Raw genomic sequence first — 54,120 nt, 5'->3', positions numbered from 1 at the left:
ACAGCCAGCCCCAGTTCTGGCTGCTGCGCAACCTCTCGGCGCATGACATCTCGCCGGACGGCCAGGGCATGACCCTGCCGGAACTGCGGGAGGCGATGACGTCCTACATCCGGCCGGAAGACGATCTGGCCGCCGAGGCCGAGGTGCTCCTGGCGCGCGGCTGGCTGTCGCGGGACGCCGACGACCGGCTGTGGCTCACCGAGGAGGGGGAGCGGGCCCGCGTCGACCTCGCGCGCAACGCCCCCGCGATCCGCGCCGCCCTCCACGAGGGCATCGATGACGCGGACTACGTCACCACCGTGAAGGTGCTCCAGCGCCTGGTCCGCAACGCGGGTGGGACGCTCGCCTGACGGCCCGTGCGCTCCGGCCCGGACGCGGTCAAGATCCTCCGGGTCACGGGTCTGTCCCAGCGCGGGGTGGCCGGACAGTGGTGGGTGGCGGTGGCGGGATCCGTCGTTCCGGCTGGCCGGGGGCCGGGACCTGTGCGGGGTGCCGCGCTGTGCGTGTCACAGGAACGTAAGGGCGGGGGGTGGGGCGGAACGGTTCGGCAGGCCGGCGGGTCCTCTTGAGCAGAAAGCCCGGCCCCGCCACCCGATCGATCCTGAGGAAGAAACGATGCGCGTTCACAAGCTGACCCTCGCCGCCCTGGCCGTCGCCGCGAGCCTCTCGCTCACGGCCTGCCAGAACGGCGACGACGGCAGCACGGGACGGAACGACCCGGCATCGCCTCCCTCCGCGCCCAGCTCCCAGCCCTCGGCAACCGGTTCGGCCGCGAGCGGCGGCACGGCCCCGGGCGCGCCGGCCACCGGCGGCAAGGGCGCGGCCGCCGGGACCGGCTCCACCGACAACAGCGGCGGCAACAGCAGCGGCAAGACCGACAAGTGCCGGACCGACGACCTGACGGTCACCGCCATGGACAGCACCATCGGCGGCGACACCGACGGCACGGTCGCCGTGACGCTGAAGAACCACGGCAGCCACGACTGCACGCTCTCCGGATTCGCGGGCGTCGACCTGAAGACCAACGCGGGCTCGCTGTCCGCCCAGCGCACCGGCCAGGGGGCCGACACCTCCACCCTCAAGAAGGGGGCGTCGGTGTCCTTCGGCGTCACCTACCCGCTCAACACGTCGGGCGGCTCCGGCGTCCGCGTCACGGGTCTGGTGGTGACCCCGCCCGGCGAGACCAAGCCGGTCTCCCTCGCCTGGCCCGGCGCCGCCACCCTGCCCGTCACGGAGGGCGGCTCCGGCTCCGCGGTGAAGGTCGGCCCGATCGGCAGCGCCGGTCAGGGCGGCGCCTCCTGAGCGCAGCCGCACCCCTGAACAGGCCCCGCCGCAACGCACCGCGGCCCCCGCCCGGACGGGGGCGGGGGCCGCGGTGGGTGCGGGCGCGTCAGGCGGCGACGGGAACCTTCGCCGGCTCGGCGCCGGCCGGCTCGGTGTCGGCCGGCCCGTCGAGCGGGGAGGACGAGGCGGCGGCGTACGCCTCCTTGTCGAGGATCCCCTCACGGGCGGCGACGAGGACCGGGACGACGGCCTGGCCGGCCACGTTGGTGGCGGTCCGCATCATGTCCAGGATCGGGTCGATCGCCATCAGCAGGCCGACACCGGCCAGCGGCAGGCCCAGCGTGGAGAGGGTCAGGGTCAGCATCACGGTCGCGCCGGTGAGGCCGGCCGTGGCGGCGGAGCCGACGACCGAGACGAACGCGATGAGCAGGTACTCCTTGATGCCCAGCTGCACGTCGAAGATGTTGGCGATGAAGATCGCGGCGAGCGCCGGGTAGATCGCGGCGCAGCCGTCCATCTTGGTGGTGGCGCCGAACGGGACGGCGAAGGAGGCGTACTCCTTCGGGACGCCGAGGCGCTCGGTGACCTTCTGGGTGACCGGCATGGTGCCGACCGAGGAGCGGGAGACGAAGGCCAGCTGGATCGCGGGCCAGGCGCCCTTGAAGAACTGGACCGGGTTGACCTTGGCGACCGTGGCGAGCAGCAGCGGGTACACGCCGAACATCACGAGCGCGCAGCCGATGTAGATGTCGGCGGTGAAGGTGGCGTACTTGCCGATCAGGTCCCAGCCGTAGCTGGCGATGGCGGTGCCGATGAGGCCGACGGTGCCGATCGGGGCGAGGCGGATGACCCACCACAGGGCCTTCTGGAGGAGTTCCAGGACCGACTCGGCGATGTTCAGGACGGGCTGGGCCTTGCTGCCGAGCTGGAGGGCGGCGATGCCCGCGACGGCGGCGAGGAAGACGATCTGCAGGACGTTCAGCTCGGTGAACGGCGTGATGATGTCCTTCGGCACGATGCCGGTCAGGAAGTCGATCCAGGAGCCGTGCCGCTTGGGCTCCTTGCCGTCGGCCGGGGTGAGGCCGGTGCCGGCGCCCGGGTTGGTCAGCAGGCCGAGGGCGAGGCCGATGGCCACCGCGATCAGCGAGGTGATCATGAACCAGAGCAGCGTGCGCGTGGCGAGGCGCGCCGCGTTGTTCACCTTGCGCAGGTTGGTGATGGACACCAGGATCGCGAAGAAGACGAGGGGCGCGACGGCCAGCTTCAGCAGCTGGATGAAGATGTCGCCGACCTGCTCCAGCGTGGTCTTGAGCCAGCTGATGTCCTGGCTGCGGGCGAGCCAGCCGAACAGGACGCCGAGCGCGAGGCCGGCGACTATCTGGGCCCAGAACGGGAACTTGAACGAGGCCTTGGCGGGAGCCTGGGCCTGGGGGGACGCGGACACGGACACTCTCCGGGGGGACGCACGACGTACGGCGGAAGGTTTCTGCGGGGCGGCGGGGTGCGGTGCGGCGACAGCCGGAAAAGGGGCCGGGCCGGCCGGGGGCCGCTGCTGGGGCGGTTCAGCTCAACAGCAACAGGCCGCGGACACGCGGCGGCAGAGGTCGACGTGCAGGCGCGCCACGAGCGGGACGCTCGTGGTCATCTGAGGCGCGGCTGGGGTCGACATGTTGAACACGCTAACACTTGTCCTTTGAGAAGCCCAAAGGCGTTCTTTGATGTGCACCGTGCGACAGCGCCATGAGACGCCCCCGGGAACGCCGAAGCCCCGGCGTGGCGGGTGGTGTTCCCGGCGCCGGGGCGGTGCGTCGTGCGGGGTGCGTCGTGCGGAGCGTACGTGTGAGGAAGGTAACCGGAAGAATTAACTCCGGTCAGCTCACGCGCGCGGCGTCGTCCGCCGCGTCCTCCTGGCTGCGGTTCGCGGCGAGCTTCTCCTTCGCACCCGCGACGCGGCCGGAGATCTGCGCGGACATCTCGTCACGCTGCTTGCGCAGCAGGACGAAGGAGAGCGGGGCGGAGAGCACCAGGGCCAGCAGCACGATCCAGGCGGGATTGGCGTCGCCCAGCCCGGCGGGTACGGCACCCAGCTTGACCAGCAGGGCCACCAGCACCAGGCATCCGACGAAGATGCCCAGGCGCATCGCGGTGTAGCGGATCGTCGCGCTCGGCTTGAGGGACACGGTGACCCCTTCTCTCTCGTCGTTACGTCGGCACGTGCCCGTCCAGTGAAGCACGCCGGACCCCGGCCGCGGCCCGCCGGGGTCAGTGCAGCGGCAGCAGCATCGTGATGTCGTCGCGGTCGTCGCCGGGGGCCACGCGGATGGCGTCGGGCACCCGGCCGACCTCCTTGTAGCCGCACGCCGCGTAGAAGTGCTCCAGCCCGAGGCCGCCCCGGCAGGACAGCCGGACGGCCTCGACGCCCTCCAGCGAGCGCGCCGCGTCGGCGAGGGCGGCCATCAGTTCCCGGCCGGCGCCCCTGCCCTGGAGGGCGGGGGCGACCATGACGGTGTACGCCCAGACCCAGTGCGTCTGCAACCGGTGCGTGTTGAGGGCGAGGAAGGCGGCGGCGGCGACCCGGCCCCGCCCGTCGTGCCCGACCAGCAGCCGGTGCCGGCCTTCGGCCAGCGCGACGAGGTGCTTGACCAGCTCGGGCCGGATGTCGTCGCGGGTGACGGGCGGGACGAACCCGACCGCCCCGCCCGCGTTGGAGACCTCGGTCCACAGGTCCGCGAGGCCGTCGCGCAGGGCGGGGTCGACCACCGGGTCGAAGGTGAAGGCCAGGGGCATCGTCACGGCCTCAGACGCGCATCGCCTGCGGCGTCTCGCGCAGGTCCGCCTCGGGGCCGGGGTACTCGCGGATGATCTCGTACCGCGTGTTGCGCTCGACCGGGCGGAAGCCGGCCTCGCGGATCAGCTCCAGCAGGTCCTCGCGGCCCAGCTTGTTCGGGGTGCCGTAGTTGTCCGCGTCGTGCGTGATCTTGTACTCGACGACCGAGCCGTCCATGTCGTCCGCGCCGTGCTGGAGCGCGAGCTGGGCGGTCTGCACGCCGTGCATCACCCAGAAGACCTTGACGTGCGGCACGTTGTCGAAGAGGAGGCGCGAGACCGCGAAGGTCTTCAGGGCCTCCGCGCCCGTCGCCATGGTGGTGCGCGCCTGGAGCTTGTTGCGGACCTTGCCGTCCTGCATGTCCACGAAGTCGTGCTGGTAGCGCAGCGGGATGAAGACCTGGAAGCCGCCGGTCTCGTCCTGGAGCTCGCGCAGCCGCAGTACGTGGTCCACGCGGTGGCGCGGCTCCTCGATGTGCCCGTACAGCATCGTGGAAGGGGTCTTGAGGCCCTTCTCGTGCGCGAGGCGGTGGATGCGCGACCAGTCTTCCCAGTGCGTGCGGTGGTCCACGATGTGCTGGCGGACCTCCCAGTCGAAGATCTCCGCGCCGCCGCCGGTGAGCGACTCCAGGCCGGCCTCGATCAGCTCGTCGAGGATCTCGGAGGCCGAGAGGCCGGAGATGGTCTCGAAGTGGTGGATCTCGGTGGCCGTGAACGCCTTCAGCGAGACGTTCGGCAGCGCCTCCTTGAGGGCGGACAGGGAGCGCGGGTAGTACCGCCACGGCAGGGTGGGGTGCAGGCCGTTGACGATGTGCAGCTCGGTGAGGTTCTCGTTCTCCATGGCCTTGGCCAGGCGGACGGCTTCCTCGATGCGCATCGTGTACGCGTCCTTCTCGCCCGGCTTGCGCTGGAACGAGCAGTACGCGCAGGAGGCGGTGCACACGTTCGTCATGTTGAGGTGGCGGTTGACGTTGAAGTGGACGACGTCGCCGTTCTTGCGCGTGCGCACCTCGTGGGCGAGGCCGCCCAGCCAGGCCAGGTCGTCCGACTCGTAGAGGGCGATGCCGTCCTCCCGCGTCAGCCGCTCGCCGGAGCGGACCTTCTCCTCCAGCTCGCGCTTGAGCCCAGCGTCCATGCCGGTGTCTCCTCTATGTGTCCGTCCTGCGTGCAACCGCCACCCACCGTACTCTCAGCCCTCTTCGGGCAGCTCCCCGACCCGGTTCTCCCACTTCGTGGAGAGCACGATCGTGGTACGGGTGCGCGAGACGCCCTTGGTGCCGGAGAGGCGGCGGATGATCTTCTCCAGGCCGTCGACGTCGCTGGCGCGGACCTTCAGCATGAAGGAGTCGTCGCCGGCGATGAACCAGCAGTCCTCGATCTCGGCGAGGTCGCGCAGCCGGCGGGCCACGTCCTCGTGGTCGGCCGCGTCGGAGAGGGAGATGCCGATCAGCGCGGTGACGCCGAGGCCGAGCGAGGCGGAGTCCACCGTCGCGCGGTAGCCCGTGATCACGCCCGCCGTCTCCAGGCGGTTGATGCGGTCGGTGACGCTGGGGCCGGAGAGGCCCACGAGACGGCCCAGCTCCGCGTACGAGGCACGACCGTTCTCACGAAGTGCCTGGATGAGCTGCCTGTCCACCGTGTCCATTACGTGGAGCCTTCCATTATTCGGCGATCCTGCAAGTTTAGGTATAGAATCTAAGGCACACAGGGTCAACACCCTGTGAATCTTTCAACAGATCAATGACGATCTTCAGGAGTGGTTCACCGTGTACACGATCGAGATGGCCTACGCGCACATGCGACAGCTCCAGGAGCTGGCCAACCGATCCCGCACCGACCAGCCGTCCGCCGCGCACCGCGTCGACAAGACCCGCAAGCCGCGCGGCGCCAAGAAGCGCTAGTCACCGGACCGGCCAGGGGGGCGGGCGCTGCCAAGCTCCCCCTCCCACCGGCGGTACAGCCGATGCGGCACCCCTGCCGCGTCCAGCACCCGGCCCGCGACGAAGTCCACCAGATCCTGGATGTGCGTCGCGCCCGCGTAGAACGCCGGAGAGGCGGGCAGCACGATCGCGCCCGCCTCGTCCAGCGCCACCAGCTGTTTCAGCGTCTGACCGTTCAGCGGGGTCTCCCGCACCGCGACCACCAGCCGGCGCCGCTCCTTGAGCGTCACGCTCGCGACGCGCTGGAGCAGGTCCTTCGAAAGCCCCAGCGCCACACCGGCCACGCACGCCGTAGAGGCCGGGACGATCAGCATCCCCTTGACGGGGTACGAGCCCGAGCTCGGCCCGGCCGCCAGGTCCCCCGCGGGCCAGTACCGTACGTCGTCCAGCGCGGGCACCGCGAAGGCCCCCGGCTTCCCGTCGGCCCCCCGGCCCAGCCACTCGGCGAGGTCCTCCCGCCAGTGCGCGTCCCGGAAGGCGATCCCCGTCTCGTCCAGCAGGGTCAGCCGCGAGGCGCGGCTGACGACCAGGTCCACGCCCTCGCCCGCCGCCAGCAGCCCGCGGACCACCGCCGCCGCGTACGGCGTCCCGGACGCTCCGGAAACCCCGACCACCCACGGGGTGCGCTTGCGCTCAGTCATACCTCCGAGACTATCCGGCCACACGGCACGGGCCGCCGGTAAGGTCCCCCGACGTGGACCGGAGCCGCGCCGTCAGCCCGCGACGGAGGGGTCCACCGGCAGGGCCGAGGTGTCCACCACCAGCTTGCCGAGGCCCGTCTCCACCGTGAGGGTCTCCCCGTACGGGATCGTGTCCCGGCCGCGGTAGCCGTCCGGTCCGGGGTTCCAGAGGGTCACGCAGTGGGCCTTGTAGGGGTCGAAGATCAGGTAGTGCGGAATTCCCCGCCGGGCGTAGGCCCGGTCCTTGACCTCGTAGTCGTTGCGGACACTGCTGGGGGACACGACCTCGACGGCCAGCTCGATGAGGTCGGGGGCGTAGGCGCTGAGGTTCTTGGCGACCTCGGCCGCCGGGATCACCGCCAGGTCGGGACAGAACTCGTTGTCCCCGTCGAAGGGGACGGCGACGTCACTGAGAAAGCCCCATTGGTCGGGCAGCTGGGACCTCAGCGCAGTCCACAACGCGTAGACGGTGGCGTTGTGGTGCGGCTTCAGCGGACTCATCATGATGGCGCCCTCGACGATCTCCATCCGGTAGCCGGGGAACATGTCCTCGAACCGGCTGAGCTGCGAGTGCAGGCGGTCGCTCTCCGAGACGGTCACGTCGGCCTCCCTGTCCATGCACTCGATGGTAGGCCGCACGCTACTCAGACCGTCAGACCCCGCGCCACGAGGTCGGCGAGAGCGCACACGAACAGGGCGATCCCGATGAAGCCGTTGACCGTGAAGAAGGCCCGGTTCAGGCGGGACAGGTCGTGCGGCTTCACGATGGTGTGCTCGTAGCAGAAGGCGGCGGCCACGATCACCAGGCCGCACCAGAACAGCGGGCCCGCGTCCGTGGCGACGGCGTACCAGGCCAGCAGGCCGGTGGTGACGACGTGCGCGCCGCGCGCCCCCCACAGGGCGGCCGGCACGCCGAAGCGGGCCGGGACGGACCTGACGCCGTCCGCCCGGTCGGCGGCCACGTCCTGGCAGGCGAAGATCAGGTCGAAGCCGCCGATCCACACGCCGACGGCGAGGCCGAGCACGACGGGCTGCCAGGACCACGCGCCGGTCACGGCGAGCCAGGCGCCGACCGGCCCCATCGCCTGGGCCAGGCCCAGGATGGCGTGCGGGAAGTTCGTGAAGCGCTTGCCGTACGGGTACACCACCATCGGGATGACGGCGACGGGCGCGAGCGCCAGGCAGAGCGGGTTCAGCAGCGCGGCCGACCCGAGGAAGACGGCCAGCGCGACCCCGGCCCCGGTCCACGCGGAGCGTACGGACACGGCGCCGGTGACCAGTTCGCGCCCCGCGGTGCGCGGGTTGCGGGCGTCTATCTCGCGGTCGATGATCCGGTTGGCGGCCATCGCGAAGGTCCGCAGGCCCACCATGCACACGGTGACCAGCAGCAGCTCGCGCCAGTGCACGCGCCCGTCCAGCCGGTACATGGCGGTGAAGGCCGCGATGTAGGCGAAGGGCAGCGCGAAGACCGAGTGCTCGATCATCACGAGCCGCAGGAAGGCCTTGACCTTGCCGCTGGCCCGGGGCGCGGGGCCGGGCCCGAGGACGCCCTCGGCAGCCGATGTCATCCGAGGGACCTCCGGAACTGTTCGATCTCGGCGCGCAGGTCGGAGACGGACGAGGGGCCGATCTCCACCTCCAGCAGGGGCGTTCCCTCGGAGGGCGGCGGGACGACGCTGGCCAGGAAGGCGAAGCCCTCGCCGGCCGGGCGGCCCTCCAGGCGCAGCACGTCGTGCGCGGCGACGGTGAGCACCTCGGTGAACTCGGCGTCCGGATCGTCGAGCGCGGCCAGCAGCCGGTCGGCGAACGCGCCCGCGTCGGCGTCGGAGAGGTCGCTCAGGGCGATCTCGCGGCCCTCGCCGTCGGTGCGGTCGGCGATCAGCTGCCACAGGTCCGACGGGCCGGCGAATTCCTCGGGGCTGACCCCGGCGCGCTCGGCGGCCTCGCGGACCGCCGGCTGGGCCGGGTCGATCCCGGGGCGCACCAGCGCGACGCAGGGGGTGTCGCTGCCGATGAAGAGGGCGGGACCGCCGACGTCGATGGGGCTCACAGGCCGTACTCCTTCCATCGGCGGTCCACGAGGGCCGCCGTCGCGGGATCGGACTCCACCATGTCGGGCCAGCCGCCGTCGCGCGTGTAACCCTCCTCCGGCAGTTTCCGCGTGGCGTCGATCCCGGCCTTGCCGCCCCAGAACTGCTGGTACGAGGCGTGGTCCAGATGGTCCACCGGCCCCTCGACGACGGTGAGGTCACGGGAGTAGTCGGTGTTGCCGAGGGCCCGCCAGGAGACCTCGTGCAGGTCGTGGACGTCGCAGTCCTTGTCCACCACGATGATCAGCTTGGTCAGCGACATCATGTGGGCGCCCCAGATCGCGTGCATGACCTTCTGCGCGTGCTTGGGGTACTTCTTGTCGATCGAGACGATCGCGCAGTTGTGGAAGCCGCCCGACTCGGGCAGGTGGTAGTCCACGATGTCCGGAACGATGATCTTCAGCAGCGGCAGGAAGAAGCGTTCCGTCGCGCGGCCCAGCGGTCCGTCCTCGGTCGGCGGACGGCCGACGACGATGGACTGGAGCAGCGGACGCCTGCGCATCGTCACGCAGTCGATCTTCAGCGCGGGGAAGGGTTCCTGCGGGGTGTAGAAGCCGGTGTGGTCGCCGAAGGGGCCCTCGGGGAGCATCTCCCCGGGCTCCAGCCAGCCCTCGATGACGACTTCGGCCTGGGCCGGGACCTGGAGCGGGACCGTCTTGCAGTCGACCATCTCGATGCGCTTGCCCGCGACGAACCCGGCGAAGAGGTACTCGTCGATGTCGCCCGGCAGCGGCGCGGTGGAGGCGTACGTCACGACGGGCGGGCAGCCGAAGGCGATGGCGACCGGCAGCCGCTCGCCGCGCGCGGCGGCGACGGCGTAGTGGTTGCGGCTGTCCTTGTGGATCTGCCAGTGCATGCCGATGGTGCGCCGGTCGTGGCGCTGGAGGCGGTAGAGGCCGAGGTTGCGCACGCCCGTCTCGGGGTGCTTGGTGTGCGTGAGGCCGAGGTTGAAGAAGTCGCCGCCGTCCTTGGGCCAGGTGAAGAGGGCCGGCAGCTGGTCCAGGTCCACGTCGTCGCCGGTGAGGACGACCTCCTGGACGGGCGCGGACTCGCCCTTCACCTTCTTCGGCGGAACGTGCACCATCGAGCCGAGCTTGCCGAAGGCCTCGCGGACGCCGATGAAGCCCTGCGGCAGCTCGGGCTTCAGCAGGCCGCCGATCTTCTCGCTGATCTCGCCGTACGACTTCAGGCCGAGGGCCTTCAGGAGGCGGCGGTCGGTCCCGAAGACGTTCATGGCGAGCGGCATCGCCGAGCCCTTGACGTTCTCGAAGAGCAGGGCCGGGCCGCCCGCCTTGTTCACTCTGTCGACGATCTCCCCGACCTCCAGGTACGGGTCGACTTCGGCCTTGATGCGCTTGAGGTCGCCCTCCCGCTCCAGAGCCCGGAGCAGCGAGCGGAGATCGTCGTAAGCCATGGGGCCCAGTATCCGTCACCAACTACCCTGGGGACGTCACCGGGGCCCCGCGCGGGCCCGCCGCCACTGCCCGGGAGTCGGTCCCACACCGTGTTGCGCTATCTGCCGTTCCTGCTGATCATCGCGCTGACCATCTACACCTTCATCGACTGCCTGAACACCCCGGAGGAGGAGGTCAAGCACCTCCCCAAGGTGGTGTGGGTGATCATCATCCTGCTGTTCTCGATCGTCGGACCGGTGGTGTGGCTGTTCGCGGGCAAGAAGCGCTCCGGCGTCGGCGGCGGCCGCCCCGGACGCGCCCAGTGGGTCGCGCCGGACGACAACCCGGAGTTCCTGAAGTCCCTGCGCGAGGAGCGGGACGAGCGGGAGCGGCGCGAGAAGAGGGACGAGAAGAAGGACGAGAAGGACAAGGACTGACAGGATATGACGCAAAGTTGATTGAACACGTTCAAGTCGGCTGACAGAATGTGCCCATGCCGATGTCATGGGCCCGGTCGCGGGCGCGGTCGCGAGCACGGGTACGGTCACGGCCCCCCGCGCGGGGCGGCCCGCGGATCGTCGACACGATCCTGCGCAACCTCCTCGCCTACGGAGTGCTCGCCTGCGCCCTGCTCGCCATGACCGGCGGCAGCCCGCGCCACCACGCCGCTCCCCCCGTCCCCGCCGTCTACGACGCCGACCTCGGCGAGATCGTCGGCACCTGGCGCTGCGTCGACGGCACCGAGGTCGTCTTCCGCGCCGACGGCAGCGCCTCCGTCACCCTCCTCGACGGTCAGGAGCGCGACTACGCCGCCGGCTGGCGGCTCACCGGCCCCGCCCGCTGGCGGCTCACCGACGACCGCGGCGCGGGCCGCAACCTCGGCCAGCACCTGCGCCTGGTCCTGCCCGCCGCGACCGGCACCGCCACCCGTGCCGGCACCGTCACCGAGGCGCCCGGCCGCTACTCCTGGACCTTCGAACTGCGCCGCGACGCCCGCAGGTCGCTGGAGCTGTACTTCTTCCTCGACAACGCCGACGGCCCCGGCCGGCGCGCCGCCTACGTCCTGGAGAAGGACGCGTAGGCCGCGCACCGGCCGGGGCCGGAAGGCGGAGGCCGCCGTACGGTCAGACGCCCGCGTACGAGTGCTTGCCGGTGAGCAGGATGTTGACGCCGTAGTAGTTCCAGATCCAGCAGGCGAAGGCGAACAGCGCCAGGTACGCGGCCTTGCGCCCCTTCCAGCCCGCCGTGGCCCGCGCGTGCAGGTAGCAGGCGTACGCCACCCACGTCACGAACGACCAGACCTCCTTGGGGTCCCAGCCCCAGTAGCGGCCCCAGGCGTCGCCCGCCCAGATCGCGCCCGCGACGATGGTGAACGTCCACAGCGGGAACACCGCCGCGTTGATGCGGTACGAGAACTTGTCGAGCGAGGCCGCCGAGGGCAGCCGCTCCATCACCGAGGTGCGGAAGCGGCCCGGGGTGCGGCCGGCCTCCAGGTGGGCCTCGTAGCTGTCGCGGAACAGGTAGAGCACCGCGCCCGCCCCGCCGATGTAGAAGACCGCGCCGCAGAAGATGGCGGTCGAGACGTGGATCCACAGCCAGTACGAGTGCAGCGCCGGGACCAGCTGGTCACTGGCGGTGTAGAGCCAGGTGGTGGCGATGCCGAGGTCCAGCAGGACGGTCGTGACCAGGATCAGGCCGAGCCAGCGGACGTTCTTCTTCAGCGCCAGCAGCGCCAGGTAAGCGCCGACCGCGACCGTGGAGAAGGTCACCGAGAACTCGTACATGTTGCCCCAGGGGGCCCGCTGCACCGACATCGCGCGCGCGACCACGCCCGCCGCCTCGATGAGGAAGCCGAGGACGGTCAGCGAGACCGCGATCCGCCCGTACAGGTCGCCCTTCTCGGTGCCGCCCGCGGCACCCGGACCGTCCGGGACGTCCCGGGTGCCCGTGGCGGAACGGGTGACGACCTGCGGCTTGTCCAGGACGGCCGTGCCGCCGCCCTTGGTCCGCACCCGCACGGCGGGCGCCGCGCCGGCCCGGGCCGCCGTCAGCGCGGCGGCCGTACGGCCCACCTTGCTGCGGCTGCCGAAGACCCATTCGGTGATGTGCGCGAAGAAGGCGAGCGTGTAGACCGCCATCGACGCGTACACCAGCTTGTTGCTGAGATCAGCCAGGCTCTCGTTGGTCGCGGCCGCGAGCAGCGTCATGCGCGCTCTCCTTCGTGGGCTTCGTCTTCGTCTGCGGAATCGGGGACGGATTCGGGTACGGGTACGGCGTCGGGCGTGTCGGGCGCCCGCTCGAACAGGGCGGCCGAGAGCGCCGACAGCTCCTCCGGCAGCTTCGCGGACTCACTGCGGCCCAGCCCCGCCATCTCGACGACGGTCACGCCGTCCTCGCCGCGCACCGCGCGGACCCAGACGCGGCGGCGCTGGATGAACAGGGACGCGGCCAGGCCGCCGATGGCGGCCATCGCACCGGCGAGGGCCAGCCCGCTGGCGGGCTGGCGGGTGACCGAGAAGGTCGCCCAGCGCTCGACGCCCTCGAACTTGACGGTCCCCTCACCGCCGGGCAGCTCCATCGCCTCGCCGGGCAGCAGCCGCTTCTTGAACAGCTGCCCGTCGGCGTCCTTGAACTCCTTCAGCTTGGAGGTGTTCAGCTGGTACACGTTCTGCGGCAGGCCCGAGTCCACGCCCAGGCTGCCGTGGTAGGCGCTGAGCGCGAGGACGGGGAAGTCCAGCGCCGGGAACTGCGAGAGCATCGTGCCCTTGCCCTCGCCCGCGAAGGTCGGCACGAACATGGCGTTGAAGCCGAGCTGTTCCTTGTCGCCGTTCTTGTTGCGGTAGCCGTCCGGGACCTTGACCGCGCCGGAAGAGCTGAGGTTCGCGTCGAAGGGCAGCATCGGCACGGCGTCCTTGAAGATCACCTTGCCGGCCGGGTCGGTCACCGAGATGACCGGCGCGTAGCCGTGGCCCAGCAGGAAGATCTTCGAGCCGTCGATCTCCAGCGGCTTGTTGACCTCGATCTCGGCCTTGCGCGGCGCGCCCTCGGCGCCCTCGCTGTAGGTCACGTACGCCTTGAAGTCGCGCGCGGTGCCCTTCTGCGGGCCGTTCTTCTCGTACGTCGCGTCGAACTTGTCCAGCGTGAACGAGAACGGCGGCAGATCGTCCGCCGAGAAGAGGCTGCCGTACTTGAAGTCGTCGTACTGGGTGAGCGTGTTGGAGAAGCCCTTGCCGCGCAGGACGAGCTTGCCGCCCTCGGACTTGAAGAGCTGCCCGGCCGCGAAGGCCACCAGCATCACGATCAGGGCGATGTGGAAGATCAGGTTCCCGGCCTCGCGCAGGTAGCCCTTCTCGGCGGCCACCGCGTGGCCGGCCGCCTCCGTACGGAAACGGCGCCCGCGCAGCAGCGTCCGCGCCGAGGCGAGCACCTCGTCCGGGGCCTGCTCCGTACGCCACGTCGTGTACGCCGGCAGCCGGTCCAGGCGGCGGGGCGCACCCGGCGGGCGGCCGGTGAGCTGGCCGACGAACTGCCAGGTGCGCGGGACGATGCAGCCGATCAGCGACACGAACAGCAGGATGTAGATCGCGGAGAACCACACCGAGCTGTAGACGTCGAAGAGCTGGAGCTTCTCGGCGGCCGGGACCCAGAACTCGTGGGTTTTCTTCCAGTCCGCGACCTTCATCGCGTCGACCTGGGTCTGCGGGATGAGGGAGCCGGGGATGGAGCCCAGGGAGAGCAGGAAGAGGAGGATCAGCGCCACCCGCATGGAGGTGAGCTGCCGCCAGAACCAGCGCGCCCAGCCGATCACCCCGATGCCGACGGGGGCGGTGGGCGAGTCCTCCACCGGAGCGGTGGACAGGTGCGCGCCGGCCGCCGCGTCCGTGGAGTCGGGCTCGTACGGCGCCTCGGTGGGCGCCTTGTCGGTCGTACTCATGTGCGTGTAGTCCCTCAGATCCCGACCGTGAAGCCGTCGGTCCAGCTCTGCATGTCGGTGACGATGCTGGCCCACATTCCTGTGACGAGCAGCAGGCCGGTAAGGATCAGCATGCCGCCGCCGATGCGCATCACCCACGCATAGTGCTTCTTCACCCAGCCGAAAGCACCGAGCGCCTTGCGGAAGGCGATCGCGGCGAGGACGAACGGCACGCCGAGGCCGAGGCAGTAGACGACGGTCAGCAGCGCGCCCCGGCCCGCGCTGGCCTGGTCGATGGAGAGCGTCTGGACGGCGGCCAGCGTCGGCCCCATGCAAGGGGTCCAGCCGACACCGAACAGCGCACCGAGCAGGGGCGCGCCGACCAGGCCCGCGGCCGGCTTCTTGTGGAAGCGCAGCTCGCGCATCGTCAGGCCGGGGATCAGGCCCATGAAGAAGAAGCCCATGACGATCACGAGTCCGCCCAGGACGCGGGAGATGATCTCCTTGTTGTCCTGGAGCGAGGCGCCGAAGTAGCCGAACAGCGCACCCGTCGAGACGAATACGGCCGTGAAGCCGAGGATGAACAGCCCCGCGCCCGCCACCATCCGGCCGCGGCGCGCCTCGGCGAGGTCGGCGCCGCCGACGCCGGTCACGTAGGACAGGTAGCCCGGGACCAGCGGCAGCACGCAGGGCGAGAAGAAGGAGACGAGTCCGGCGAGCAGCGCGATCGGCATGGCCAGCAGCAGCCCACCACTCAGCACGGTGGTGTTCACGCCGGTCGCCTCGGCGGCCAGGAGGTGCTCGACCACGAGGTCACTTCTCCGCGAGGAGCGGGTCGATCATCGAGCGCAGCTGCTCCTCGTTGACCGCGACGAGGGTGCGGGCGGCGATCTTGCCCTCCTTGTCGAGGACGATCGTGGAGGGGATGGACTGCGGGTTGAGCGTGCCCCTGGGGAAGCGGAGCATCAGCTTGCCGTCGGGGTCGAAGAGGCTCGGGTAGCCGATCCCGAAGTTCTCCTCGAAGCCGGCCGCGTTCTGCTTGCTGGTGTCGCGCGTGTTGAGCCCGACGAAGGCGACGTCCTTGCCGCCGTCGGCCAGTTCCTTGGAGACCTTCGCGAAGTACGGGGCCTCGGCCCGGCACGGCGGGCACCACGAGCCCCACACGTTGAGGACGACGACCTTGCCCTTGAGGGTGGTGGTGTCGAGGGTCTTGCCGTCGACCGTCTCGCCGTCCAGCTTGGGGGCGTCGGTGCGGTCGCCCTTGGCCACGGTGGAGATGCCGTTGGGGCCGGTCACGTAGCCGCCGGCGGAACCGGAGGCTTTGCTGCCGCTGTTCCCGTCGCCGCACGCCGACAGGGTCAGGGCGCTCGCGAGGGTCACCGCCGTCAGCAGGGTGGCGCGGCCGCTGGTCGAGCGGCGGCGTCGGGGGGCGCGGCTAAGGCTCATGTGAAAAGTTTCGCATGAGCGATTTGCGGATCTTCCGCACCCCCCGGCGGGGTGTTAAGGCGCTGGTCGGGCCGGTCAGGCGGCCGAGAGGTACGCGGGCCAGCCGCCCGCCGGGGCCTCGCCGGGGGCCAGGGACCGGAGCCTGGCCAGCACCTTCTGGTCCTGGACGTCCAGCCAGTCGGTGAACTGCCGGAAGGATACGAGGCGTACGTCCTTTTTGTCCGCCATGCCCTTGAGCGCCTCCTCGACGGCGTCCATGTAGATGCCGCCGTTCCAGTCCTCGAAGTGGTTGCCGATGAACAGGGGCGCCCGGTTCGTCTCGTAGGCGCGGCGGAAACCGCCGAGGTAGGTGGCGGTGGCCTGTGAGCGCCAGGCCGGGTAGTTGGCGGGCACCCCCCGGGTGGTGTTCTGCGACTGGTTGGCGAGGATGTTGTAGTCCATGCTCAGCACCTCGAACGAGTGCCCCGGGAACGGCAGCGACTGCAGCGGCAGGTCCCAGACGCCCTCCCGCTTCACCGGCCACTGCTGGAGTCCGCCGGCCGAGCTGGCGTCGTAACGCCAGCCGAGGCGGGCGGCGGTCGGCAGCAGGTTCTCCTGGCCCAGCAGGCAGGGGGTGCGGGCGCCGGTCAGCTCCTTGCGGTAGTCGAAGGGGAGCGGTTCGAGGTCGGTGAAGCCGGTGTTGGTGCGCCACTGCGTGACGAACGACACGGCCTGGTCGATCTCCGACTGCCAGTCGGCGGCGCTCCAGTGGGCGACGGAACCGGAACCTCCGCAGAAGTGGCCGTTGAAGTGGGTGCCCACCTCGTGGCCGTCGAGCCAGGCCTGGCGGACGTACCGGAGGGTGTTGCGGACGTTCTCGTCCTTCAGGTAGCCGATGTCGGAGGCGCCGACCGGGTTGTTGGGCGGGTGGTAGAGCTCCCGCTGGGATTCCGGGAGGAGGTAGAGCCCGGAGAGGAAGAAGGTCATCGCCGCGCCGTGGTCCTTGGCGAGCTTGAGGAAGCGGGGGAAGAGGCCGTTGCCGACCTCCCCCGCGCCGTCCCAGCTGAAGACGACGAACTGCGGCGGGGTCTGCCCGGGCTCCAGGGGCGCGGGCGGGGGCGGCTGGTGCGGCTGCGGTCCGGTGTCGGAGGTCGATCCGTCGCCGATCAGCCGGGCCGGGGGCGGCGCGGAGCCGTCGCCGTGGGCTATCGGACCGGGCCGGCCGGAGCCGGAACCGCCGCCACCGGCACTGCACCCCGCGAGACCCATCGCGGCGGCGGCACCGAGCCCGAGTCCGAGTCCGAACACTCCCCTGCGACTGAGGTCGCGCGCATCGCTCATGAAGCATCATATAAACGGACAATCCAGCGAGGTGGACCCACGGGCGCGGCCCCGGACGCACAACTTGTATGAAAAAAGGCCAAGCCATGACCGGCCTTTGCCTCCCGGGACGCGCGGCCGCCGGAAGACGCGTACGGGCCCGGCCCCCGGCGGGGGACGGGCCCGTACGTTCCCCGGGGCGCACCCGGGGGCGCGCACCCCGGCCAGGGGCTACGCCCCGAAGGCCTTCGACTTCCCCTTCACCGGCTTCGCCCCGGCCAGCAGGTGCGCCGGGACCAGGTCCCGCGCCGGCTCGCTGTAGCCCACCGACACCAGCTTGTCCCCCTGGTACGTGAACGACGTCAGCGAAGCCAGCGTGCACTGCCGGCGCCGCGGGTCGTGCCACAGCCGGCGCCGCTCCGCGAAGCTCCGTACGATCCAGATCGGCAGCTGGTGGCTGACCGCCACCGCCTCGTGCCCGCGCGCCGCGTCCCGCGCCGACTCGATCGCGCTCATCATCCGCACGACCTGCTCGACGTACGGCTCGCCCCACGACGGCTTGAACGGGTTCGTCAGGTGCTTCCAGTTCGCCGGCTTGCGCAGCGCGCCGTCGCCGACGCCGAAGGTCTTGCCCTCGAAGACGTTGCCCGCCTCGATCAGCCGGCCGTCCGTCGCCAGCTCCAGGCCGTGCACCTTCGCGATCGGCGCGGCCGTCTCCTGCGCCCGCTCCAGCGGGGAGGCCACCACGTGCGTGACGTCCCGGTCCTGGAGGTGCTCGGCGACCCGGTCGGCCATCTGCCGGCCCAGCTCCGAGAGGTGGTACCCGGCCCGGCGCCCGTACAGCACCCCGTCCGGGTTGTGCACCTCTCCGTGCCGCATCAGGTGGACGACGGTGATGTCGCTCATGCGGTCGCCTCCGCGGCGGCTCGGGCGGCGGCGGGCAGCGCGGCCGCGACGCGCTCGATGGCGCGCTCGTCGTGGGCGGTGGACACGAACCAGGACTCGAACGCCGACGGCGGCAGGTAGACGCCCTGCGCCAGCATCGAGTGGAAGAACCCGTTGAAGCGGAATGCTTCCTGCTTCTTCGCGTCGTCGTAATCGCGCACCTCGTCCTCGGTGAAGAACACCGAGAACATGTTGGACGCGGTCTGCACCCGGTGGGCCACGCCCTCCTTGGCCAGCGCCGCCGTCACCAGGCCCTGGATCTCCTTCGAGACCGCGTCGACCTTCTCGTACGCCGCGTCGTCCAGCAGCCGCAGCTGCGCGAGACCGGCGGCGGTGGCGATCGGGTTACCGGAGAGCGTGCCCGCCTGGTAGACCGGGCCGGCCGGGGCCAGGTGGCCCATGACGTCCGCGCGGCCGCCGAACGCCGCCGCCGGGAAGCCGCCGCCCATGACCTTGCCGAAGGTCATCAGGTCGGGCCTGACCCCGTCCACGCCGTACCAGCCGGCGCGGGAGGTACGGAATCCGGTCATCACCTCGTCGGAGATGTACAGCGCGCCGTTCTCCCGGCACAGGTCGGCGAGCCCCTGGTTGAAGCCCTCGCCCGGGGTGACCACGCCCATGTTGCCGGGGGCCGCCTCGGTGATGACACAGGCGATCTCGCCGGGGTGCGCGGCGAAGGCCGCCCGGACCGCGTCGAGGTCGTTGTAGGGGAGCACGATCGTGTCGCCGGCCTGCGCGCCCGTCACCCCGGGGGTGTCCGGCAGGGCGAAGGTCGCCAGGCCGGAGCCGGCCGCGGCCAGCAGCGCGTCGACGTGGCCGTGGTAGCAGCCGGCGAACTTGACGACCTTGGCGCGGCCGGTGAAGCCGCGGGCCAGCCGGATCGCCGACATGGTCGCCTCGGTGCCCGAGGACACCAGGCGCACCTGCTCGACCGGCGCCACGCGGGCCACGATCTCCTCGGCGAGGGCGACCTCGCCCTCGCCGGGCGTGCCGAAGGACGTGCCGCGGGCGACCGCGGCCTGGACGGCCTCGATCACCTCGGGGTGGGAGTGGCCGAGAATCATCGGCCCCCACGAGCAGACGAGGTCGACGTACTCGCGCCCGTCGGCATCGGTCAGATAGGGACCGGTACCGGACACCATGAACCGGGGCGTACCGCCCACGGCACGGAAGGCGCGCACGGGAGAGTTCACGCCGCCGGGGGTCACGAGGGACGCGCGCTCGAAGAGCGTCTGCGAAACTGGGGCTTCATACGGGTACGGGTAGCTCACACCAGCCATGGTCTCAGAGGCCGCGACAGACTTGCGGACGGGCGTTTCACCGCGCCGCCGCGGGGGAGGTCACTGCCATGATGATCAGGCTGCGTGGCGGGGGCCGCGGGGCCGGGGCAGGCAATACCAGTCGGGTGGAGATATGCAACGCGGTGGTGGACCGGGCGAGGGCACGGACGGCCTGGATCCGCAGCGCGCCCGTGATGCCCGCGCCCGCCGCGGCAAGCACCGCCGCCGCGGAGCCGAGGCCGCCGATCCCGTACCGGGGCCCACCCGGGCGCCCGACGGCGAGGACGGTGAGGACGGCCTGCCCAGGGGCCGCGGCATGGGAGTGACGTACAAGTACTTCGGCGCCCCGGACGGCGCCACGGCCGCGCGCGTGCCGCAGACGATGCGGCCGGAGGAGCTGGGCGGCGACGAGCTCGGCATGGGCGGGCTGTTCACCAAGATCAAGCCGGAGACGGTCGCCGCGATGGTGCTGACCGGCATCGAGGGCATACCTCTGCACAAGGTGCCCCCGCTGGAGCTGGTCGTGCTGCATCCCGACTACGCGGTGGTGAAGCTGCCGATGACGGTGGTCGACCCGCTGCGCGGTGTGGGCGAGGAGTCCGTCGGCGCGGCCGCCTTCATCTGGTCGACGGTCCCCGACCGCGGCGGGCCCCGCGACGCCTTCAACGTCTACCAGCTCCTGCACGAGTGGCAGGACTTCTCCCACCGCCTCCATGAAGCCGGCCACCAGCCGTACTGCCTGGTCTGGCCGTGACCGGCGTACGCCTGGAGCCGTGGTCGGCGGCCGATTTCCCGCTGCTGCGGCGGTGCAACACGCCGGAGATGACCGCGCACCTGGGCGGGCCGGAGCCCGCGGAGAAGCTCGCCGACCGGCAGCGGCGGTACGAGGCCCTGAGCGCGCGGGAGCCGTCCGCCGGGCGGATGTTCCGGATCGAGCTGGACGGGGTCGCCGTCGGCTCGATCGGGTTCTGGGAACGGGAGTGGCACGGCCGGCCGGTGTACGAGGCCGGCTGGGCGGTGCTCCCGGAGCACCAGGGCCGCGGCCTGGCGTCCGGCGCGCTGGCGGAACTCGTCACCTACGTCCGCGCCCACGGCACCCGCCCCGCCCTGCACGCCTTCCCCGGCACCGACCACCCCGCCTCGAACGCCGTCTGCCGCCACGCCGGATTCACCGACCTCGGCCCGACCCCCTTCGAATACCCCCCGGGCACCCTCCACCCCAGCAACGACTGGCACCTGCCACTGACGCCCTGACCGTCCTTGCCCGGCCACTACCCCGCCTCAAAGGCTGCGACCGGGTCACCGCGGACAGCCGCTGAATCGGCCGCGCCATCCCACCCCCCAATGGCATGCTGGGACCGTGAACGGTCCCGGCATTCAGCTCACCCTCGCCCCCGAACTGCGCCTCTTCACCTCGCCCAGCCGGCGCGCGGAACGCGTACCGACCGCCACCGACGGCGCCTCCAGCCTCGGCCACGTCGTCGAATCGGCCGGCGTCCCACTCACCGAGGTCGGCCGTCTCCTCGTCGACGGCCACGAGGTGCCCGTCTCGTACGTGCCCCAAGCCGGCCAGTCCGTCGAGGTGTTCGGCGTCGACCGCCCCCAGCACGTACCCGGGGCCCCGCTGCGCTTCCTCCTCGACGTCCACCTCGGCACCCTCGCCCGCCGCCTGCGCCTCCTCGGCGTCGACGCCGCCTACGAGAACGAGGACATCGGCGACCCCGCCCTCGCCACCCGCTCCGCCGCCGAACGCCGCGTCCTCCTCTCCCGCGACCGCGGCCTGCTGCGCCGCCGCGAGCTCTTCGCCGGCGCGTACGTCTACAGCGACAACCCGGACGAGCAAGTCCGCGACGTCCTCGGCCGGTTCGCCCCCGCCCTCGCGCCCTGGACCCGCTGCACCGCCTGCAACGGCCCCCTGCGCGCCGCCGACAAGGACAGCGTGGGCGACCGCCTCCAACACGGCACCCAGCGCTCCTATGACGTCTTCGCCCAGTGCACCGACTGCGAACGCGTCTACTGGCGCGGCGCCCACCACGCCCGCCTGGAACGGCTCGTGGACGAGGCCGTGGCCGAATTCGGTGACGGCGCCGCCGCGTGACCCACCCCCGGTGGGGCCCGGCTGGCAGACTCTCCGGACATGACCGCCGCTGACGAAACCAGGCACGCAGCAGCAGGAGCAGCACGGACGGAAGCCGGAGCAGCACGGGCCGGAGCAGGCCCGGCCGGCCCCCGGGACGTGGTCGACGTCGCGGTCGTCGGCGCCGGGCCCACCGGGCTCCTGCTCGCCGGTGACCTCGCCGCCGCCGGACTCTCCGTCACCCTCGTCGAACGCCGCCCGCGGACGGCGGCCAACCTCACCCGCGCCTTCGCCGTGCACGCCCGCACCCTCGAACTGCTCGACGCGCGCGGCCTCGCGGACGAACTCGTCTCCACCGGCCGCCCCATCGACCGCGTACGCCCCTTCGGCTCCACTGCCCTCACCCTCCAACGCCTGCGCTCGCGCTACCCGTTCCTGCTCATCACCCCTCAATATGAGACAGAGAAACTCCTGGAACGCCGCGCGTTGTCCACAGGGGTGCACATCCAGTACGACAGTCAGGTAACCGGCCTGCTCCAGGGCCAGGACACGGTCACCCTCGACGTCCGCCCCGCCACCCCCAACGGCGCCTCCACCGGCGCCCCGGCCGGCGCCCCCACCAGCACCGACACCGGCACCGGCACCAACCCCCAAGGCCCCGCCCGCCGCATCCACGCCCGCCACGTCGTCGGCGCCGACGGCGTCCGCTCCACCGTCCGCCAGACCCTCGGCCTCCCCTTCCCCGGCCAGGCCGTCGTCCGCTCCATGGTCCTCGCCGACGTCCGCGTCACCGACCCGCCCGAGGACCTCCTCGCCGCCAACGGCAGTGCCGACGCCTTCGGTTTCCTCGTCCCCTTCGGCGACGGCTGGTACCGCGCCATCGGCTGGCGCCGCGACGCCCGCGCCGCCGACACCGACCCCGTCGCCCTCGACGAACTCCGCGCCATCCTCCGCGACGCCCTCGGCACCGACCACGGCATCCACGACCCCCGCTGGATGTCCCGCTTCCACAGCGACGAACGCCAGGTCCCCCACTACCGCGTCGGCCGCGTCTTCCTCGCCGGCGACGCCGCCCACGTCCACTCCCCCGCCGGCGGCCTCGGCATGAACACCGGGCTCCAGGACGCCGCCAACCTCTCCTGGAAACTCGCCGCCGTCCTCCACGGCCGCAGCCCCGACCCGGAAGCCCTCCTCGACAGCTACCAGCGCGAACGCCACCCCGTCGGCCGCACCGTCCTGCGCGTCAGCGGCGCCCTCGTCCGCGCCGTCATGGCCCGCGGCCCCGCCCGCCGCGCCGCCCGCGCCCTCGGCGCCGGCCTGCTGTCCCGCGTCGGCCCCGCCCAGGACCGCGCCCTCGGCCTCATCTCCGGCACCGGCATCGCCTACCCGCCGCCGCCCGGCACCCACCGCCCCTCCCCTGCCGGCCGCCGCGCCCCCGACCTCGCCCTCGCCGGCGGGGAGCGGCTGTACGAGGCCCTGCGCACCGGCGACTTCGTCCTCGTCACCCCGCCCGGCGCGGCCACCCCGCCCGGAGCCCCCCTCGCCCACCGCCACTGGGCCACGGACACCCGTACGGGCTGCGTCCTCGTACGGCCCGACGGCTACATCGCCTGGAGCGCCTCCCGGGCCACCGACTCCGAACTCGCCACGGCCGTCTACGGCTGGCTGCTGCCCGGACCGGCCGGCGAGCGGGCACCAAAGCCCGGGGACGCCCCTCAGAAGGAGTAGCCGTCACCCGTGTCCAGGGCCAGCACCACGGGCTCGTTGTTGCCGCGGTTGCGGTCGGTCGCCCCGCCGTCCCACAGGGTGTCGATCCGCACCACCACCTCCTCCGACCGCTCCCGCAGCGCCAGCGACAGCCCGATGTGCCGCCCCCTGCCGTGCTCCGGCAGCGCGCCCGTCTCGCACACCACCTCCCGCTGCCCCGCCCGCGCGCACCCCTCCGGCAGCCCCTGCCGGTCCGCGAGGGCCACCGACAGCCGCACCCGCACCGTCGCGTTCGGCACCGCGGACGGCCCCTCGTTCTCCGGGACCAGCCACACCCTCAGCAGCCCGCTGCGCAGGGACACCCGTCCGTGGTAGGCCACGTCCGCCTCCGGCCCCGTCGTCGCACCCGCCGGCCCGGCCCCCGCACCGGCCCCGGCCCCGGCCAGCACCAGCAAGCCCGCCACCACCACACTCCGTACGGCACCACGGCGCACCGCCACCACCTCCTCGCGCGGACGCTAGCGACCCCGCCCGCCCCCCGGTCGGACCATCACACGAACGAGGGCGCGCCGACCCCCATTCGCCCGCCCGGCTGCGTACGCTTCCAGCCATGTTCGTCGCCCGCTCCGCCGCCCTCTTCCTCCTCGCCGCCGTCCTGGAGATCGGCGGCGCCTGGCTGGTCTGGCAGGGCGTACGGGAACACCGGGGCTGGGCCTGGATCGGCGTCGGCGTCATCGCCCTCGGCCTGTACGGATGCGTCGCCACCCTCCAGCCGCAGGGCGACTTCGCCCGCGTGCTGGCGGCGTACGGCGGCGTCTTCGTCGCCGGATCCCTGGTCTGGGGCGTCGTCGCCGACGGCTACCGCCCCGACCGCTGGGACGTCACCGGCGCCCTCGTCTGCCTCGCGGGGATGGCCGTGATCATGTACGCGCCGCGCCGCTGACCCGACCTATGCTGGCGAGGATTCGCCCGTACGAACGAACGAGCCCCACGACCGAACGAGGAGCCCCGCCCATGAGCACGCGCACGGCCACCCCCACCGCCGTAGTCACCGGCGCGAGCAGCGGAATCGGCGCGGCCACCGCCCGGCAGCTCGCCGCGGCCGGCTACCACGTCGTCCTCACCGCCCGCCGCAAGGACCGCATCGAGACCCTCGCCGCCGACCTCACCGAGGCGGGTTACGAGGCCACCGCCCACGCCCTCGACGTCACCGACCGCGCCGCCGTGGACGCCTTCGCCGCCTCCCTCGACGGGTGTGACGTCCTGGTCAACAACGCCGGCGGAGCCATCGGCGCCGAGCCCGTCGCCACCGGCGACCCGGCCGACTGGCGCACGATGTACGAGGTCAACGTCATCGGCACCCTGCACGTCACCCAGGCCCTGCTGCCCGCCCTCACCGCGAGCGGCGACGGCACGGTGGTCGTCGTGTCCTCCACCGCGGGCCACTCCACGTACGAGGGCGGCGCGGGCTACGTCGCCGCCAAGAACGGCGCCCGCGTCCTCGCCGAAACCCTCCGCCTGGAGATCGTCGGCCGGCCGGTCCGCGTCATCGAGATCGCGCCCGGCATGGTCAAGACGGAGGAGTTCGCGAAGACCCGCTTCCGCGGCGACGCCGCCAAGGCCGAGAAGGTCTACGAGGGCGTCGCGGACCCGCTGTCCGCCGACGACGTGGCCGACACCATCACCTGGGCCGTCACCCGCCCCAGCCACGTCAACATCGACCTCCTGGTGGTCCGCCCCCGAGCCCAGGCCTCGAACACCAAGGTCCACCGCGACCTGTAGCCCCCGCCCCACCCGTGCGGGCCCTCCCGGGCCCGCACGGGTGGATCCGGGAAGCCTCAGCCCTTGACGCAGATGACCTGCTTCAGCTTCGCCACGACCTCGACCAGGTCGGTCTGCTGGTCGATGACCTGCTCGATCGACTTGTAGGCGGCCGGGATCTCGTCCACCACGCCGGCGTCCTTGCGGCACTCGACGCCCTGCGTCTGCTCCGCGAGGTCCCGCGCCGAGAAACGCTTCTTCGCCGCCGTCCGGCTCATCCTGCGGCCCGCGCCGTGCGAGGCGGAGTTGAAGGACTTCTCGTTGCCGAGGCCCTTGACGATGTACGAGCCCGCGCCCATCGAGCCCGGGATGATGCCGTACTCGCCGCTGCCCGCGCGGATCGCGCCCTTGCGGGTGACCAGCAGGTCCATGCCGTCGTACCGCTCCTGCGCCACGTAGTTGTGGTGGCAGCTGATCTCCTGGCCGAAGGAGACCTTCGCCTTGCGGAAATCCTTGCGGACGACCTCCTTGAAGAGGCTCATCATGGCTGCGCGGTTGTACTTCGCGTACTCCTGCGCCCAGAACAGGTCGTTGCGGTACGCCTCCATCTCCGGCGTCGCGGCGAGGAAGACCGCCAGGTCGCGATCGACCAGGCCCTCGTTGTGCGACAGCCCCCGGGCCACGCCGATGTGGTGGGCGGCGAGCTCGTTGCCGATGTTCCGGGAGCCGGAGTGCAGCATGAGCCAGACCGAACCTGACTCATCGAGACAGAATTCGATGAAGTGATTACCGGATCCGAGCGTTCCGATCTGCTTGGTGGCGCGCTCCTGGCGGAACTTGACCGCATCCGTGAGGTGGTCGAAGCGCTTCCAGAAGTCCTCGTACCCCTGCGCCGAGAACCCGTACAGCCGCCCCGGATCCACCGCCTCCTTGTGGAGTCCCGCGCCCACCGGGATGGCCTGCTCGATGCGGGAGCGGAGCTTCGAGAGGTCGCCGGGGAGGTCGTTCGCCGTGAGGGAGGTCTTGACCGCCGACATGCCGCAGCCGATGTCGACGCCGACCGCCGCCGGGCAGACCGCGTCCTTCATCGCGATCACCGAACCGACCGTGGCGCCCTTGCCGTAGTGCACGTCCGGCATCACGGCCAGGCCCTTGATCCACGGCAGGCCCGCCGTGTTCTGCAACTGCCGCATGGCGCTGTCCTCGACCGACGCCGGATCCGTCCACATCCGGATCGGGACGTTGGCCCCGGATACCTCTACATACGACATAAGGCGTCAATCCCCCGAAAACCCAAGAAAGTCATAGAAAAGTCGGAATACGCAAAAAGCCTCGCTCATGGCCCCAAAGCAGTCAGGGAACCGGCGCCGGCACCAGCGTGTGCGATAGACATTGTGTCCATCCGCGCCCAAGTCGCGGCAACGGATTTTCCCAAGGGAACCAAGGGAGCCAGTGGACGTGGAGCGCAAGGCGGTACGCCGACGGGTCCTGCCGGGCATCGCGATGGTCACCGCCCTCGCGGCCGGTGTGACCGGCCTCGCCGGGTGCACCGACGGCGGCGGTATCGGGACGACCAGCGACCAGAAGGGCGGCGGGAGCTCCGCCGCCCCCGCCCAGCCGGGCAAGTACCGCAGCCTGCCCCAGCCCTGCAAGGCCGCCGACGCGAAGCGGCTCAAGGCCATGCTCCCGGCCGCCGACTCCCTGACCACCGAGCAGCGCGAGCAGCTCTACGCCGGGACCGCCGACCCCTCCTTCGACGCGGACCGGCACGTCGGCTGCCACTGGAGCGCGCAGGCGCCCGAGGGGACCCTGCTGCTGTCGGTGGTCTTCGAGCGCGTGGTCTCGTACGACCGGTCGGCCGCGAGCGACGACGACAAGGCGCACTCGGTGTTCGTGCGCCGCCTGACGGACGCCCACCTGCCCTTCCCCGGTCCGGTGACGACTCCGAGCGGGTCCCCGGTGACATCGGCTCCGGCCGCCCCGCCCTCCCCGGCGGCCCCGCCCGCGAGCCCCGGCACCGAAGCGCCCGCCATCACCTCCCCCTCCCCCTCCGCTTCCGGCTCCGGTTCCGCCTCGCCCAGCGCCCCGCCCGAGCTCGGCTCACGCGTGCTGGAGGGGCTCGGGAGCGAGGCGTACCTCGACGACAAGCTGAGCGCGGCCGGGGCGACCGCCGCCCAGTCGCGGACGGTCCGGATCGTGTTCCGTACCTCGAACGTCCTCGTCACCGTCGAGTACAGCGTGCAGCCCTCCGGGCCCGGAACCATCCCCTCAAGTGCGGAAACGCAGGACAAGGCACGCCAGTTGGCGGAGGCCCTGGCCGAGCGCTTCAACGACTGACGGCCCCGCCCGCAGGGCGTCCGTGACGGCGCGCACAGCATCCGGGTGCCCGGTCGGGCTACCGTTGCCCGGGTCCCGCGCCCGTAATCGACCCCTACGTCTGAAGGAACCATGCACCGATCAGCCTCGCGTCTCACCCGTGTCATCGCCTGCGCAGCCGTCGTCCCGGTGGTCCTCACCGCCGCCGGCTGCTCGTCCGACTCGGAGAAGTCCTCGGGCTCGGACTCCGGCAAGAAGGCCTCCGCGTCCGCGCCCTCCAAGCCGGGTGCGAAGACCCCGGTCGAGCTGGAGAAGGTGGCGTTCGCGAAGCTGCCCGACCCCTGCAAGTCGATCGCGGCGAAGAGCATAGAGTCCTTCGTTCCGGAGGCGAAGGAGAAGAACGGCACGGCCGCGAAGTCGAACGACCTCGCCAACCGCGCCAGCTGCTCCTGGAACGGCCTCCAGACGGACGGCACCAAGGGGTCGCAGTACCGCTGGCTGTCCGTCTCCCTGGTGCGCTACGACTCGCACGCCACCCTCGGCAGCGGCGACAAGCGCGCCGAGGAGCAGTACACCAAGCAGATCGAGCTGGCGAAGAGCACCGAGGGCGCGCACGACGTCAAGGTGGAGCAGGCCGGCGGGGTGGGCGACCAGGGCTCCTCGGTCGTCTACGGCGTGAAGAAGGACGTGGACTTCCTCAACACCACCGTGGTGGTCCGCACCCACAACGTGGTCATCACGCTCGACTACAACGGTGCCGCGTACGAGGGTGCCGGCGCCCCGGACCAGGCGAAGCTGCTCCAGGACGCCGTCGCGGCGGCCCGGGAGACGGTGGCCTCCGTCGACTCCGCGAACAAGGGCGACGCCGCCCCCGAGCAGGCCCCCTCCGGTTCCGCTTCGCCTTCCGGTTCGGCGTCGCCGTCGGGGTCCGCTACCCCGGAGCAGTAGACGACGGGCGGTAAGGGCCCCTCCGGAACGGGTGACGCGCTGTCACCCGTACGCTGTGCCTGCCGTAGCTCGACAAGGGGAAGGGGGATCACGGGTGGCCGCGATGCAGCTGACTCGTACGCACCGGATACTCATCGGTGTCGTGGTCGCCGGTGCCGTGGTCATCGCGGGCATCGGTTTCGCGGGATCGTACGCCGCCGTGCGCGCGCTGGCGCTGAAGAAAGGCTTCGGCACTTTCTCGCTGGTGTTCCCGATCGGCATCGACATGGGCATCTGCGTGCTGCTGGCGCTGGACCTGCTGCTGACGTGGATCCGGATCCCGTTCCCCTTGCTGCGTCAGACCGCGTGGCTGCTGACGGCGGCGACGATCGCGTTCAACGGCGCCGCCGCGTGGCCGGACCCGCTGGGCGTGGGCATGCACGCGGTGATCCCGGTCCTGTTCGTGGTCACGGTGGAGGCGGCCCGGCACGCGGTCGGCCGGATCGCGGACATCACCGCGGACCGGCACATGGAGGGCGTGCGCATCACGCGCTGGCTGCTCTCGCCGGTGCCCACGTTCAAGCTGTGGCGCCGGATGAAGCTGTGGGAGCTGCGCTCGTACGAGCAGGCGGTCGGCATGGAGCAGGACCGCCTGATCTACCAGGCGCGGCTCCAGGCCCGCTTCGGGCGGGCGTGGCGGCGCAAGGCGCCGGTGGAGGCGCTGATGCCGCTGCGGCTGGCGCGGATCGGCGTGCCGCTGTCGCAGACGGCCCCGGAGGGGCTGGCGGCGGCGGGCATCGACCCGGCGCTGCTGCCCCCGGCGGCGCAGGCGCCCGCGCTGGAGGCGGCGGCCGGGGCCGAGGGCCCGCAACCGCAGGCCGCGCCGCCCGCTCCGGCGGCGGCGGTGACGCCGGTGGCGCCGGTGACGCACGCCCCGCCGCCCTTCGCGGTGGAGCCGACGGCGATGCCCGCCGCGCACAACAGCGCCTGGTTCGCGGCGCCGCTGGCCCCGCAGGCGGCGTACGAGGGCGGCTACAACCCGCAGTACGTGGAGGGCCTGGAGCCGACCCCGGTGATGCCCCCGGCGGGTCCGGAGGAAGAGCCCGCGCAGGGCCCGCAGCCGGCGGAGCAGCAGTCGGTGGAGCAGCCGGTTCAGGGCCCGCAGCCGCCGGAGCAGCCCGTCCAGGAGCGGCTGCCGTCCCCGCGCCTCGAACCGGGGACGGAGACCGGTGCCGCGGCCGACCTCGACGAGGTGAAGTTCCGCGAGGCGGCGTACGAGGTCTTCCGGACGTACATCGAGGAGAACGGCAAGGTCCCGAGCCCCGAGCAGGTCGACATATACCTCTCGGACCGGCACGGGATCACGCACCCGCTGGCCTTCCGGACGATCAGCCGGCTGATGCCCGAGCTGAAGCAGCGCTACCAGCGCGACCTGGAGAACGAGCACATCCCGTAAACCCGGCCCCCACACCGCCCCGCCCCGGACAGCCGGAAGGGCCCGCACCCCGAGGGGTACGGGCCCTTCGCCGCGTCTCAGACCGCGAGCAGCTTGCGCACCCGGTCCGCGCCCACGGCGAGGAGCAGGGTGGGCAGGCGCGGCCCGGTCTCCCGGGTCACGAGCAGGCGGTACAGCAGGGCGAAGAACTCGCGCTGCGCGACCTTCAGCTCCGGCGTCGGCTTGGCGTCGGGCTCCAGCCCGGCCATCACCTTGGGCACGCCGTAGACGAGGGTGGTGAGTCCGTCGAGCGACCAGTGCGCGTCGAGGCCCTCCAGCAGCCGCCGCAGGGACTCCCGCCCGGCGTCGTCCAGGGAGGACAGCAGCTCGGTGTCGGGGTCCTCGCGTACGAGGGTGCGCTGGTCGGCCGGGACCTGGCTGGTGATCCAGTTCTCGGCGCGGTCCAGGCGCGGGCGGACCTCGTCCAGGGAGGCCAGCGGCTGCGCCGGGTCCAGGTCGGTCAGGATGCGCAGGGTCTGCTCGTCGTGCCCGGCGGTGATGTCCACGACCGACGCGAGCGTGCGGTAGGGCAGCGGGCGCGGGGTGCGGGGCAGTTCGTGCGAGGCGACGCGGGCGGCGCGGCTGTGCGCGGCGGCGTCGGCCGGCAGCACGGAGCCGTCGGCGACCTTGGCCTCCAGCTTGTCCCACTCGTCGTAGAGCCGCTGGATCTCCTGGTCGAAGGCGATCTTGAAGGACTGGTTGGGGCGGCGGCGGGCGTAGAGCCAGCGCAGCAGCTGCGGTTCCATGATCTTCAGCGCGTCGGCCGGGGTGGGAACCCCGCCCTTCGAGGAGGACATCTTGGCCATGCCGCTGATGCCGACGAAGGCGTACATCGGGCCGATCGGCTGCTCGCCGCCGAAGATGTGCACGATCTGGCCGCCGACCTGGAAGGACGAGCCGGGCGAGGAGTGGTCGACGCCGGAGGGCTCGAAGACCACGCCCTCGTAGGCCCAGCGCATCGGCCAGTCGACCTTCCAGACCAGCTTGCCGCGGTTGAACTCGGAGAGCTTGACCGTCTCGGTGAACTCGTCCTCGGCGCAGACGTAGGTCAGCTCGGTGGTCTCGTCGTCGTACGCGGTGACCTTGGTGAAGTCCTTGCCGCACTGCCCGCAGTACGGCTTGTACGGGAAGTAGCCGCCCTCGGCGCTGCTGCCGTCGTCCTCGGCGGCGGCGCCGGAACCCTCGGCGGCCTCCAGCTCGGCCTCGTCGGCCTGCTTCTGCTGGGGCTTCTTGCCGCCCGGCTTCTGCTTGGTGCGGTACTGGTCGAGGACGGCGTCGATGTCGCCGCGGTGCTTCATCGCGTGCAGGATCTGCTCGCGGTAGGCGCCGGAGGTGTACTGCTCGGTCTGGCTGATGGGGTCGTACTCGACGCCCAGCTCGGCCAGCGCCTCGACCATGGCGGCCTTGAAGTGCTCGGCCCAGTTCGGGTACGCGGACCCGGCGGGGGCGGGTACGGAGGTCAGCGGCTTGCCGATGTGCTCGGCCCAGGACTCGTCGATGCCGGGGACGCCGGCCGGGACCTTGCGGTAGCGGTCGTAGTCGTCCCAGGAGATGAGGTGGCGGACCCGGATGCCCCGGCGGCGGATCTCGTCCGCGACCAGGTGCGGGGTCATGACCTCGCGGAGGTTGCCGAGGTGGATCGGGCCGGAGGGGGAGAGCCCGGACGCGACGACGACGCCCGCAGCGGTGGCGGCCGATGACGTCGCGCCCGGGGCTCGGCGCTCCGCCTCGGCGATGACCTCGTCCGCGAAACGGGAGACCCAGTCGGTCTCTGTGCTGCTCTGGGCGCTCTGAGCCACGACACGTCCTTCTATCTCGAATGCTGGCTTCGGCCATTCTCCCAGACGGAACGGGCCGCTCCGGGGTTGCTTCCGGCCCGTGATATCGAAAGAAGCGGGCAGGCCCCTCGTGGGATACTCGGCACTTGTCGGAACGTCCGGGCGCGGCCCCGGACACCACCTCACAGGAACGGCAGCTCATGGCCTCGGTCCCTTCCCTCGCTTCCTCCGTCGAACAGCGCGTCGCGGACGCCCTCGCCTCCGCCCTGCCGGAGGCCGGTGCGGCCGACCCGCTGCTGCGACGAAGCGACCGGGCCGACTTCCAGGCCAACGGCATCCTGGCGCTCGCGAAGAAGGCGAAGGCCAACCCGCGCGAGCTGGCGACGACCGTGGTCGAGGGCATGGCGACCGGCGCCGAGGACCTGATCAAGGAGATCGAGGTCTCGGGCCCCGGCTTCCTCAACATCACGGTCAGCGACCGCGCGATCGTCGAGACCCTGGCCGCCCGCGCCGCCGACGACCGTCTCGGCGTGCCGCTGTCGCCGTCGGCCGGCACCACGGTGATCGACTACGCGCAGCCGAACGTCGCGAAGGAGATGCACGTCGGCCACCTGCGCTCGGCCGTCATCGGCGCGGCGATGGTGGAGATCCTGGAGTTCACGGGCGAGAAGGTGGTCCGCCGCCACCACATCGGCGACTGGGGCACCCAGTTCGGCATGCTCATCCAGTACCTGCTGGAGCACCCGCACGAGCTGGACCACAAGAGCGGCTCCGCCGACGACCAGGCTTCCGGTGAGGAGGCCATGTCGAACCTGAACCGCCTCTACAAGGCCTCGCGCGCGCTCTTCGACTCCGACGAGGAGTTCAAGACGCGGGCCCGCGCCCGGGTGGTCGACCTCCAGGCCGGCGAGCCGGAGACCCTCGCCCTGTGGCAGCGGTTCGTGGACGAGTCGAAGATCTACTTCTACTCCGTCTTCAACAAGCTGGACATGGACATCCAGGACCCGGACGTGGTCGGCGAGTCCGGCTACAACGACATGCTGACGCAGACCTGCGAGCTGCTGGAGAAGTCGGGCGTCGCCGTCCGCTCCAACGGCGCGCTGTGCGTGTTCTTCGACGAGTACAAGGGCCCGGACGGCAACCCGACCCCGCTGATCGTGCAGAAGTCGGACGGCGGCTTCGGCTACGCGGCGACCGACCTGTCCGCGATCCGCGACCGCGTCGGCAACCTGAAGGCCGACACCCTCATCTACGTGGTGGACGCGCGGCAGGCGCTGCACTTCAAGATGGTCTTCGAGACGGCCCGCCGGGCCGGCTGGCTGAACGACGGGGTCAAGGCCGTCCAGCTGGCCTTCGGCACGGTCCTCGGCAAGGACGGCAAGCCGTTCAAGACCCGTGAGGGCGAGACGGTGCGGCTGGTGGACCTGCTGGACGAGGCGGTGGAGCGGGCGACGGCCGTGGTCCGGGAGAAGGCCGAGAAGGTGGGCCTGACGGAGGCGGAGATCGTCGAGAACGGCCGGTACGTGGGCATCGGCGCGGTGAAGTACGCCGACCTGTCCACCTCGGCCGCGCGCGACTACAAGTTCGACCTGGACCAGATGGTCTCGCTCAACGGCGACACCTCCGTCTACCTCCAGTACGCGTACGCGCGCATCCGCTCCATCCTGCGCAAGGCCGGCGAGCGCGGGCCGCTCGCGCACCCGGAGCTGGCGCTGGCGCCGGCCGAGCGGGCGCTGGGCCTGCACCTGGACGGCTTCGGCGCGCTGCTGGCGGAGGCCGCGTCCGAGTACGCGCCGCACAAGCTGGCCGCGTACCTGTACCAGCTGTCCTCGCTGTTCACCACGTTCTACGACCAGTGCCCGGTGATCAAGCCGGAGCCGGAGCAGCCCGTCGCGGAGAACCGGCTCTTCCTGTGCGAGCTGACCGCCCGCACCCTCTCGAAGGGCATGTCCCTCCTCGGCATCCGCACCCCCGAGAAGCTCTGACGGCAGCAGGTGTGACAGCCACCTCCGCCCGGCGGCACATGCCGGGCGGACGGGGCTTGCCGTTGCCGGGCCATGCGTCAGCCCGGCCGGCCGGCGCCGGCTATCCCGCGCCGAAGACCTCGACCTTGCACCGGGGGCTGCCGGACCGGGCGATGCGCGCGTCGCAGGTGACCAGCGGTACCTGGAGGCCCTCGGCCAGAGCCACGTAGGCGGCGTCGTACGCGGAGAGGTTCGCGTACAGCTCCCGTACGCGGGGCAGCACCGGCAGATGCTCCATCCGCCTGACCGGCAGTGCCCCGAAGTCGTCCCAGGCCGCGTCCAGTTGCCGGTCGGAGAGTTTGCCGCCCCGGTGGCGGCCGAGCAGTGCGTGCGTCACTTCCACGTCGAGCAGGTACGGGGCGGCGAGCCGCTCGCCCAGCACGCGGCCGCGTACCGCCTCGCCCGCCGGACCGGCGTCGGCGACGAGCATGACGACGGCACTGGCGTCGATCACGATCATTCGCGACGCCGTCCCGCGTCGAGGTCACCGAGGACCTCGTCCACGCTCAGCTCCGCCGAGACGCGCGCGCGGATCCGCGCGACCACGTCTTCCACGGACGGCGTGGCCGCCTCTTCCTCCAGCAGGGTGCGGGCGTACGCCTGGAGCGACTGGCGGCTGCGGGCGGCCCGTACCTTCAGCTCGGCGAGCGCTTCGTCGGACAGATCACGGACGTAGAGAGTGGCCATGCGACAAGTCTAGTGGCGGCGCCAGCATTCTGCTGGCAGACCGGCCCGGCGGGCCGGGTGGGCACGGCGGCACGGCCGCCACGGCGGGCCCTTCACCCGTACGGCCCGCTTCGCCGCATCGCGGGCCGGGTAGGGGACGGCCCGTCCTTCCCCAGCGCCCCCGACGGAGGCATCCGTGCCCGACATGAACGGTCCCTACAAGCCCGGCACCCCCTGCTGGATCGACCTGATGGTGCCCGACCAGCAGGCCGCCATCGACTTCTACTGCGACCTCTTCGGCTGGCAGGGCGAGGTCGGCCCGGCGGAGCAGGGCGGGTACGCCGTCTGCACCCTCAAGGGCAAGCCGGTCGCCGGGATCATGAAGGCGATGAACCCGGACGGCAGCGTCCCCGACCCGCTGCCCCCGACGGTGTGGACCACCTACCTGTCCACCGACAACATCGACGGCACGCTCAAGGCCGTCACCGACGCCGGCGGCTCGGTCATGGCGGGCCCGATGGACGTCATGGACCTCGGCCGGATGGCCGTGATCACCGACCCGGCCGGCGCCGTCGTCGGCCTGTGGCAGCCCGGCACCTTCGACGGCGCGGGCATCGTCAACGAGCACGGGGCGCTCATCTGGAGCGAGCTGACCACCACCGACCTGCCGGCCGCCGCCGCCTTCTACTCCTCCGTGCTGCCCGTCACCACGGCCCGCTCCGAGATGCCCGGCGCCGAGGAGTACATCGAGTTCATGGTCGACGGCCGCGCGGTCGCCGGGATGATGGACCTCTCCACGCTCCCGCCGGGCGTCCCCCCGCACTGGCAGCCGTACTTCCACGTGGACGCCGTCGACGACATCCAGGCCGCGGCCGTCCGGGCCGGCGGCAGCGTCCTCGCCCCGGCCTTCGACATGGCGGCCGGCCGGATGGCCGTCCTCGCCGACCCGCAGGGCGGAGCCTTCTCGGTGATCACCTCCCGCGCCCCGGAGCAGACCGACTAACCGCCGGTCGCACCGGTCGTCCTGGCCGCGGCGGCCGGCCCGTCAGCCCGTCAGCCCGCCGCCCGCTCGCGGACCAGGCCGGCCAGGCCGTCCAGGATGCGGTTCAGGCCGAAGCCGAACTGGAAGTCCGGCTCGTCGGAGCCCGCGAACGCGTCGGACTCCAGCAGCCGGGTCACCGCCGGGTGGGTGTCCGGCCCGGTCATCAGCCGCAGGGTGTTCACGTACTGGGCCATGACCCGGTCCGGCGCGATCCCGGACTTCACGATGGCGTCCATCATGTCGGCGGCCATCGTCGCCTCGTTGCGCACCAGGCCGCCGATCAGGATGACGGCCGAGACCTTCTCGCCCTCCCGCAGCCCGGTGCCGGCCAGCGCGGCGAGCCCGCGCTCCATCCAGGCGAGCTGGTTCGGGCTGACCGGCGCCCCGGTGCCCTACCCCTCCAGCGCCTTCGTGCCGATCGACACCATGCCCGGCTGGCTGCACGGCTTCGCCCGCCACCAGCCCCTCACCCCGGTGATCGAATCCCTGCGCGCCCTGCTCCTGGACCGGCCCGCGGGCCACGCCCCCTGGGTGGCGCTGGGCTGGTGCGCGGCCATCACCGCCCTGGCCGTGACCCTCGCGGCGGTCCTCTTCGAGCGCCGCACCCGCTGAAGCCGCACCCGCTGACGCCGGGTGCGCGCACGCCCCGGGCCCGTGCCGGACGGGGGCCCGCACGGGCCCGGGGCGGTGGCCGGCGGTCAGCCGGCCAGGGGGTAGGAGTGCCTCCCGGTGGCCTCGTCGATCTCCCCGTGCGCCTTCTGCAACAGCTGGCTCGCGAGGTCCATCAGGGCCCGCGCCCCGGCGATCTCCTCACCGACCCGGAGCTGCTCCGGGTCGGACGGATGCCGCATCGCGTAACCGCGCGCCCTGAGCTCGGACCCGTCGGCGAGCCTGAGCAGCGCGGCCGAGGTGGTGCGGTGGCCGTCCTCCGTGAACTCCATCTCGACGTGCCAGCCTGCGAGTGTGGGCATGGCGGATCACCTCCACAGTGCCGTGTCGCCACTCCCTACAGCCTGCTCCCGCCGCCCCGCCGGGGCCAGTCAGCGCGCCTCGCGCAGCCAGCCCGCGACCTCGGTCGCCCAGTACGTGAGGATCGTGTCGGCGCCCGCCCGCTTGATGCCGAGCAGGGTCTCCAGGATCGCCCGGTCCCGCTCGATCCAGCCCCGCTGCGCCGCCGCCTCGACCATCGCGAACTCGCCGCTGATCTGGTACGCGGCCACCGGCACGTCCACCGCCTGCGCGACCCGGTACAGGATGTCCAGGTAGGGCCCGGCGGGCTTGACCATGACCATGTCGGCGCCCTCCTCCAGGTCCAGCGCCAGCTCGCGCAGCGACTCGCGGGCGTTCGCCGGGTCCTGCTGGTAGGTCTTGCGGTCGCCCTGGAGGCTCGACCCGACGGCCTCGCGGAAGGGGCCGTAGAAGGCGGAGGTGTACTTGGCGGTGTACGCGAGGATCGAGACGTCCTCGTGGCCCGTCTCGTCCAGCGCGTCGCGGATCACGCCGACCTGGCCGTCCATCATCCCGCTCGGCCCGACCACGTGGACGCCCGCGTCGGCCTGGACCTGCGCCATCTCCGCGTACCGCTCCAGCGTCGCGTCGTTGTCGATCCGGCCGTGCTCGTCCAGGACCCCGCAGTGGCCGTGGTCGGTGTACTCGTCCAGGCACAGGTCGGACATGATCACGAGATCGTCGCCCACCTCCGCCTTCACGTCGCGGATCGCGACCTGGAGGATGCCGTCCGGCTCGGTGCCCGCCGTACCGAGCGCGTCCTTGTTCTCGTCCGCCGGAACGCCGAAGAGCATGATCCCCGCGACACCCGCCTCCACGGCCTCGGCGGCCGCCTTCCGCAGGGTGTCCCGCGTGTGCTGCACCACGCCCGGCATCGCCGAGATGGCGAGCGGATCACTGATGCCCTCCCGGACGAACGCCGGGAGGATCAGGTCCGAGGGGTGCAGCCGGTTCTCCGCGACCATCCGCCGCATCGCCGGGGTGGTCCGCAGCCGGCGGGGCCGCGAGCCGGGGAAGGATCCGTACGCGCTCATACTCAGTCGCCTCTTCGAGCTTCGACAGCAGTCCCCCCAAGCCTAGGGCCCACCCCCGACCCCCCGAACCCGCCCCGGTCCGCGATGCCACCATGTATCCGCTCACGCCGCCGTAGCGGGAAGGAAAGGGGAGCCGAGCAGTGGTGCGCACCCGGTATTACGTGGAAGGCCCCTTCGGCATGCCGGACTTCGCCGGGCCCGCCGAGCTCAACATCCTCGGCCAGTGGGTGACAGCCGACATCCAGCTCTCGCCGCTGTCCGTTCTGGAGGCGATCGACCTGGTGGCCGAGGCCGGGGCCGACCCGGCCTTCGTGCCGGTGGACCTGGACGGCAACGCGCACACCGTCACCATCGGCCCGCGGGGTGTCAGGGTGGAGAACCACTTCGTCGAGCACGTTCAGGGTGAATACACCCTCGACGACGCGTTGCGGGTACTGGTCGACTTCTGGGACTACTGCTGCCTGGCCAATCCCCACAAGGCCGGCGCACGCCGGCGCGCGTACGCCGAGGAGCACGGACGCGATCCGCTGACCGCGATCCGCGACCAGGCGGAGCCGCCCGGCCTGCCCGGCGCGACGTGAAAGGGCCCGGGCGCGATATCCGCACCCGGGCCCCCTCGGCCGGTCGGCCCTGCCTAAGCCGGTCACGTCGTGCGGCGGCGGCGGGCGCCCGGGCGGCGTTCGCTCGGGCGGGCCACCGGCTCGCCCGCGGCCTTGGCGGCGGCGCGGCGGGCCTCGCCGTACGCGGCCAGGGCCTCCGCCAGCTTCGAGACCGACGGCTCCGGCGAGAGCACGTCGACCCGCAGCCCGTGCTCCTCGGCCGTCTTCGCCGTGGCCGGGCCGATGCAGGCGATCACGGTCACGTTGTGCGGCTTGCCCGCGATGCCCACCAGGTTGCGCACCGTGCTGGACGAGGTGAACAGCACGGCGTCGAAGCCGCCGCCCTTGATCGCCTCACGGGTGTCCGCCGGCGGCGGCGAGGCGCGCACGGTCCGGTAGGCCGTGACGTCGTCCACCTCCCAGCCCAGCTCGATCAGCCCGGCGACCAGCGTCTCGGTCGCGATGTCGGCGCGCGGCAGGAAGACGCGGTCGATCGGGTCGAAGACCGGGTCGTACGGCGGCCAGTCCTCCAGCAGCCCGGCCGCCGACTGCTCGCCGCTCGGCACCAGGTCCGGCTTCACCCCGAACTCGACCAGCGCGGCGGCGGTCTGCTCGCCGACCGCGGCGACCTTGATGCCCGCGAAGGCACGCGCGTCGAGCCCGTACTCCTCGAACTTCTCCCGCACCGCCTTGACCGCGTTGACCGAGGTGAAGGCGATCCACTCGTAGCGGCCGGTGACCAGGCCCTTGACCGCCCGCTCCATCTGCTGCGGGGTGCGCGGCGGCTCCACGGCGATGGTCGGCACCTCGTGCGGCACCGCGCCGTAGGAACGCAGCTGGTCGGAGAGCGAGGCCGCCTGCTCCTTCGTACGCGGTACGAGGACCCGCCAGCCGAACAGCGGCTTCGACTCGAACCAGGCCATCTCCTCGCGCCGCGCGGCGGCGCCCTGCTCCCCGACCACGGCTATGACGGGCCGGGCGCCCTCGGGCGAGGGGAGCACCTTGCCCTGCTTGAACACCTGGGCGATGGTGCCCAGGGTCGCGGTCCAGGTGCGCTGACGGGTCGTCGTACCGCCGACGGTGACCGTCAGCGGGGTCTCCGGCTTGCGGCCCGCGGAGACCAGCTCGGCGGCCGCGGCCGCGACGGTCTCCAGGGTCGCGGAGACGACGACGCTGCCGTCGCTGGCGCCGACCTCGCTCCAGCAGCGCTGCGAGGCGTGCCGGGCGTCCACGAAGCGGACGTCGGCGCCCTGCTCGCCGCGCAGCGGCACACCGGCGTACGCGGGCACGCCGACGGCGGTCGCGACACCGGGCACCACCTCGAAGGGGATCCCTTCGCGGGCGCAGGCCAGCATCTCGGCGGCGGCGTTCCCGTCGAGCCCCGGGTCGCCGGTGACGGCACGGACCACCCGCCTGCCGGAGCGCGCGGCCTCCATGACAAGATTGGCGGCGTCGCGGATCACCGGGACCCCGGCGGCGGCTGACACTTCGTCAGCGACCGTCAGCTGCGGCGTGTCGACGCCCGCGCGCGCGTGGGTCCGTACCACGTCGAGCACGTCCGGCTCGGCGATCAGTACGTCCGCGCCGGCGAGCGCCTCCACGGCGCGCAGCGTCAGCAGACCCGGGTCGCCCGGACCGGCACCGAGGAAGGTGACGAGCCCCTGGGCGGCGACGACCGGAAAAGCGGAGGTGGTGGGGCTTGAGGGGTTCAAAGGGATCGCTCCCCCATCAGACCGGCCGCGCCCTTGGCCAGCATCTCGTCCGCGAGTTCGCGGCCGAGCGCCATGGCCTCGTCGTACGACTGGGGCACGGGACCGGTGGTGGACAGCTGTACCAGCGTGGTTCCGTCGAGGGTTCCGACGACACCACGCAGGCGCATTTCATGGACAATCTGCCCGTCGGCCAGCAGGTCGGCGAGCGCGCCCACGGGCGCGCTGCAGCCGGCCTCCAGGGCGGCGAGCAGGGCTCGTTCGGCGGTCACGGCGGCCCGCGTCTGCGGGTCGTCGAGCTCACCGAGCGCGGCGGCGAGTTCCGCGTTCGAGGCGAGGCACTCCACGGCCAGGGCTCCCTGGCCGGGCGCGGGCAGCACGCTGTCGACCGACAGCAGCTCGGTCGCCTCGTCGCCGCGGCCGATGCGGTTCAGCCCGGCGGCGGCCAGCACGACCGCGTCGAGTTCCCCGGCGCGCACGAACCCGATGCGGGTGTCGACGTTGCCGCGGATCGCCACCGTCTCGATGCGCTTGCCCAGACTGCGGGCGTACGCGTGCAGCTGCGCGGTGCGGCGCGGCGAACCGGTGCCGACCCGGGCCCCGTCGGGGAGCCGCTCGAAGGTCAGGCCGTCACGGGCGACGAGCGCGTCGCGCGGGTCCTCCCGCTTCGGCATGGCCGCGATGACCAGCTCCTCGGGCTGCGTGGTCGGCAGGTCCTTCAGCGAGTGCACGGCGAAGTCGACCTCGCCGCGGACCAGTGCGTCACGCAGCGCGGTGACGAACACGCCGGTGCCGCCGATCTGCGCGAGGTGCTCGCGGGAGACGTCGCCGTAGGTCGTGATCTCCACGAGCTCCACCGGCCGCCCGGTGAGGGCCCGTACGGCCTCGGCGACGTGCCCGGACTGGGACATGGCCAGCTTGCTGCGCCGCGTGCCGAGCCTGAGGGGCTGGTCGGGACGTGTGTTCATGATGCCCGTCCTGGGTCGTCATCGTTCTTCGGATCGGCCGCGTCCGCCCGGCTGACGGATGCCACCGTCTGAGGGTCGAGGTCGAAGAGTTCGCGCAGCGCCTCCGCGTACCCGGCGCCGCCGGGCTCGCTCGCGAGCTGCTTGACGCGCACGGTCGGCGCGTGGAGGAGCTTGTCGACGACGCGGCGCACGGTCTGGGTGACCTCTGCCCGCTGCCGCTCGTCGAGGTCGGGTACCCGCCCGTCGAGCCGCGCCACTTCCATGGCGACGACCTCGGCGGCCATCGCCCGCAGGGCGACGACGGTGGGGGTGATGTGCGCGGCCCGCTGCGCGGCGCCGAAGGCGGCGACCTCGTCGGCGACTATGCCGCGTACGGCGTCGACGTCGGCGGCCATCGGGGCGTCGGCGGAGGCCTCGGCGAGGCTCTCGATGTCGACGAGCCGGACACCGGGGATGCGGTGGACGGCGCCGTCGATGTCGCGGGGCATGGCCAGGTCGAGCAGCGCGAGCCGCACCGCCCCGGCGTCGACGCTGCTGCGCACGGCCCGCCGCGGCTGGCGCTGCGCGGCGGCCTCGCCCTGGTCGGCCCAGGTCCCGTGCAGTTCGAGCGACCCGGCGTCGACCCCGGCGAGCGCGGAGCGCCCGTCGCCGGCCGGCGCGTCCGGCCCGAGCGGGCACCCGTCGGTCTCGGCGGGGCCGCGTACGGCCGGGTCCTCGGCGGGCGCGATGGTGCGCACCGCGCCGGCGTCGGCCAGCCGCCGCCCGGCCCCGGCGGCGGCCACGAGCCGCGCCACGACCTCGGAGTCCACGTCGAGCGCCCGCGCCGGTCCCTCGCCCGGTGCCGCGACCGGGGCGGGGCCCTGGGCCCCGTCCGGGCCCGCGCCCGCGCGCGCCCGGGCCGCGGCGGAGCCGTCGGCGGAGCCGGGGCCGGGGTCCGACACCGCCGCGGCGACGTCCTCGCCGGTCAGCACCAGCCCGGTCGCCCCCGTACAGGAGACGACCACGTCCACACGTGTCAGCTCGTCCGCGACGGCCGCCATCGCGACGGCCCGCGCCGCCACACCGGTGCCCGAGGCAACCAGAATTTCGGCAAGACGCTCCGCCCGCTCCGCGGTCCTGTTCGCGACCACGATCTCGGCGACGCCCACCCGCGCCAGCGTCGCCGCCGCCAGCGACGACATCGACCCGGCCCCGATCACCAGCGCCCGCTTGCCGGCGGCCCACTCGCCCACCGGCGCCCCGGACCCGGCGAGCTGCTCCAGACCGAAGGTCACCAGCGACTGCCCGGCCCGGTCGATCCCGGTCTCCGAGTGCGCCCGCTTGCCGACCCGCAGCGCCTGCTGGAAGAGGTCGTTGATCAGCCGGCCGGCGGTGTGCAGCTCCTGCCCCAGCGCCAGCGCGTCCTTGATCTGGCCGAGGATCTGCCCCTCGCCGACGACCATCGAGTCCAGTCCGCACGCCACCGAGAACAGGTGGTGCACCGCCCGGTCCTCGTAGTGCACGTACAGGTACGGGGTGAGTTCCTCCAGCGCGACCCCGCTGTGCTGGGCCAGCAGCGTGGACAGCTCGGCGACACCGGCGTGGAACTTGTCCACGTCGGCGTACAGCTCGATCCGGTTGCAGGTGGCGAGCACGGCCGCCTCCGCCGCCGGCTCGGCGGCGAGCGTGTCGTGCAGCAGCTTGATCTTGGCGTCCGCGGACAGCGAGGCCCGCTCCAGCACGCTGACCGGCGCGCTGCGGTGACTGAGGCCGACGACGAGCAGGCTCATGCCGGCATCACCGCCGGGACGTCGCCCTCGGGCCCGCCCTTGCGCGCGGCGGCGGCGGACCGCCCGGCCGGCGGCTCGACGGCGGCGACGGGCGCGGCCCCCGCACCCGTGCCCACACCGGCACCGGCGGCCCCCGCACCCGGCTCCAGTACGGCGCCCACACCGGCCGCCGCGGCTTCCTCGCCCGCCTTGCGCTGCTCGTGGAACGCCAGGATCTGCAGCTCGATGGACAGGTCGACCTTCCGTACGTCGACCCCGTCCGGCACCGACAGCACGGTCGGCGCGAAGTTCAGGATGGAGGTGACCCCGGCGGCGATCAGCCGCTCGCTCACCTGCTGCGCGGCGCCGGCCGGGGTCGCGATGACCCCGATCGAGACGCCGTTCTCCTCGATGATCTTCTCCAGGTCATCGGTGTGCTGCACCGGCATCCCGGCGACCGGCTTGCCCGCCATCGCGGGGTCGGCGTCGATCAGCGCGGCCACCCGGAACCCGCGGGAGGCGAAACCGCCGTAGTTGGCGAGCGCGGCGCCGAGGTTGCCGATGCCGACGATGACGACCGGCCAGTCCTGGGTGAGCCCGAGCTCGCGGGAGATCTGGTAGACGAGGTACTCGACGTCGTAGCCGACGCCCCGGGTCCCGTAGGAGCCGAGGTAGGAGAAGTCCTTGCGCAGCTTCGCCGAGTTGACCCCGGCGGCCGTCGCGAGCTCCTCGGAGGACACCGTGGGGACCGATCGCTCGGAGAGCGCCGTGAGGGCGCGCAGGTACAGCGGAAGCCGGGCGACAGTGGCCTCGGGAATACCTCGGCTGCGGGTCGCCGGTCGGTGAGTTCGGCCAGTTGCCACGATGCTCCTGCGGGATGAGCGGGGCTGCAGGCGGCCACTTGTCCCAGGACCGCCCCGTCGAATGCAGGCTATGTCTTTGTGAACGCGTGCACAAAGATTGTGTCCGCTTTGTCCGAGCAAAGTGACCGGGGTCACGCGGGGTGGGCAGCCGGGGCCCGGAGCGCGAACGGGCCGAACCCGTTCAAATCCCGAAGGGGGCAAAGCGGTACACACTCCTCATCGATACGCCCCCGAGTCCCCACAAATCGCCCATGATGGTAACGGGCGAAACGGTCAGGCTCCCAACGCCCGCCGCAGCCGGTCGGGGTTCACCCTCCAGAAGGTGTGCTGTTCACCATCCACCAGCACCACCGGGATCTGCTCCCAGTGCAGCCGGTAGAGCTCCTCGTCCTGCGAGATGTCCTTCTTCTCCCATCGCGCCCCCGTCTCCGCGCAGACCGACTCCACGACCGCCTGGGCGTCGTCGCACAGATGACACCCGGGCTTCCCGATGAGCGTGACCATCCGCTCCCCGGGACCCTTCTTTTCCTTACGGCGCAGCAAAGGACTCATGACCTCATTGTCCCGCGCGGGACCGCGCGGACCCGCGCGGGACGGGAGGGGCGGCGGGATGCACGGCGGGCGGGGCGGCGGGCGGGGCGGCGGGCGGGCCCGAAGAGTTAACCGCTCCGTTTCCCTGCGGTTCGGGAACTCCCGAACACAATGGCTATGCTCGCGTCATGGCCGCTCTGGGATGGCTCACCCCCCGTAGGCGCTCCGCAACCGCGCGGAGCGTGCTGGCAGGCGAGGCCTCGGCCGAGGCCGCCCGCAAGTCCGCGCAGGCCGAAGCCCCACCTCACACCGCCCCGCCGCAGGACGAGACCCTCCTCGCGGAGGCCGCCGGGACGCCCGACGGCACCCCCGCCGAACCGGAGTTTCCCGTTCCGGGAGACGACCTCGCCGCCGCCTTCTTCGACCTCGACAACACCGTCATGCAGGGCGCCGCGATCTTCCACTTCGGCCGCGGCCTCTACAAGCGCGAGTTCTTCCGCCGCCGCGAACTGGCCCGCTTCGCCTGGCAGCAGGCCTGGTTCCGGCTGGCCGGCGTCGAGGACCCCGAGCACATGCAGGACGCCCGCGACAGCGCCCTGTCCATCGTCAAGGGCCACAAGGTCTCCGAGCTGATGTCCATCGGCGAGGAGATCTACGACGAGTACATGGCCGAGCGCATCTGGCCGGGCACCCGCGCCCTCGCCCAGGCCCACCTCGACGCCGGCCAGAAGGTGTGGCTCGTCACCGCCGCCCCCGTCGAGACGGCCACCATCATCGCCCGCCGCCTCGGCCTCACCGGCGCCCTGGGCACGGTCGCCGAGTCCGTGGACGGCATCTACACCGGCCGCCTGGTCGGCGAGCCCCTGCACGGCCCCGCCAAGGCGGAGGCGGTGCGCGCCCTGGCGGCCGCGGAGGACCTCGACCTCGCGCGCTGCGCGGCGTACAGCGATTCGCACAACGACATCCCGATGCTGTCGCTGGTCGGACATCCGTACGCGATCAATCCCGACACAAAACTGCGCAAGCATGCCCGCGCGAACGACTGGCGGCTGCGCGACTACCGGACCGGCCGCAAGGCCGTGAAGGTCGGCGTCCCGGCCGCCGCCGGAGTGGGCGCCCTGGCGGGCGGCGCCGCCGCCGCCATCGCCCTGCACCGCCGCCGCAGGTAGCGACGCCCCGGGCCAGGCCCCGCGAGGGCCCGCCCGGCGCACCCGTCCGGCGCACATTCCCCCACCCTTACCCGCGCCGCCGGCGCGGTACTCCGGCCTGCCCGACCCGGTCGTGAGCCACCGTGGAAGCGTCCATTCCGCGCACCCATCTGATCAACAACCGATCACCAACTGGGTCTGAATATGCCCTCGACACGCAACAGAAGTGTCGGAACCGGTGATTTCAGCAACTGGGTGTAGCGCTGCCTGTACGAAGCGTTATTCTCCTCAAACGCATGCCACCGCTCATCTGTCGCCACGACGGGTGAACGGTCCCGCACTGCACGTGATGGAAGCTCTGCCTCTGGGAGTCCCGTGTACCCACCTGTCGGGGTTGACGCCTCGGGCCTGGCTACGCTGCGCGCAACGGTCCTCGACCACCTGCGCGGCTTCGTCCCCACCGCGTACGCCGTCCCCGCCCTCGCCGCCGCGGTCCCTGCCGGCCTCGGTCCGGCCGGTCCCTGCTACGCCCTGACCGACGGCGGAGCGACGGTGGGCAGACGCGGTCGAACGGGCGCGAGCCCGGCCGCCGCGGCCGGCGCCGCCACGCCCGCGGCCCGCCGCCCCACCGCGGACAGCGACCAGGCCCGCATGATGGACCTGGTCGAACGCGCCCAGGCCGGCGAGGCGGACGCCTTCGGCCGCCTCTACGACCAGTACAGCGACACGGTGTACCGCTACATCTACTACCGCGTCGGCGGCAAGGCGACCGCGGAGGACCTCACCAGTGAGACCTTCCTGCGCGCGCTGCGCCGCATCTCCACCTTCACCTGGCAGGGCCGGGACTTCGGCGCCTGGCTGGTGACCATCGCGCGGAACCTGGTGGCGGACCACTTCAAGTCCAGCCGCTTCCGCCTGGAGGTCACCACCGGCGAGATGCTCGACGCCAACGAGGTGGAGCGCAGCCCCGAGGACTCCGTCCTGGAGTCCCTCTCCAACGCGGCGCTCCTCGAAGCCGTACGGAAACTGAACCCCCAGCAGCAGGAGTGCGTCACCCTGCGCTTCCTCCAGGGCCTCTCGGTCGCCGAGACCGCCCGTGTGATGGGGAAGAACGAGGGCGCCATCAAAACGCTCCAGTACCGGGCCGTCCGCACCCTGGCCCGCCTGCTGCCGGACGACGCCCGCTGACCGGCCCTCCCGGCCGGCACGGCCCCGACCCGACACCACGACCCCACACCCACACCCGGTGACCCCTCGATGACGCTGTGGTCCGATCATCCTTCGTCCGTAACCCAAGTGCCGCGCCGCTCGTTGTGCGGAATGCAGGCTCCCTGTGGACAAGCTTTGCCCGAAGCCGCCCACCCGAAAGTGTGGATGTGCTCAAGGAAGGCAACCTTCCGGACACCTTGGGGAGTCGATCGTCATGACGAGAGGAGGTGCCGCCAGTGATCGCGAACGTGACTCCGCACCGGCGGGCGAACGCCTTCGCCCAGGCCCTGGAGGAGCGGACCCCGTCCGACCTTTCGGAACCGGACCCGGCGGCCGAGCAGTCCGAGGCACCTGCCGAACCTGCCGACCACGACCGGTTGTTGGCCCTGGCGAACGTGCTCGGCGAAAGAATGCCGCGCCCGGTGCTGGACCCCGAGGTCAAAGTGGTGCAACGAGCCCAGCTCGTCGCCGCCATGGAGGCCATGGTGAAGGAGGAGAGGGCCGGGGGCGGTGCCGCCGCGGACCCTCTGGTGCCCGAACAGCGGACCGGCCGCGGCGCCCACCGGGCGACCTCGCTCCGGAAATTGCGGCCCCGCTCCCGCTGGTCCAAGGGCATCGCAGCGGGGGGCCTCACCGTGGGTGTGGCCGCCGGGGCCTTCAGCGGAGTGGCCGCTGCCAGCACCGACGCCCTGCCCGGTGACTCCCTCTACCCCGTCAAGCGGGGCATGGAGGACCTGAGGCTGGGTCTGGCCGACGAGGACGCGGACCGCGGCGAGCTCTACCTCGACCAGGCCTCGAACCGGCTGTCGGAGGCGCGCAGGCTGATGGAGCGCGGCCGTACGGGCGTACTGGACCACGAGTCCCTGGGCGAGATCCGCCGCGCCCTCGCGGGCATGAAGCACGACGCCGCGGAGGGCCACCGGCTGCTCCAGGCGGCGTACGAACGGGACGGATCACTGGGCCCGATCCAGACGCTGTCCTCGTTCTCCCGCTCCCACCGCGACGCGTGGGGCCGGCTCCGCGAGAAGCTCCCGGTGCAGCTCCACGATGTCGGAGGGGAGGTCGAGTCGGTGTTCCAGGCCATAGACGAAGACGTGGCACCGCTCCAGGGCCTGCTGCCCAAGCCCCCGGAGCAGTCGCGCGGCTCCGGCGCTCCCGCCAAGCCCAGCGGCCCGGCGGCGGGCAAGCACCAGCCGTCCGCGCACCCGGACGGCCCCGCGTCGAACGCGCCCCCGGCCGCCCCCACGCCCTCCGGCAGCCGTCCCACGGCCCCCGCCCCGGGCAGCGGCCTCCTCGGCGGGGCCGGCGATCTGCTCCACCCGCCGGCCCCGGGCCAGCCCGCGCCGCCGTCCGCGGCGACACCGGACCTCCCGCAGCCGGACATCACCCTCCCGCCGCTCCTCCCGGGCCTCCTCCCGGGCCTGGGGCTCAACGCGGAGGACGCCGGCCAGTAGCCGGCGCAGAGCGGGGGCCGCGCACCGCGCGGCCCCCGCTTCCGTCTGCCCGTCTGCCCGTCAGTTCAGAAGAAGACCGACCGCCGCTGCACCAGCAGCTTGTACAGCGTGTGCTGGATCTGCTCCCGGACCTGGTCCGTGAGGTTGAACATGAGCATCGGGTCCTCCGCCGCCTCCGGCGCGTACCCGTCCGTCGGGATCGGCTCCCCGAACTGGATCGTCCACTTCGTCGGCAGCGGCACCGCCCCCAGCGGCCCCAGCCACGGGAACGTCGGCGTCAGCGGGAAGTACGGCACCCCCAGCAGCCGCGCCAGCGTCTTGGCGTTCCCCAGCATCGGATAGATCTCCTCCGCGCCCACGATCGAGCACGGCACGATGGGAGTTCCCGCCCGCAGCGCCGTCGAGACGAACCCGCCCCGCCCGAACCGCTGGAGCTTGTACCGCTCTCCGAACGGCTTCCCTATCCCCTTGAAGCCCTCCGGCATCACCCCGACGAGCTCCCCGGCCTCCAGGAGCCGCTGCGCGTCCTCCGCGCACGCCAGGGTGTGCCCGGCCTTGCGGGCGATCTCGTTGACCACCGGCAGCATGAACACCAGGTCCGCCGCCAGCAGCCGCAGGTGCCGCTGCGCCGGGTGCTGGTCGTGGACGGCCACCTGGAGCATCAGCCCGTCCAGCGGCAGGGTCCCCGAGTGGTTCGCGACGATCAGCGCGCCACCCTCCTTGGGGATGTTCTCGATCCCCTTGACCTCCACCCGGAAGTACTTGTCGTACACCGGCCGCAGCAGCGACATCAGGACCTGGTCCGTCAGCTCCTTGTCGTAGCCGAAGTCGTCGACCTCGTACTCCCCGGTGAGCCTCCGCCGCAGGAACGCCAGCCCGCCCGCGATCCGCCGGTCCCACACGGCACCGGCCGCCGACGGCGCGGGAACGGGCGGCGCCCCTTCCGCCGGCTCCAGAGGCTGCACCGGCTCCACCGGCTCCACCGCCTCCACGGGCGTCGGCACCGCGCGCACCTTCCGCGGAGTGCCCCGCCGGCGCGGCCGGTCCTCATCGAACGGAATGACCTTGGCGTCCGCCACTATCGCTTCGCTCCCTCGTCCACACCGGCGCCCGCACCGGCGACCGGCCCGTTCACCTTCGGGTCCCGCACCCCCAGTACGGCGGCGACCCGCCGTACGGCCCGGTCGACCCGGTCCGCCGGCAGCAGCCCGTTCCCGCGGCTCCGCGCGAAGTCGGCGAAGGTCTCCACGGTCGTGTACATCGGCCGGAACCCCAGCGTGTCCCGCATCTGGGTGGTCTCCACGACCCGCCCGTGCGTCAGCAGCCTGATCTGCTCCGGCGAGAAGTCCGTCACCCCGACCGTCCGCAGCGCCGAGCCCACCCACGTCACCGCGGGCAGCACCAGCGGCACCGTCGGCCGCCCCAGCCGGCGCGAGCACTGCGACAGCAGCAGCACCCCGTCCCCCGCGATGTTGAACGTCCCGCTGTTCAGCGTCCCGCGCCGCGGCTCCCCCGCCGCCAGCCGCAGCACGTCCACCACGTCGTCCTCGTGCACGAACTGCAGCCTCGGGTCGTACCCCAGCACCGTCGGCATCACCGGCATGGAGAAGTACTCCGCCAGCGCCGAGTCCGCGTACGGGCCCAGGATGTTCGCGAAACGCAGTACGCACACCGCCACGTCCGGCCGCCTGCGCGCGAAGCCGCGTACGTAACCCTCGACCTCGGCGGCGTCCTTGGCGAAGCCGGCGCCCGGCAGCGACTTCGGCTGGGTCGTCTCGGTGAAGACGGCCGGGTCCCGCGAGGTGCCCCCGTACACGCTGGTGCTCGACTTCACCACGAGCCGGCGTACCGTCGGCGACTTCTGGCAGGCTCCGAGGAGCTGCATCGTCCCGATGACGTTCGTTTCCTTGACGGTGCTGCGCCCGCCCGGCGCCCCCGCCGCGCCGCCCGTGACGGCCAAGTGGACGACCGTGTCCACGGCGTGCTCCGCGAGCACCCGCACGATGCCCGGCTGTCTGATGTCCGCACGGACGAACTCCGCCGAACCGAGCCGGTGCGGCGGACTCGCCGCGTCGACGGCGATCACCCGTTCCACGTCCGGGTCGCGCTGGATGCGGCGCACGAAGCGGCCCCCCAGCTGCCGGGCAGCCCCGGTGACGAGCACGACCTTGCCCACGAGCTCAGCGCCTCCCTCGAAGAAGTACCCCGGCTGCACCGCAGCCCCTCCACCAGGATGGTGGAGGGGCTGCGGGAAACACGTACAGCTGCCGTTTACTTCTTGTTACGGCGCTGGACGCGGGTGCGCTTGAGCAGCTTGCGGTGCTTCTTCTTAGCCATCCGCTTGCGCCGCTTCTTGATAACAGAGCCCACGACTACCCTCGCTCACTTCTCTTCATTCGGTGCGGGGCGTCGGGGCCCACACGACCTACGTCGGCCTAGCCTACCGTCCCGAGCTCTGAGCTTGTAATCCGAGGGTCCGCCGGGGTCAGTCTCAGGCCGATTCCACCCCCACGTAGGACTCGCGGAGGTACTCGTGGACCGCGTTTTCGGGGACCCGGAAGGACCGGCCCACCCGGATCGCGGGCAGATGACCGTTGTGCACCAGGCGGTACACGGTCATCTTCGACACTCGCATCACCGAGGCGACCTCCGCCACGGTCAGGAACTGAACCTCGCTGAGAGGCCTCTCGCCAGCAGCCATGACACCCACCTTGACCTTCCGCGCGTGACGGGCACCGGCTTCCCCTCCGGTTACTCCTCGTCGTCGCACGCTCACTCCCCAGAGTAGGGGCGGGTGATACGAGTGGGGAAGAGGAGCTACGGCCACTCCTGACGCTCCGGCAGGCGCGCACGGTGCAAGGCGTAACGAATGAGCGGCCTGTAGTAATCCGAGCGCACCCCGTCATCAAGCGGAACCGTCACCGCCACCCGCCCCTCGGCCTCCCCGACGAACAGCGCGGGATCGTCCGTATCCGCCAGCCCGATCGCCGCCACACCCAGCTGACCTGCACCGCAGACCCACCCGTGGTCCCCCACCACCAATTCCGGCAACGGCTCCCCCGCCTCCGCCAACGCCCCCAGCGCCAGCCGAACCGGCAGCGGCGAATGGGAGTGTGCGCCGGGGGCACGCAGGGCCGGCCGCGCGCCGTCCTCCCGCACCAGTGCGACTCCCCGTACGTAGTCGATGCGGTGCGGGCGTACGCCGAACCGGGTCGCCATGTCGACACCGACCCCCTGCGCCGGAGTGAGGACAACACAGCCCGCCGCCGACAGCGCCCCGGCCAAAGAGGCGTAGAACTCCAGGAGACGGTGCGGATGACCCGTGCCGAACAGTACGGGCGACCGCGCCCCCGCCGCCGCCCCCAGCCGCTCCGCGAAGGCCTCCAGGGCCGCCAGCGTCCGCTCCGGGTCGATCGCGTCCGGCCCGCTCACATGCGCCGGATCCGGCGAGACACCGCACTTGGCCGCCATCAGCCCCAGCAGTGCCCCCTCATCCCACCGCCGCTCCGGTTCCAGCCCCAGCAGCACCCGCGGATCCCGCGCCGCGAACAGCCGGTAACTGCGCAGGCCCGCCTCCCTCGACGTGGCGACGGGCCCGGCCAGCCGGGCGGCCAGCAGATGCGCACGCAGCGCGCCGGTGGTCAGCACACCCCGATGCTGCCGCACCGCGCCCGGCGCTTCGGCACATCCCGCGAAGGGCGCCACGGCCGGCGCGACGGGCCGCTATCCTCGTACGCCCACGCGCTCAAGACGGGCCGTCACACCAGCATCCCGCGCAGGGGGAACACCGCCCGCCGGGTCGCGAGCACGGCCTGATCCGTACGGTCCGCCGGATCGTAACCGGCCTCCCAGTCCCGCCACCGCGCGTCCCGGCCGTCCGTCATCCGGGCCGGCCCGCCCTGCCGCGTCCGTGCGTACACCAGGTCCAGCCACTCCCGCGGCACCGCCGACGCCGGGTCCACCGGCCGGTGCGCCGCGATCCCCACCAGGTGCGTCCAGGACCGCGGTACGACGTCCACCACCGCGTACCCGCCGCCGCCCAGCGCCAGCCACCGCCCGTCCGCGTACGTGTGCGCCAGCCGGTGACAGGCCTCCTGCACCGCCCGCTGCGCGTCCAGCGACACCGCCAGGTGCGCCAGCGGGTCCTCGAAGTGCGTGTCCGCCCCGTGCTGGCTGACCAGCACCTGCGGCCGGAAGTCGGCCAGCAGCTCCGGCACCGTCGCGTGGAAGGCCCGCAGCCAGCCCTCGTCACCGGTACCGGCGGGCAGCGCCACGTTCACCGCCGACCCCTCCGCGCCCGGCCCGCCCGTCTCCTGCGGCCAGCCCGTCTGCGGGAACAGCGTCCGCGGGTGCTCGTGCAGCGAGACCGTCAGGACGCGCGGGTCGTCCCAGAACGCCGTCTGCACCCCGTCCCCGTGATGGACGTCCACGTCCACGTACGCGACCCGCTCGGCCCCCAGCTCCAACAGCCGCGCCACCGCCAGCGCCGCGTCGTTGTACACGCAGAACCCGGCCGCCGCGCCCGGCATCGCGTGGTGCAGCCCGCCCGCGAAGTTCACCGCGTGCTCCGCCTCACCCCGCCAGACGGCCTCCGCACCGGCCACCGACTGCCCCGCGATCAGCGCCGAGGCCTCGTGCATCCCGGGAAAGGCCGGATCGTCGGCCGTGCCGAGCCCGTACGAACCGTCCGCGATCCCCGGGTCCGCCGACACCTCGCGCACGGCGGCCACGTAGTCCTCCCGGTGGACCAGCCGCAGCGTCGAGTCGCCGGCCGCGCGGGCCGCCCGTACCTCCATCGCCCGGTCCAGCCCGAAGGCCCGGACCAGACCCATGGTCAGCGCCAGGCGGACCGGGTCCATCGGATGGCTCGGCCCGAAGTCATACCCCGTTACCGCCTCGTCCCACATCAACAACCCGCGGCCGCTCATGCCCGACACCGTATCGGGCCCGGCCGGCGCCGAACGAGCGAGCCTGGACGAGCGTCACCAGCACCAGCAGCATCGGAACGAGCATCGCGCCCCGGTAGCTCCAGGCGTCCCCGACGGCCCCGACGAGCGGCGAACCGATCAGGAAACCGACATAGTTGAAGATGTTCAGCCGCGCGACCGCCGTGTCGGAGGCCCCCGGGAACAGCCGGCCCGCGGCCGCGAAGGTCTGCGGCACGATCACGCACAGCCCGATGCCCAGCAGCGTGAAGCCCAGCATCCCCGTCCACGCCCCGGGCGCGGCGGCCACCACCGCGAACCCGCCGGCCGCCACCACCGTCCCGGCCCGCACGACCGCCACCGCCCCGAACCGGCGCACCCCGAGGTCGCCGACGGCCCGCCCGACCAGGGTCGTCACCATGTACACGTTGTACGGAACCGTCGCCAGCTGCTCGGAGCCGCCCAGCACGTCCTGGAGGTACTTGGCACTCCAGTTCGCCACCGTCGAGTCCCCGATGTACGCGCACGCCATCACCACGCACAGCGGCAGCAGCAGCCTGCCGCCCTTCGCCGGCCACCCGCCGGCCTCCTCCCCGGCGCCGCCGGGAACCGTGTCCGCGTAGAACCGGCTCCCCGCCAGCACCACCGGCAACAGCACCACCACGGCGGGCAGATAGCCGGTGACCAGCGCCAGGTGCCAGTGCGCCCCCGCCCAGGCCGCCGACGCGCCCAGGATCCCGCCGAGGCTGTACGCGGCGTGGAAGCCGAGCATGATGCTCCGCCCGTACGCCCGCTGGAGGCTGACCCCCAGCATGTTCATCGACGCGTCCAGCGCCCCCACGGCCAGCCCGAACACTCCGAGCGCGACCGCCACGTGCCACAACCGGCTCCCGGCGCCGACACCGAGCAGCGCGAGCAGGACGACGGGCTGCGCCCACCGCAGTACGGTGCTCGGCGCGACCCGCTTCACCAGGTGCTCGGTGACGACGCTGGAGACCCCGGCGAGGACCGGCACGGCGGCGAGGAAGGCGGGCAGCAGCCCGTCGGATATCCCGTACTGGTCCTGGATGGCCGGGATCCGGGTCACCAGCAGCGCGAAGGCCACGCCCTGCGCGAAGAAGCTGAACCCGAGGGCGCCACGCCCGCGCCGCAGCCGCACGTCAACTGTCATGGCGGCACAGCGTAGGCCCCCCGGCTACCGGTGGGTAGAGCGATCACACACCCAATCCGAGCAGGCCGTACAGCTCCTTCATCTCCCCGAAGTAGGCGGTGGCACCGGGCAGCGCGGAGGCCGGCGACATCGAGGTGTACGCCAGCACGTCCATCCCCGCGGCCCGCGCGGCCCGCACCCCGAGCGGACTGTCCTCGACCACGACGCACCGCGCGGGCGCGACCCCCATCATGTCGGCCGCGTGCAGGAACAGGTCCGGCTCCGGCTTGCCCCGCCCGACGTCCTCCGCGCTGAAGATCCACTCCTCCTCGAACCACTCCCCCAGCCCGGCACTGCGGTGCCCGACCCGGATCCGCTCGTGGGTCCCGGAGGACGCCAGGCAGTACGGCATCCCCTGCGCGGACAGCTCGGCCAGCACCTCGGTCACCCCGGGGACGGGCTTCAGCTCCCGCGCGAAGGCGGCGGCGACCCGCTCCTGAAGGGTGTGGTCGAACTCCTCGGGCAGCCGCTGCCCGCTCCGTTCGAAGACCAGATCGTGGATCCGGTGCACCGCGGAACCCATGTAGTCCCGCACCGACTCGTCATAGGTGGTGGGGTGCCCGATCTCCGTCAGGTACTCGGAGAGGATCGTGTTGGCGAGCGGCTCGCTGTCCACGAGGACGCCGTCGTTGTCGAAGATGACCAGCTCATAGCCCATCCACCCAGCGTACGAGCGACCGGCGCGGGTTCACCGCAGCCTCGTACGGGTAAACGGTGGAACCGCGCACGGCCGCGGCCGGCCGGCGCGACGGCCCGTAAACGCAGAAAGGCCCCGCACCGAACCCTGAAGGGCTGGTGCGGGGCTATCCCACAATAATTGTTCG

Annotated in this window: 57 protein-coding genes and 2 pseudogenes (1 of these 59 only partly in view); 21 read left to right on the top strand and 38 right to left on the bottom strand. The window is 72.1% G+C overall.

The window, feature by feature from the left end:
- Together ACZ6ZT_RS17075 and ACZ6ZT_RS17070 are read left to right on the top strand one after the other, a co-directional pair.
- Positions 1-350, top strand: a pseudogene (locus ACZ6ZT_RS17075) (MarR family transcriptional regulator) (its annotated part extends 28 nt beyond the left edge of the window); the annotation flags it as partial.
- A 265-nt stretch (positions 351-615) separates the two neighbouring features.
- Complete coding sequence (locus ACZ6ZT_RS17070; RefSeq protein ID WP_469719961.1) at positions 616-1,302, top strand: DUF4232 domain-containing protein; 687 nt, start codon at positions 616-618, stop codon at positions 1,300-1,302.
- An 88-nt stretch (positions 1,303-1,390) separates the two neighbouring features.
- On the opposite strand, the gene ACZ6ZT_RS17065 is transcribed toward ACZ6ZT_RS17070, so the two are convergent.
- The 5 genes from ACZ6ZT_RS17065 to ACZ6ZT_RS17045 form a co-directional block, all read right to left on the bottom strand.
- Positions 1,391-2,734 (bottom strand): dicarboxylate/amino acid:cation symporter, encoded by a 1,344-nt coding sequence (locus tag ACZ6ZT_RS17065; protein ID WP_469719960.1) that lies wholly within the window; start codon positions 2,732-2,734, stop codon positions 1,391-1,393.
- A 421-nt stretch (positions 2,735-3,155) separates the two neighbouring features.
- Positions 3,156-3,425 carry a DUF4229 domain-containing protein gene (locus ACZ6ZT_RS17060; protein ID WP_469720161.1) on the bottom strand — a complete coding sequence of 90 codons (270 nt, stop codon included), beginning with the start codon at positions 3,423-3,425 and terminating at the stop codon, positions 3,156-3,158.
- 121 nt (positions 3,426-3,546) lie between these two features.
- Complete coding sequence (locus ACZ6ZT_RS17055; RefSeq protein ID WP_469720160.1) at positions 3,547-4,071, bottom strand: GNAT family N-acetyltransferase; 525 nt, start codon at positions 4,069-4,071, stop codon at positions 3,547-3,549.
- Positions 4,072-4,081: 10 nt separating this feature from the next.
- Positions 4,082-5,245, bottom strand: coding sequence for an aminofutalosine synthase MqnE (gene mqnE, locus ACZ6ZT_RS17050; RefSeq protein ID WP_469719959.1), 1,164 nt, complete (start codon positions 5,243-5,245; stop codon positions 4,082-4,084).
- A 54-nt stretch (positions 5,246-5,299) separates the two neighbouring features.
- Positions 5,300-5,755 carry an Lrp/AsnC family transcriptional regulator gene (locus ACZ6ZT_RS17045; RefSeq protein ID WP_351818016.1) on the bottom strand — a complete coding sequence of 152 codons (456 nt, stop codon included), beginning with the start codon at positions 5,753-5,755 and terminating at the stop codon, positions 5,300-5,302.
- A 121-nt stretch (positions 5,756-5,876) separates the two neighbouring features.
- Between ACZ6ZT_RS17045 and ACZ6ZT_RS17040 the strand changes: the two genes are divergently transcribed.
- Positions 5,877-6,011 carry a hypothetical protein gene (locus ACZ6ZT_RS17040; RefSeq protein WP_279628676.1) on the top strand — a complete coding sequence of 45 codons (135 nt, stop codon included), beginning with the start codon at positions 5,877-5,879 and terminating at the stop codon, positions 6,009-6,011.
- Here ACZ6ZT_RS17040 and ACZ6ZT_RS17035 read toward each other — a convergent pair.
- From ACZ6ZT_RS17035 to ACZ6ZT_RS17015, 5 genes are all read right to left on the bottom strand, one after another.
- Positions 6,008-6,691 (bottom strand): UbiX family flavin prenyltransferase, encoded by a 684-nt coding sequence (locus ACZ6ZT_RS17035; RefSeq protein WP_469719958.1) that lies wholly within the window; start codon positions 6,689-6,691, stop codon positions 6,008-6,010. The genes ACZ6ZT_RS17040 and ACZ6ZT_RS17035 overlap by 4 nt on opposite strands.
- A gap of 72 nt (positions 6,692-6,763) precedes the next feature.
- Positions 6,764-7,348 (bottom strand): Uma2 family endonuclease, encoded by a 585-nt coding sequence (locus ACZ6ZT_RS17030; protein WP_469719957.1) that lies wholly within the window; start codon positions 7,346-7,348, stop codon positions 6,764-6,766.
- A 26-nt stretch (positions 7,349-7,374) separates the two neighbouring features.
- The gene (gene mqnP / locus ACZ6ZT_RS17025; protein WP_469719956.1) at positions 7,375-8,298 is read right to left on the bottom strand and encodes a menaquinone biosynthesis prenyltransferase MqnP; all 924 of its coding nucleotides are present in this window, start codon (positions 8,296-8,298) and stop codon (positions 7,375-7,377) included.
- On the bottom strand, positions 8,295-8,780 hold the full coding sequence (locus tag ACZ6ZT_RS17020) for a hypothetical protein (protein ID WP_469719955.1): 486 nt from the start codon (positions 8,778-8,780) through the stop codon (positions 8,295-8,297). The genes mqnP and ACZ6ZT_RS17020 overlap by 4 nt, the downstream gene beginning before the upstream one ends.
- Positions 8,777-10,234: a menaquinone biosynthesis decarboxylase gene (locus tag ACZ6ZT_RS17015; RefSeq protein ID WP_469719954.1), complete on the bottom strand. Its 1,458-nt coding sequence runs from the start codon at positions 10,232-10,234 to the stop codon at positions 8,777-8,779. Before ACZ6ZT_RS17015 ends, ACZ6ZT_RS17020 begins: the two co-directional genes overlap by 4 nt.
- 90 nt (positions 10,235-10,324) lie before the next feature.
- On the opposite strand from ACZ6ZT_RS17015, the gene ACZ6ZT_RS17010 reads away from it, so the two are divergent.
- Both ACZ6ZT_RS17010 and ACZ6ZT_RS17005 read left to right on the top strand, forming a co-directional pair.
- Positions 10,325-10,651 (top strand): PLD nuclease N-terminal domain-containing protein, encoded by a 327-nt coding sequence (locus ACZ6ZT_RS17010; protein ID WP_469719953.1) that lies wholly within the window; start codon positions 10,325-10,327, stop codon positions 10,649-10,651.
- 56 nt (positions 10,652-10,707) lie between these two features.
- A complete protein-coding gene (locus ACZ6ZT_RS17005) occupies positions 10,708-11,295 on the top strand; it encodes a hypothetical protein (protein WP_469719952.1) in 588 nt (195 codons plus the stop codon).
- A 43-nt stretch (positions 11,296-11,338) separates the two neighbouring features.
- Here the strand turns inward: ACZ6ZT_RS17005 and ccsB are convergent, their stop codons facing one another.
- From ccsB to hemL, 7 genes are all read right to left on the bottom strand, one after another.
- The gene (gene ccsB, locus ACZ6ZT_RS17000; RefSeq protein WP_469719951.1) at positions 11,339-12,421 is read right to left on the bottom strand and encodes a c-type cytochrome biogenesis protein CcsB; all 1,083 of its coding nucleotides are present in this window, start codon (positions 12,419-12,421) and stop codon (positions 11,339-11,341) included.
- Positions 12,418-14,148 carry a cytochrome c biogenesis protein ResB gene (gene resB / locus ACZ6ZT_RS16995; protein WP_469719950.1) on the bottom strand — a complete coding sequence of 577 codons (1,731 nt, stop codon included), beginning with the start codon at positions 14,146-14,148 and terminating at the stop codon, positions 12,418-12,420. Before resB ends, ccsB begins: the two co-directional genes overlap by 4 nt.
- Positions 14,149-14,162: 14 nt before the next feature.
- Positions 14,163-14,936 (bottom strand): cytochrome c biogenesis CcdA family protein, encoded by a 774-nt coding sequence (locus ACZ6ZT_RS16990; protein ID WP_469719949.1) that lies wholly within the window; start codon positions 14,934-14,936, stop codon positions 14,163-14,165.
- A 4-nt stretch (positions 14,937-14,940) separates the two neighbouring features.
- Positions 14,941-15,573 carry a TlpA family protein disulfide reductase gene (locus tag ACZ6ZT_RS16985; protein WP_469719948.1) on the bottom strand — a complete coding sequence of 211 codons (633 nt, stop codon included), beginning with the start codon at positions 15,571-15,573 and terminating at the stop codon, positions 14,941-14,943.
- A 75-nt stretch (positions 15,574-15,648) separates the two neighbouring features.
- Positions 15,649-16,893: a polysaccharide deacetylase family protein gene (locus tag ACZ6ZT_RS16980; RefSeq protein ID WP_469719947.1), complete on the bottom strand. Its 1,245-nt coding sequence runs from the start codon at positions 16,891-16,893 to the stop codon at positions 15,649-15,651.
- Between the two features lie 210 nt (positions 16,894-17,103).
- Positions 17,104-17,778 carry a histidine phosphatase family protein gene (locus tag ACZ6ZT_RS16975; protein ID WP_469719946.1) on the bottom strand — a complete coding sequence of 225 codons (675 nt, stop codon included), beginning with the start codon at positions 17,776-17,778 and terminating at the stop codon, positions 17,104-17,106.
- The gene (gene hemL, locus ACZ6ZT_RS16970; RefSeq protein WP_469719945.1) at positions 17,775-19,097 is read right to left on the bottom strand and encodes a glutamate-1-semialdehyde 2,1-aminomutase; all 1,323 of its coding nucleotides are present in this window, start codon (positions 19,095-19,097) and stop codon (positions 17,775-17,777) included. The genes ACZ6ZT_RS16975 and hemL overlap by 4 nt, the downstream gene beginning before the upstream one ends.
- A 133-nt stretch (positions 19,098-19,230) precedes the next feature.
- Here hemL and ACZ6ZT_RS16965 point away from each other — a divergent pair, with 133 nt between their 5' ends.
- The 4 genes from ACZ6ZT_RS16965 (at position 19,231) to ACZ6ZT_RS16950 (ending at position 22,902) form a co-directional block, all read left to right on the top strand.
- The gene (locus ACZ6ZT_RS16965) at positions 19,231-19,851 is read left to right on the top strand and encodes a hypothetical protein (RefSeq protein WP_469719944.1); all 621 of its coding nucleotides are present in this window, start codon (positions 19,231-19,233) and stop codon (positions 19,849-19,851) included.
- Positions 19,848-20,351, top strand: coding sequence for a GNAT family N-acetyltransferase (locus tag ACZ6ZT_RS16960; RefSeq protein WP_469719943.1), 504 nt, complete (start codon positions 19,848-19,850; stop codon positions 20,349-20,351). Before ACZ6ZT_RS16965 ends, ACZ6ZT_RS16960 begins: the two co-directional genes overlap by 4 nt.
- Positions 20,352-20,457: 106 nt before the next feature.
- Positions 20,458-21,195: a Mut7-C RNAse domain-containing protein gene (locus ACZ6ZT_RS16955; RefSeq protein ID WP_469719942.1), complete on the top strand. Its 738-nt coding sequence runs from the start codon at positions 20,458-20,460 to the stop codon at positions 21,193-21,195.
- 39 nt (positions 21,196-21,234) lie between these two features.
- Positions 21,235-22,902, top strand: coding sequence for an FAD-dependent oxidoreductase (locus ACZ6ZT_RS16950; RefSeq protein ID WP_469719941.1), 1,668 nt, complete (start codon positions 21,235-21,237; stop codon positions 22,900-22,902).
- Here ACZ6ZT_RS16950 and ACZ6ZT_RS16945 read toward each other — a convergent pair.
- A complete protein-coding gene (locus ACZ6ZT_RS16945; RefSeq protein ID WP_469719940.1) occupies positions 22,890-23,375 on the bottom strand; it encodes a hypothetical protein in 486 nt (161 codons plus the stop codon). The genes ACZ6ZT_RS16950 and ACZ6ZT_RS16945 overlap by 13 nt on opposite strands.
- Positions 23,376-23,491: 116 nt before the next feature.
- Between ACZ6ZT_RS16945 and ACZ6ZT_RS16940 the strand changes: the two genes are divergently transcribed.
- Positions 23,492-23,824 (top strand): YnfA family protein, encoded by a 333-nt coding sequence (locus ACZ6ZT_RS16940; RefSeq protein WP_469719939.1) that lies wholly within the window; start codon positions 23,492-23,494, stop codon positions 23,822-23,824.
- Between the two features lie 71 nt (positions 23,825-23,895).
- Positions 23,896-24,663, top strand: coding sequence for an SDR family NAD(P)-dependent oxidoreductase (locus ACZ6ZT_RS16935; protein ID WP_469719938.1), 768 nt, complete (start codon positions 23,896-23,898; stop codon positions 24,661-24,663).
- A gap of 56 nt (positions 24,664-24,719) precedes the next feature.
- On the opposite strand, the gene ACZ6ZT_RS16930 is transcribed toward ACZ6ZT_RS16935, so the two are convergent.
- Positions 24,720-25,913 carry an RtcB family protein gene (locus ACZ6ZT_RS16930; RefSeq protein ID WP_469719937.1) on the bottom strand — a complete coding sequence of 398 codons (1,194 nt, stop codon included), beginning with the start codon at positions 25,911-25,913 and terminating at the stop codon, positions 24,720-24,722.
- Between the two features lie 187 nt (positions 25,914-26,100).
- On the opposite strand from ACZ6ZT_RS16930, the gene ACZ6ZT_RS16925 reads away from it, so the two are divergent.
- The 3 genes from ACZ6ZT_RS16925 (at position 26,101) to ACZ6ZT_RS16915 (ending at position 29,341) form a co-directional block, all read left to right on the top strand.
- Positions 26,101-26,979, top strand: coding sequence for a DUF3558 domain-containing protein (locus ACZ6ZT_RS16925; protein WP_469719936.1), 879 nt, complete (start codon positions 26,101-26,103; stop codon positions 26,977-26,979).
- 111 nt (positions 26,980-27,090) lie between these two features.
- Positions 27,091-27,906, top strand: coding sequence for a DUF3558 domain-containing protein (locus ACZ6ZT_RS16920; RefSeq protein WP_469719935.1), 816 nt, complete (start codon positions 27,091-27,093; stop codon positions 27,904-27,906).
- Between the two features lie 94 nt (positions 27,907-28,000).
- Positions 28,001-29,341, top strand: a complete 1,341-nt coding sequence (locus ACZ6ZT_RS16915) for a DUF2637 domain-containing protein (protein WP_469719934.1) — start codon at positions 28,001-28,003, stop codon at positions 29,339-29,341.
- A 77-nt stretch (positions 29,342-29,418) separates the two neighbouring features.
- Here ACZ6ZT_RS16915 and lysS read toward each other — a convergent pair whose 3' ends face one another.
- Positions 29,419-31,179 (bottom strand): lysine--tRNA ligase, encoded by a 1,761-nt coding sequence (lysS, locus tag ACZ6ZT_RS16910; RefSeq protein ID WP_469719933.1) that lies wholly within the window; start codon positions 31,177-31,179, stop codon positions 29,419-29,421.
- A gap of 179 nt (positions 31,180-31,358) precedes the next feature.
- Between lysS and argS the strand changes: the two genes are divergently transcribed.
- The gene (gene argS / locus ACZ6ZT_RS16905; RefSeq protein ID WP_469720159.1) at positions 31,359-33,143 is read left to right on the top strand and encodes an arginine--tRNA ligase; all 1,785 of its coding nucleotides are present in this window, start codon (positions 31,359-31,361) and stop codon (positions 33,141-33,143) included.
- A gap of 100 nt (positions 33,144-33,243) precedes the next feature.
- On the opposite strand, the gene ACZ6ZT_RS16900 is transcribed toward argS, so the two are convergent.
- Together ACZ6ZT_RS16900 and ACZ6ZT_RS16895 are read right to left on the bottom strand one after the other, a co-directional pair.
- Positions 33,244-33,642 carry a type II toxin-antitoxin system VapC family toxin gene (locus tag ACZ6ZT_RS16900; RefSeq protein WP_469719932.1) on the bottom strand — a complete coding sequence of 133 codons (399 nt, stop codon included), beginning with the start codon at positions 33,640-33,642 and terminating at the stop codon, positions 33,244-33,246.
- The gene (locus ACZ6ZT_RS16895; protein ID WP_469719931.1) at positions 33,639-33,869 is read right to left on the bottom strand and encodes a FitA-like ribbon-helix-helix domain-containing protein; all 231 of its coding nucleotides are present in this window, start codon (positions 33,867-33,869) and stop codon (positions 33,639-33,641) included. Before ACZ6ZT_RS16895 ends, ACZ6ZT_RS16900 begins: the two co-directional genes overlap by 4 nt.
- 184 nt (positions 33,870-34,053) lie before the next feature.
- On the opposite strand from ACZ6ZT_RS16895, the gene ACZ6ZT_RS16890 reads away from it, so the two are divergent.
- Positions 34,054-34,851: a VOC family protein gene (locus ACZ6ZT_RS16890; RefSeq protein WP_469720158.1), complete on the top strand. Its 798-nt coding sequence runs from the start codon at positions 34,054-34,056 to the stop codon at positions 34,849-34,851.
- Positions 34,852-34,901: 50 nt separating this feature from the next.
- On the opposite strand, the gene ACZ6ZT_RS16885 is transcribed toward ACZ6ZT_RS16890, so the two are convergent.
- On the bottom strand, positions 34,902-35,243 hold the full coding sequence (locus tag ACZ6ZT_RS16885; protein WP_469719930.1) for a TetR/AcrR family transcriptional regulator C-terminal domain-containing protein: 342 nt from the start codon (positions 35,241-35,243) through the stop codon (positions 34,902-34,904).
- Positions 35,244-35,277: 34 nt separating this feature from the next.
- Between ACZ6ZT_RS16885 and ACZ6ZT_RS16880 the strand changes: the two are divergent.
- A pseudogene (locus tag ACZ6ZT_RS16880) lies at positions 35,278-35,502 on the top strand (ABC transporter permease); the annotation flags it as partial.
- An 86-nt stretch (positions 35,503-35,588) separates the two neighbouring features.
- On the opposite strand, the gene ACZ6ZT_RS16875 reads toward ACZ6ZT_RS16880, so the two are convergent.
- Both ACZ6ZT_RS16875 and hemB read right to left on the bottom strand, forming a co-directional pair.
- Positions 35,589-35,861, bottom strand: a complete 273-nt coding sequence (locus tag ACZ6ZT_RS16875; protein WP_469719929.1) for a DUF1876 domain-containing protein — start codon at positions 35,859-35,861, stop codon at positions 35,589-35,591.
- A gap of 69 nt (positions 35,862-35,930) precedes the next feature.
- Positions 35,931-36,932 (bottom strand): porphobilinogen synthase, encoded by a 1,002-nt coding sequence (gene hemB, locus ACZ6ZT_RS16870; protein ID WP_469719928.1) that lies wholly within the window; start codon positions 36,930-36,932, stop codon positions 35,931-35,933.
- Positions 36,933-37,072: 140 nt separating this feature from the next.
- Between hemB and ACZ6ZT_RS16865 the strand changes: the two genes are divergently transcribed.
- Positions 37,073-37,513, top strand: coding sequence for a hypothetical protein (locus ACZ6ZT_RS16865; RefSeq protein WP_469719927.1), 441 nt, complete (start codon positions 37,073-37,075; stop codon positions 37,511-37,513).
- Between the two features lie 62 nt (positions 37,514-37,575).
- Here ACZ6ZT_RS16865 and ACZ6ZT_RS16860 read toward each other — a convergent pair whose 3' ends face one another.
- From ACZ6ZT_RS16860 to ACZ6ZT_RS16840, 5 genes are all read right to left on the bottom strand, one after another.
- Positions 37,576-39,243, bottom strand: coding sequence for a bifunctional uroporphyrinogen-III C-methyltransferase/uroporphyrinogen-III synthase (locus ACZ6ZT_RS16860; RefSeq protein WP_469719926.1), 1,668 nt, complete (start codon positions 39,241-39,243; stop codon positions 37,576-37,578).
- Positions 39,240-40,208, bottom strand: coding sequence for a hydroxymethylbilane synthase (hemC, locus tag ACZ6ZT_RS16855; RefSeq protein WP_469719925.1), 969 nt, complete (start codon positions 40,206-40,208; stop codon positions 39,240-39,242). Before hemC ends, ACZ6ZT_RS16860 begins: the two co-directional genes overlap by 4 nt.
- A complete protein-coding gene (locus ACZ6ZT_RS16850; RefSeq protein WP_469719924.1) occupies positions 40,205-41,977 on the bottom strand; it encodes a glutamyl-tRNA reductase in 1,773 nt (590 codons plus the stop codon). The genes hemC and ACZ6ZT_RS16850 overlap by 4 nt, the downstream gene beginning before the upstream one ends.
- Positions 41,974-42,819 carry a redox-sensing transcriptional repressor Rex gene (locus ACZ6ZT_RS16845; protein ID WP_469719923.1) on the bottom strand — a complete coding sequence of 282 codons (846 nt, stop codon included), beginning with the start codon at positions 42,817-42,819 and terminating at the stop codon, positions 41,974-41,976. Before ACZ6ZT_RS16845 ends, ACZ6ZT_RS16850 begins: the two co-directional genes overlap by 4 nt.
- Positions 42,820-43,092: 273 nt before the next feature.
- Positions 43,093-43,371, bottom strand: coding sequence for a glutaredoxin family protein (locus tag ACZ6ZT_RS16840; protein ID WP_469719922.1), 279 nt, complete (start codon positions 43,369-43,371; stop codon positions 43,093-43,095).
- 167 nt (positions 43,372-43,538) lie between these two features.
- On the opposite strand from ACZ6ZT_RS16840, the gene ACZ6ZT_RS16835 reads away from it, so the two are divergent.
- From ACZ6ZT_RS16835 to ACZ6ZT_RS16825, 3 genes are all read left to right on the top strand, one after another.
- A complete protein-coding gene (locus ACZ6ZT_RS16835) occupies positions 43,539-44,519 on the top strand; it encodes an HAD family hydrolase (RefSeq protein WP_469719921.1) in 981 nt (326 codons plus the stop codon).
- Between the two features lie 354 nt (positions 44,520-44,873).
- Positions 44,874-45,686, top strand: a complete 813-nt coding sequence (locus ACZ6ZT_RS16830; protein ID WP_469719920.1) for an ECF subfamily RNA polymerase sigma factor, BldN family — start codon at positions 44,874-44,876, stop codon at positions 45,684-45,686.
- A gap of 257 nt (positions 45,687-45,943) precedes the next feature.
- Positions 45,944-47,161, top strand: a complete 1,218-nt coding sequence (locus ACZ6ZT_RS16825; protein ID WP_469719919.1) for a DUF5667 domain-containing protein — start codon at positions 45,944-45,946, stop codon at positions 47,159-47,161.
- A 65-nt stretch (positions 47,162-47,226) separates the two neighbouring features.
- On the opposite strand, the gene ACZ6ZT_RS16820 is transcribed toward ACZ6ZT_RS16825, so the two are convergent.
- The 8 genes from ACZ6ZT_RS16820 to ACZ6ZT_RS16785 form a co-directional block, all read right to left on the bottom strand.
- Positions 47,227-48,240, bottom strand: coding sequence for a lysophospholipid acyltransferase family protein (locus ACZ6ZT_RS16820; RefSeq protein ID WP_469719918.1), 1,014 nt, complete (start codon positions 48,238-48,240; stop codon positions 47,227-47,229).
- Entirely contained in the window at positions 48,240-49,337 is a 1,098-nt protein-coding gene (locus ACZ6ZT_RS16815; protein ID WP_469720157.1) for an NAD-dependent epimerase/dehydratase family protein, read from the bottom strand. Before ACZ6ZT_RS16815 ends, ACZ6ZT_RS16820 begins: the two co-directional genes overlap by 1 nt.
- Positions 49,338-49,432: 95 nt before the next feature.
- Positions 49,433-49,531, bottom strand: a complete 99-nt coding sequence (locus ACZ6ZT_RS16810; RefSeq protein ID WP_003948845.1) for a 30S ribosomal protein bS22 — start codon at positions 49,529-49,531, stop codon at positions 49,433-49,435.
- A 121-nt stretch (positions 49,532-49,652) separates the two neighbouring features.
- Positions 49,653-49,862, bottom strand: coding sequence for a helix-turn-helix domain-containing protein (locus ACZ6ZT_RS16805; protein ID WP_008738568.1), 210 nt, complete (start codon positions 49,860-49,862; stop codon positions 49,653-49,655).
- A 116-nt stretch (positions 49,863-49,978) separates the two neighbouring features.
- A complete protein-coding gene (locus tag ACZ6ZT_RS16800; protein WP_469719917.1) occupies positions 49,979-50,809 on the bottom strand; it encodes a phosphatase in 831 nt (276 codons plus the stop codon).
- A 110-nt stretch (positions 50,810-50,919) separates the two neighbouring features.
- Positions 50,920-52,089, bottom strand: coding sequence for an acetoin utilization protein AcuC (locus tag ACZ6ZT_RS16795; protein WP_469719916.1), 1,170 nt, complete (start codon positions 52,087-52,089; stop codon positions 50,920-50,922).
- Positions 52,040-53,257, bottom strand: a complete 1,218-nt coding sequence (locus tag ACZ6ZT_RS16790) for an MFS transporter (protein ID WP_469719915.1) — start codon at positions 53,255-53,257, stop codon at positions 52,040-52,042. Before ACZ6ZT_RS16790 ends, ACZ6ZT_RS16795 begins: the two co-directional genes overlap by 50 nt.
- A 43-nt stretch (positions 53,258-53,300) precedes the next feature.
- Complete coding sequence (locus tag ACZ6ZT_RS16785; RefSeq protein ID WP_469719914.1) at positions 53,301-53,954, bottom strand: HAD family hydrolase; 654 nt, start codon at positions 53,952-53,954, stop codon at positions 53,301-53,303.
- Between the last annotated feature and the right edge of the window lie 166 nt (positions 53,955-54,120).

The organism is Streptomyces sp. NPDC102258 (assembly GCF_055584685.1).
Note: the sequence above shows the minus strand (reverse complement) of the source record. Positions and strands in the feature narration are given on the sequence as shown.

Coding starts and splice junctions, on each gene's coding strand:
- ACZ6ZT_RS17070 (WP_469719961.1), top strand. CDS start 616: ATGCGCGTTCACAAGCTGACCCTCGCCGCCCTGGCCGTCGCCGCGAGC.
- ACZ6ZT_RS17060 (WP_469720161.1), bottom strand. CDS start 3,425: ATGCGCCTGGGCATCTTCGTCGGATGCCTGGTGCTGGTGGCCCTGCTG.
- ACZ6ZT_RS17055 (WP_469720160.1), bottom strand. CDS start 4,071: ATGCCCCTGGCCTTCACCTTCGACCCGGTGGTCGACCCCGCCCTGCGC.
- mqnE (WP_469719959.1), bottom strand. CDS start 5,245: ATGGACGCTGGGCTCAAGCGCGAGCTGGAGGAGAAGGTCCGCTCCGGC.
- ACZ6ZT_RS17045 (WP_351818016.1), bottom strand. CDS start 5,755: ATGGACACGGTGGACAGGCAGCTCATCCAGGCACTTCGTGAGAACGGT.
- ACZ6ZT_RS17035 (WP_469719958.1), bottom strand. CDS start 6,691: ATGACTGAGCGCAAGCGCACCCCGTGGGTGGTCGGGGTTTCCGGAGCG.
- ACZ6ZT_RS17030 (WP_469719957.1), bottom strand. CDS start 7,348: ATGGACAGGGAGGCCGACGTGACCGTCTCGGAGAGCGACCGCCTGCAC.
- mqnP (WP_469719956.1), bottom strand. CDS start 8,298: ATGACATCGGCTGCCGAGGGCGTCCTCGGGCCCGGCCCCGCGCCCCGG.
- ACZ6ZT_RS17015 (WP_469719954.1), bottom strand. CDS start 10,234: ATGGCTTACGACGATCTCCGCTCGCTGCTCCGGGCTCTGGAGCGGGAG.
- ACZ6ZT_RS17005 (WP_469719952.1), top strand. CDS start 10,708: ATGCCGATGTCATGGGCCCGGTCGCGGGCGCGGTCGCGAGCACGGGTA.
- ccsB (WP_469719951.1), bottom strand. CDS start 12,421: ATGACGCTGCTCGCGGCCGCGACCAACGAGAGCCTGGCTGATCTCAGC.
- resB (WP_469719950.1), bottom strand. CDS start 14,148: ATGAGTACGACCGACAAGGCGCCCACCGAGGCGCCGTACGAGCCCGAC.
- ACZ6ZT_RS16985 (WP_469719948.1), bottom strand. CDS start 15,573: ATGAGCCTTAGCCGCGCCCCCCGACGCCGCCGCTCGACCAGCGGCCGC.
- ACZ6ZT_RS16980 (WP_469719947.1), bottom strand. CDS start 16,893: ATGAGCGATGCGCGCGACCTCAGTCGCAGGGGAGTGTTCGGACTCGGA.
- ACZ6ZT_RS16975 (WP_469719946.1), bottom strand. CDS start 17,778: ATGAGCGACATCACCGTCGTCCACCTGATGCGGCACGGAGAGGTGCAC.
- hemL (WP_469719945.1), bottom strand. CDS start 19,097: ATGGCTGGTGTGAGCTACCCGTACCCGTATGAAGCCCCAGTTTCGCAG.
- ACZ6ZT_RS16965 (WP_469719944.1), top strand. CDS start 19,231: ATGCAACGCGGTGGTGGACCGGGCGAGGGCACGGACGGCCTGGATCCG.
- ACZ6ZT_RS16950 (WP_469719941.1), top strand. CDS start 21,235: ATGACCGCCGCTGACGAAACCAGGCACGCAGCAGCAGGAGCAGCACGG.
- ACZ6ZT_RS16940 (WP_469719939.1), top strand. CDS start 23,492: ATGTTCGTCGCCCGCTCCGCCGCCCTCTTCCTCCTCGCCGCCGTCCTG.
- ACZ6ZT_RS16935 (WP_469719938.1), top strand. CDS start 23,896: ATGAGCACGCGCACGGCCACCCCCACCGCCGTAGTCACCGGCGCGAGC.
- ACZ6ZT_RS16930 (WP_469719937.1), bottom strand. CDS start 25,913: ATGTCGTATGTAGAGGTATCCGGGGCCAACGTCCCGATCCGGATGTGG.
- ACZ6ZT_RS16920 (WP_469719935.1), top strand. CDS start 27,091: ATGCACCGATCAGCCTCGCGTCTCACCCGTGTCATCGCCTGCGCAGCC.
- argS (WP_469720159.1), top strand. CDS start 31,359: ATGGCCTCGGTCCCTTCCCTCGCTTCCTCCGTCGAACAGCGCGTCGCG.
- ACZ6ZT_RS16900 (WP_469719932.1), bottom strand. CDS start 33,642: ATGATCGTGATCGACGCCAGTGCCGTCGTCATGCTCGTCGCCGACGCC.
- ACZ6ZT_RS16895 (WP_469719931.1), bottom strand. CDS start 33,869: ATGGCCACTCTCTACGTCCGTGATCTGTCCGACGAAGCGCTCGCCGAG.
- ACZ6ZT_RS16890 (WP_469720158.1), top strand. CDS start 34,054: ATGAACGGTCCCTACAAGCCCGGCACCCCCTGCTGGATCGACCTGATG.
- ACZ6ZT_RS16885 (WP_469719930.1), bottom strand. CDS start 35,243: ATGGAGCGCGGGCTCGCCGCGCTGGCCGGCACCGGGCTGCGGGAGGGC.
- ACZ6ZT_RS16875 (WP_469719929.1), bottom strand. CDS start 35,861: ATGCCCACACTCGCAGGCTGGCACGTCGAGATGGAGTTCACGGAGGAC.
- hemB (WP_469719928.1), bottom strand. CDS start 36,932: ATGAGCGCGTACGGATCCTTCCCCGGCTCGCGGCCCCGCCGGCTGCGG.
- hemC (WP_469719925.1), bottom strand. CDS start 40,208: ATGAACACACGTCCCGACCAGCCCCTCAGGCTCGGCACGCGGCGCAGC.
- ACZ6ZT_RS16850 (WP_469719924.1), bottom strand. CDS start 41,977: ATGAGCCTGCTCGTCGTCGGCCTCAGTCACCGCAGCGCGCCGGTCAGC.
- ACZ6ZT_RS16840 (WP_469719922.1), bottom strand. CDS start 43,371: ATGAGTCCTTTGCTGCGCCGTAAGGAAAAGAAGGGTCCCGGGGAGCGG.
- ACZ6ZT_RS16835 (WP_469719921.1), top strand. CDS start 43,539: ATGGCCGCTCTGGGATGGCTCACCCCCCGTAGGCGCTCCGCAACCGCG.
- ACZ6ZT_RS16805 (WP_008738568.1), bottom strand. CDS start 49,862: ATGGCTGCTGGCGAGAGGCCTCTCAGCGAGGTTCAGTTCCTGACCGTG.
- ACZ6ZT_RS16795 (WP_469719916.1), bottom strand. CDS start 52,089: ATGAGCGGCCGCGGGTTGTTGATGTGGGACGAGGCGGTAACGGGGTAT.
- ACZ6ZT_RS16790 (WP_469719915.1), bottom strand. CDS start 53,257: ATGACAGTTGACGTGCGGCTGCGGCGCGGGCGTGGCGCCCTCGGGTTC.
- ACZ6ZT_RS16785 (WP_469719914.1), bottom strand. CDS start 53,954: ATGGGCTATGAGCTGGTCATCTTCGACAACGACGGCGTCCTCGTGGAC.